The 57,671-nt window shown below is 66.4% G+C and carries 44 protein-coding genes (1 of these 44 running past the window's edge); 24 read left to right on the top strand and 20 right to left on the bottom strand.

What is annotated here, in order from left to right; translation table 11 throughout:
- A protein-coding gene (locus tag Q0082_RS08165; protein WP_298191412.1) for a class III extradiol dioxygenase family protein crosses the window boundary here: on the bottom strand, positions 1-212 show its 5' portion. Its footprint begins 631 nt before the window's first position; the window shows 212 of its 843 coding nt (coding positions 1-212); its start codon is at positions 210-212; its stop codon lies off the left edge, out of view.
- Positions 212-682, bottom strand: a complete 471-nt coding sequence (locus tag Q0082_RS08160) for a protocatechuate 4,5-dioxygenase subunit alpha (protein ID WP_298191411.1) — start codon at positions 680-682, stop codon at positions 212-214. The genes Q0082_RS08165 and Q0082_RS08160 overlap by 1 nt, the downstream gene beginning before the upstream one ends.
- A gap of 174 nt (positions 683-856) precedes the next feature.
- On the opposite strand from Q0082_RS08160, the gene Q0082_RS08155 reads away from it, so the two are divergent.
- The 5 genes from Q0082_RS08155 (at position 857) to Q0082_RS08135 (ending at position 8,476) form a co-directional block, all read left to right on the top strand.
- Positions 857-1,240, top strand: coding sequence for a hypothetical protein (locus Q0082_RS08155; RefSeq protein WP_298191409.1), 384 nt, complete (start codon positions 857-859; stop codon positions 1,238-1,240).
- A 231-nt stretch (positions 1,241-1,471) separates the two neighbouring features.
- Complete coding sequence (locus Q0082_RS08150) at positions 1,472-3,223, top strand: type I secretion system permease/ATPase (protein ID WP_298191407.1); 1,752 nt, start codon at positions 1,472-1,474, stop codon at positions 3,221-3,223.
- Positions 3,220-4,569, top strand: coding sequence for an HlyD family type I secretion periplasmic adaptor subunit (locus tag Q0082_RS08145; RefSeq protein ID WP_298191406.1), 1,350 nt, complete (start codon positions 3,220-3,222; stop codon positions 4,567-4,569). The genes Q0082_RS08150 and Q0082_RS08145 overlap by 4 nt, the downstream gene beginning before the upstream one ends.
- An 11-nt stretch (positions 4,570-4,580) precedes the next feature.
- A complete protein-coding gene (locus Q0082_RS08140) occupies positions 4,581-6,395 on the top strand; it encodes a TolC family outer membrane protein (protein ID WP_298191404.1) in 1,815 nt (604 codons plus the stop codon).
- Positions 6,396-6,460: 65 nt separating this feature from the next.
- Positions 6,461-8,476: a potassium transporter Kup gene (locus Q0082_RS08135; protein WP_298191402.1), complete on the top strand. Its 2,016-nt coding sequence runs from the start codon at positions 6,461-6,463 to the stop codon at positions 8,474-8,476.
- Here the strand turns inward: Q0082_RS08135 and Q0082_RS08130 are convergent.
- Genes Q0082_RS08130 through modA form a run of 3 tightly spaced genes read right to left on the bottom strand, consistent with a single transcriptional unit; the run spans position 8,473 to position 10,560 of the window.
- A complete protein-coding gene (locus Q0082_RS08130; protein ID WP_298191400.1) occupies positions 8,473-9,099 on the bottom strand; it encodes an ATP-binding cassette domain-containing protein in 627 nt (208 codons plus the stop codon). The genes Q0082_RS08135 and Q0082_RS08130 overlap by 4 nt on opposite strands.
- Positions 9,089-9,790, bottom strand: a complete 702-nt coding sequence (modB, locus tag Q0082_RS08125) for a molybdate ABC transporter permease subunit (RefSeq protein WP_298191398.1) — start codon at positions 9,788-9,790, stop codon at positions 9,089-9,091. Before modB ends, Q0082_RS08130 begins: the two co-directional genes overlap by 11 nt.
- A gap of 23 nt (positions 9,791-9,813) precedes the next feature.
- Complete coding sequence (modA, locus tag Q0082_RS08120; protein WP_298191427.1) at positions 9,814-10,560, bottom strand: molybdate ABC transporter substrate-binding protein; 747 nt, start codon at positions 10,558-10,560, stop codon at positions 9,814-9,816.
- Between the two features lie 177 nt (positions 10,561-10,737).
- Here modA and Q0082_RS08115 point away from each other — a divergent pair, with 177 nt between their 5' ends.
- Positions 10,738-11,433 carry a thioredoxin domain-containing protein gene (locus tag Q0082_RS08115; protein ID WP_298191397.1) on the top strand — a complete coding sequence of 232 codons (696 nt, stop codon included), beginning with the start codon at positions 10,738-10,740 and terminating at the stop codon, positions 11,431-11,433.
- Positions 11,434-11,771: 338 nt separating this feature from the next.
- On the opposite strand, the gene Q0082_RS08110 is transcribed toward Q0082_RS08115, so the two are convergent.
- The 8 genes from Q0082_RS08110 to Q0082_RS08075 form a co-directional block, all read right to left on the bottom strand.
- Positions 11,772-13,775: a substrate-binding domain-containing protein gene (locus Q0082_RS08110; protein ID WP_298191395.1), complete on the bottom strand. Its 2,004-nt coding sequence runs from the start codon at positions 13,773-13,775 to the stop codon at positions 11,772-11,774.
- 415 nt (positions 13,776-14,190) lie between these two features.
- On the bottom strand, positions 14,191-14,808 hold the full coding sequence (locus Q0082_RS08105) for an OmpH family outer membrane protein (RefSeq protein ID WP_298191393.1): 618 nt from the start codon (positions 14,806-14,808) through the stop codon (positions 14,191-14,193).
- 26 nt (positions 14,809-14,834) lie between these two features.
- Positions 14,835-27,935, bottom strand: coding sequence for a filamentous haemagglutinin family protein (locus Q0082_RS08100; RefSeq protein ID WP_298191391.1), 13,101 nt, complete (start codon positions 27,933-27,935; stop codon positions 14,835-14,837).
- Between the two features lie 64 nt (positions 27,936-27,999).
- Entirely contained in the window at positions 28,000-29,778 is a 1,779-nt protein-coding gene (locus Q0082_RS08095) for a putative porin (RefSeq protein WP_298191390.1), read from the bottom strand.
- Between the two features lie 49 nt (positions 29,779-29,827).
- Positions 29,828-30,571 (bottom strand): TonB C-terminal domain-containing protein, encoded by a 744-nt coding sequence (locus Q0082_RS08090; protein ID WP_298191389.1) that lies wholly within the window; start codon positions 30,569-30,571, stop codon positions 29,828-29,830.
- Between the two features lie 12 nt (positions 30,572-30,583).
- Positions 30,584-30,991, bottom strand: coding sequence for a biopolymer transporter ExbD (locus tag Q0082_RS08085; protein WP_298191387.1), 408 nt, complete (start codon positions 30,989-30,991; stop codon positions 30,584-30,586).
- Between the two features lie 12 nt (positions 30,992-31,003).
- Positions 31,004-32,776: a MotA/TolQ/ExbB proton channel family protein gene (locus tag Q0082_RS08080; RefSeq protein WP_298191386.1), complete on the bottom strand. Its 1,773-nt coding sequence runs from the start codon at positions 32,774-32,776 to the stop codon at positions 31,004-31,006.
- A complete protein-coding gene (locus Q0082_RS08075; protein WP_298191385.1) occupies positions 32,776-34,368 on the bottom strand; it encodes a ShlB/FhaC/HecB family hemolysin secretion/activation protein in 1,593 nt (530 codons plus the stop codon). Before Q0082_RS08075 ends, Q0082_RS08080 begins: the two co-directional genes overlap by 1 nt.
- Before the next feature lie 556 nt (positions 34,369-34,924).
- On the opposite strand from Q0082_RS08075, the gene Q0082_RS08070 reads away from it, so the two are divergent.
- The 11 genes from Q0082_RS08070 to Q0082_RS08020 are packed head-to-tail and all read left to right on the top strand — an operon-like array spanning position 34,925 to position 44,781.
- On the top strand, positions 34,925-36,565 hold the full coding sequence (locus Q0082_RS08070) for a GspE/PulE family protein (protein ID WP_298191383.1): 1,641 nt from the start codon (positions 34,925-34,927) through the stop codon (positions 36,563-36,565).
- 5 nt (positions 36,566-36,570) lie between these two features.
- The gene (locus tag Q0082_RS08065) at positions 36,571-37,785 is read left to right on the top strand and encodes a type II secretion system F family protein (RefSeq protein WP_298191382.1); all 1,215 of its coding nucleotides are present in this window, start codon (positions 36,571-36,573) and stop codon (positions 37,783-37,785) included.
- Positions 37,782-38,225, top strand: coding sequence for a type II secretion system major pseudopilin GspG (gene gspG, locus Q0082_RS08060; protein WP_298191380.1), 444 nt, complete (start codon positions 37,782-37,784; stop codon positions 38,223-38,225). Before Q0082_RS08065 ends, gspG begins: the two co-directional genes overlap by 4 nt.
- A 3-nt stretch (positions 38,226-38,228) precedes the next feature.
- Positions 38,229-38,684, top strand: coding sequence for a type II secretion system protein (locus tag Q0082_RS08055; protein ID WP_298191378.1), 456 nt, complete (start codon positions 38,229-38,231; stop codon positions 38,682-38,684).
- Positions 38,685-38,687: 3 nt separating this feature from the next.
- The gene (locus Q0082_RS08050; protein ID WP_298191376.1) at positions 38,688-39,074 is read left to right on the top strand and encodes a prepilin-type N-terminal cleavage/methylation domain-containing protein; all 387 of its coding nucleotides are present in this window, start codon (positions 38,688-38,690) and stop codon (positions 39,072-39,074) included.
- Complete coding sequence (locus Q0082_RS08045; protein ID WP_298191374.1) at positions 39,071-39,760, top strand: prepilin-type N-terminal cleavage/methylation domain-containing protein; 690 nt, start codon at positions 39,071-39,073, stop codon at positions 39,758-39,760. The genes Q0082_RS08050 and Q0082_RS08045 overlap by 4 nt, the downstream gene beginning before the upstream one ends.
- Positions 39,757-40,767: a PilN domain-containing protein gene (locus tag Q0082_RS08040; RefSeq protein ID WP_298191373.1), complete on the top strand. Its 1,011-nt coding sequence runs from the start codon at positions 39,757-39,759 to the stop codon at positions 40,765-40,767. The genes Q0082_RS08045 and Q0082_RS08040 overlap by 4 nt, the downstream gene beginning before the upstream one ends.
- The gene (gene gspM, locus Q0082_RS08035) at positions 40,764-41,309 is read left to right on the top strand and encodes a type II secretion system protein GspM (protein ID WP_298191372.1); all 546 of its coding nucleotides are present in this window, start codon (positions 40,764-40,766) and stop codon (positions 41,307-41,309) included. The genes Q0082_RS08040 and gspM overlap by 4 nt, the downstream gene beginning before the upstream one ends.
- Positions 41,275-41,832 carry a hypothetical protein gene (locus Q0082_RS08030; RefSeq protein WP_298191371.1) on the top strand — a complete coding sequence of 186 codons (558 nt, stop codon included), beginning with the start codon at positions 41,275-41,277 and terminating at the stop codon, positions 41,830-41,832. Before gspM ends, Q0082_RS08030 begins: the two co-directional genes overlap by 35 nt.
- Positions 41,825-43,924 carry a type II secretion system secretin GspD gene (gene gspD / locus Q0082_RS08025; RefSeq protein WP_298191369.1) on the top strand — a complete coding sequence of 700 codons (2,100 nt, stop codon included), beginning with the start codon at positions 41,825-41,827 and terminating at the stop codon, positions 43,922-43,924. Before Q0082_RS08030 ends, gspD begins: the two co-directional genes overlap by 8 nt.
- Positions 43,924-44,781 carry a type II secretion system protein GspK gene (locus Q0082_RS08020; protein ID WP_298191367.1) on the top strand — a complete coding sequence of 286 codons (858 nt, stop codon included), beginning with the start codon at positions 43,924-43,926 and terminating at the stop codon, positions 44,779-44,781. Before gspD ends, Q0082_RS08020 begins: the two co-directional genes overlap by 1 nt.
- A 19-nt stretch (positions 44,782-44,800) precedes the next feature.
- On the opposite strand, the gene Q0082_RS08015 is transcribed toward Q0082_RS08020, so the two are convergent.
- Positions 44,801-45,571: a cell wall hydrolase gene (locus Q0082_RS08015; RefSeq protein ID WP_298191365.1), complete on the bottom strand. Its 771-nt coding sequence runs from the start codon at positions 45,569-45,571 to the stop codon at positions 44,801-44,803.
- Positions 45,572-45,748: 177 nt separating this feature from the next.
- Here Q0082_RS08015 and Q0082_RS08010 point away from each other — a divergent pair, with 177 nt between their 5' ends.
- The 6 genes from Q0082_RS08010 (at position 45,749) to Q0082_RS07985 (ending at position 50,663) form a co-directional block, all read left to right on the top strand.
- Positions 45,749-46,309 (top strand): hypothetical protein, encoded by a 561-nt coding sequence (locus Q0082_RS08010; protein ID WP_298191363.1) that lies wholly within the window; start codon positions 45,749-45,751, stop codon positions 46,307-46,309.
- 273 nt (positions 46,310-46,582) lie between these two features.
- Positions 46,583-47,530, top strand: a complete 948-nt coding sequence (locus Q0082_RS08005) for a hypothetical protein (protein ID WP_298191361.1) — start codon at positions 46,583-46,585, stop codon at positions 47,528-47,530.
- A gap of 177 nt (positions 47,531-47,707) precedes the next feature.
- Positions 47,708-49,240 (top strand): hypothetical protein, encoded by a 1,533-nt coding sequence (locus Q0082_RS08000; RefSeq protein ID WP_298191359.1) that lies wholly within the window; start codon positions 47,708-47,710, stop codon positions 49,238-49,240.
- 133 nt (positions 49,241-49,373) lie between these two features.
- Entirely contained in the window at positions 49,374-49,826 is a 453-nt protein-coding gene (locus Q0082_RS07995; RefSeq protein ID WP_298191357.1) for a hypothetical protein, read from the top strand.
- A 29-nt stretch (positions 49,827-49,855) separates the two neighbouring features.
- Complete coding sequence (locus Q0082_RS07990; protein WP_298191356.1) at positions 49,856-50,200, top strand: hypothetical protein; 345 nt, start codon at positions 49,856-49,858, stop codon at positions 50,198-50,200.
- Between the two features lie 19 nt (positions 50,201-50,219).
- Positions 50,220-50,663 (top strand): peptidoglycan-binding domain-containing protein, encoded by a 444-nt coding sequence (locus tag Q0082_RS07985; protein WP_298191355.1) that lies wholly within the window; start codon positions 50,220-50,222, stop codon positions 50,661-50,663.
- A 24-nt stretch (positions 50,664-50,687) separates the two neighbouring features.
- Here the strand turns inward: Q0082_RS07985 and Q0082_RS07980 are convergent, their stop codons facing one another.
- Entirely contained in the window at positions 50,688-51,428 is a 741-nt protein-coding gene (locus tag Q0082_RS07980; protein ID WP_298191354.1) for a winged helix-turn-helix domain-containing protein, read from the bottom strand.
- 245 nt (positions 51,429-51,673) lie between these two features.
- Between Q0082_RS07980 and Q0082_RS07975 the strand changes: the two genes are divergently transcribed.
- Positions 51,674-52,609 (top strand): calcium-binding protein, encoded by a 936-nt coding sequence (locus Q0082_RS07975; protein ID WP_298191353.1) that lies wholly within the window; start codon positions 51,674-51,676, stop codon positions 52,607-52,609.
- Here Q0082_RS07975 and Q0082_RS07970 read toward each other — a convergent pair.
- The 5 genes from Q0082_RS07970 to Q0082_RS07950 all read right to left on the bottom strand — a co-directional run.
- Positions 52,510-53,598 (bottom strand): hypothetical protein, encoded by a 1,089-nt coding sequence (locus Q0082_RS07970; protein ID WP_298191352.1) that lies wholly within the window; start codon positions 53,596-53,598, stop codon positions 52,510-52,512. The genes Q0082_RS07975 and Q0082_RS07970 overlap by 100 nt on opposite strands.
- Before the next feature lie 476 nt (positions 53,599-54,074).
- Positions 54,075-54,851 carry a hypothetical protein gene (locus Q0082_RS07965; protein ID WP_298191351.1) on the bottom strand — a complete coding sequence of 259 codons (777 nt, stop codon included), beginning with the start codon at positions 54,849-54,851 and terminating at the stop codon, positions 54,075-54,077.
- 377 nt (positions 54,852-55,228) lie between these two features.
- Positions 55,229-55,705, bottom strand: coding sequence for a hypothetical protein (locus Q0082_RS07960; protein ID WP_298191350.1), 477 nt, complete (start codon positions 55,703-55,705; stop codon positions 55,229-55,231).
- Positions 55,706-55,818: 113 nt separating this feature from the next.
- Positions 55,819-56,679, bottom strand: coding sequence for a MipA/OmpV family protein (locus tag Q0082_RS07955; protein WP_298191349.1), 861 nt, complete (start codon positions 56,677-56,679; stop codon positions 55,819-55,821).
- A gap of 187 nt (positions 56,680-56,866) precedes the next feature.
- Positions 56,867-57,671, bottom strand: an 805-nt coding sequence (locus tag Q0082_RS07950; protein WP_298191348.1) for an ATP-binding cassette domain-containing protein, incomplete at its 5' end; no start/stop codon positions are given.

Below are 57,671 nucleotides of genomic sequence, written 5' to 3'. Positions count from 1 at the left end.
AAGGTGGGCATGGCATCGAGGAAGAAGTTGAGGCCGTGGTCGTTATAGAACACGACCGCGACATCGGGTGCCGCATCAGCGAGCCACTTGCGGACTGGCGGAAACCCGTCGAAGAACGGCTTCCAGTATTCGGCCTGCTGATCACCGCGCTGGATCGCGCCGCCGATGGCGGGAACATGGCTGGTGAAATAGCCGCCGACAACCTGTGCCATCACGCATTCTCCGCTTTACGGACTCCGGTGCCCAGATGAAGCCCGCCGATGGCGGGATCGACCCCGGCGCGCGCCTCGACCAGCATAGCCCTGAATTCAGCGACCGTGCGCCCGGTTTGCAGGGCGCCGAGGTCCTGCACCCCCAGCCCGAAAATGCCGGCGAGCTTGGCGAGGTAATAGATGTTGCCGCCAGCCGCGAGCATGGCTGGCACATCGCGGGCGGCGACGGCTGCGCGCTGCTCCCCGCTCAGGCCATAACGGCAGCAGTAGGCTTCCTCGTCGGCTACGAACGCCGCGCGGTTGCTCGCAAGGTTGAACGAATAGCACATCGCATTGAGGGCAAAGCCGCGCTCTGCAAGTTCGCCATCGAACAGCGCGGTCCCGGGGATCGTGCGGCGCAAGTCCCGCGGATCGGCAGGCGCACGCAGATCGGCTGGGGCATCTGGCTTGGCGCTGGACTTGGTCGACATCGGCACTTCTCGTACAGAAATTCGGCGATGTTCCCGCCTAGCCCATCAGCGGCGCAAGCGATTTGATCGGGATCAATCCAGCTCCCCGCGAAAGTGAAATGACGCACGATAGGCAGTGTTACGTAACAGGGAATGCGGATTGCGCTGCGCCTTGCGCCGCGCCAAATCGCGGGCATGGCTCTTTCCAATGCCGAGCGGCAGCGCCGCTATCGCCAGAAGCTGAAAATGCGCGCTTCGCCCGACGGCGTGGGCGATCTGGCGCGCGTTGCGGTCGAGCGGGCGGTCCATGCGCTGTGGGCGTTTCATCAGCGACCGGGCCCCGGCGGAATCGACTGGGCGGCGATCGACGGTTGCACCACCCTGGCCGATTACCGGTCCGAACTGGAGCGAAGTCCTGGCAACCTGATTCAGGCCGCCCGCGCCTTCCTTCCAGATTTCGAAGGTCTCACGGCCGACGAGGCGCGCGCAGTTGCCATCGTGATCGAGATTTCGGACGCGTTGCGGCTGGCACCGCGCCGCACCCTTGCCGAGCCGGCGCTATCCGCCACGCACGGCTGATGCGGGCTCTTTGGCTTTTCCTTGCCGCTGCCAAAGCGTGCGCATCCAGAAACGCCGCAGCGCGAATCCAAGTTTTCGAGTCGCTCGACGCGTATCTTGATCAGGTCACTTCATTCAGTCTTTACTACGAGCTGTAACAGCAGAGCATCAATACGGCCCGGCGCCATTGAGGATGCAATGGCCCTTGATGGCGCAGTTGCGATGGGTTAGCCGCCGGACGTCAGGAGATTTATGAGCGTCGACCGTCAATTCATGCGGCTCTTTGCGGCGCGCTATCGCAGCGGCCTCATTCTCGTCGCCATCGCCAGCGTCATGCTCAACGTGCTGGTCTTCGCCGGTTCCGCCTACATGCTGCTCGTTTACGATTCGGTCTTGCCAAGCCGCAGCGTGCCCACGCTGATCGGCTTGTTCGGCATGCTGCTGCTGGTCTACGCGTTCCAGTCGGTGTTCGAGGCGATCCGCAACGAAGCGCTGCTCGGCATCGCCAATGGCGTGCATGACGATCTGTTCGAGGCCGTACACTACGCCACGGTCACGCGCCCCTTGCGCGCCGGCGCGGACAAGGGCGACGGCCTGCAGTTCACGCGCGATCTCGATTCCATCCACACGTTCCTTGCCGGGCAGGGTCCTGTCGCGCTGATCGACCTGCCTTGGGTGATCACCTTCATGATCGTGCTGTTCGCCCTCCACTGGTGGCTAGGCGTCACCGCGCTGGCAGGCGTGGTCATCATGGCGGGCATTGCGATTGTCTCCAATCGCCGCACGCAGGCCGGTTCGCGCGAACTGGCAAACATCACCGGGCGCCGCTCGGCCGCAGCGCTGTCCGAAATCCGCTTTGCCGAAAGCGCGCTGGCGATGGGCATGCAGGAACGGCTGGTCGCGCGCACCGCGGGCTGGGAAACCAACTTCATCGAGGCGCAGTCCTATCTCTCGCGCACCGTTTCGCGGCTTGGCGGGGCCAGCAAGGCATTCCGCATGCTGCTGCAATCACTGATCCTTTCCGTCGGCGCGCTGCTGGTGATCGATGGCAAGGCAAGCGGCGGCGTGATCCTCGCCTCCTCGGTGCTCTCGGGCCGCGCTCTGGCGCCGGTCGATCAGGCGATCGCCAACTGGAAGGGCCTTGTCGCCGCGCGCACCGGTTGGGGCCGCATCGCGCAGGCCGTGGCCACTTTCCGCAAGCCACCTGCCCGCGGCGTCACGCTCGAGCGGCCCTCGGCCGAGCTGTCGGTGCGCGACATCTGGGTGGCGCCGCCGGGGACGCAGCGTTTCACGCTCTCGGGCGTTTCCTTCACGCTGACGCCGGGGCAGGTACTCGCGGTGATCGGGCCGAGTGCGGCGGGCAAGACCACGCTGGTGCGCGCGATCCTCGGCATCTGGAAGCCCAACCGCGGCGAAGTGCGGCTCGATGGCGCCACGCTCGACCAGTGGGATCCTGAAACGCTGGGCAGCTATTTCGGCTATGTGCCGCAGACGGTCGATCTCGTGGACGGCACGATCGGCCAGAACATTGCGCGCTTCGATCCGGAGGCGACATCGGAAGGCGTCATGGCCGCGGCCAAGGCGGCAGGCATGCACGAGGTCATCCTCGCCCTGCCCGACGGCTATGAAACGCCCGTCTCGGCCGGCGCGGTGGAGCTTTCCGCCGGCCAGCGCCAGCGCGTCGGCCTTGCCCGCGCACTCTATGGCGATCCGTTCCTGCTTGTGCTGGACGAGGCCAATTCCAATCTCGACGCGGCGGGTGACGCCGCGCTCGGCAATGCCATCGCCGGCATGCGCGCCCGCGGCGGGATCGTGATCATGATCACGCACCGTCCGGCCACGCTCGGCCCCTCCACGCACCTTGCGGTGATCAACGGCGGACGGCTTGTCGATTACGGCCCGCGCGACGAAGTGATGCAGCGCATGCAGGCGCAGGGCGCACCGACTGCCGTCCCGCAGGGCGGACCACAGGGCAGCAACCCGGCCAAGGAAGCCACCGCATGAACATGCCTACCACCATTCCCGATCCCGCGCGCCAGCTGCTGCCGGTGTTCGGCGAGGAAGGGGCGGACAAGGCCAGAGCCCCTATCCTGCTCAAGCGGCTGCTGCTGACGGTCGGCAGCTTGTTCCTCGTACTGCTGCTGCTGGCAGCGCTCGTCCCGATGGGCGGTGCGGTAATCGGCGGCGGCTCGGTCGGCGTGGAATCGCGCGTGAAACGCATTGCGCACCCGACCGGTGGCGTGATCAAGGCGATCTACGTGCGCAATGGCGAACATGTGAAACAGGGCCAGCTGCTGATGCGGCTCGACGACCGTGTCACCGGCGCGGACGCGACGTACTCCAACCTCACGGTCGAACAGCTGCTCGCGCAGAAGGCCCGGCTCGAGGCCGAACGGCTCGGCACAGGCAAGCTGCTGTTCCCGCCTGAACTGACAAACTCGAAAAATCCCAGCGCAGCCAAGGCGATGGCCGACGAGGCCCGCCTTTTCGCCATCCGTCAGACCGAGGAAGCGGGTCTGCGCGCCCAGCTTGCCGCGCGCGTGTTGCAGTACAACGAGGAAATCCGCGGCCTTGAATCGCAGATCGCCGCGCTCAAGCAGCAGCGCAAGCTGATCGAGCCGGAGCGCCAGGGCGTGAAGGACCTGTGGGACAAGCAACTGGTGACGATCAACCGCCTCAACCAGCTCGAGCGCACTGCGGTCGATCTCGACGGCAATGTCGGCTCGCTCCAGGCGCAAATCGCGCAGGCGCGCGCGCGGATCACCGAAGCGCAGGAACAGTCGATCCAGCTTGGCCAAACCCGGCGCGTTCAGGCAGGCACCGATCTCGCGCAGGTCAACACCGCGCTCAATCAGCAGCAGCTGCGCAGCGTCGCCGCCTCGGACCAGCAGGACCGCAGCGAAATTCGTGCGCCCTATACCGGCGTGATCGAGAAGATCGCATTTGCCGCGATCGGCGATGTGGTGCGTCCCGCCGAACCGATCATGGAGATCGTGCCTGACCGCGATACCTTTGTGGTGGAAGCCATGATCAGCCCGTCTGACATCGATCAGACGCTGAAGGGGCAGACCGCGCGGGTCCGCTTCACTTCGTTCAACCGGCCGACCACGCCGGAAATCCTCGGCAAGGTCACCTATGTCGCGACCGATCGCACGGAAAACCAGGAATCCCACCAGGCCTTCTACATGGTGCGGATCGAGGTCGATCTGGCGGCGGTGAAGAAGGAGGGCCTCGCCCTGCGCAGCGGCATGCCGGCCGAAGTCTACATCGAGACCGGGAACCGCTCGATGCTGTCCTACCTCACGAAGCCGTTCATGGACCAGTTCATGCGCGCGTTCCGCGACAACTGATCGGCCCCGCCATGGCCCCCGCCCTTACCCTTCGCGCCGCGCTGCTCGCTGCCTGTGCCGCCTGCGCAGCGCTTGCCCCGGCCCTGGCGCAGGACATGCCGGCGTCCGGCGCTCCGGTGCAGGGCCCGCCCGACACCGCGGCACCGGGTAGCGGCTATGGCACGGACGACCCCGACAGCGGCCGCGACCGGGGCGACGCCGGGGCCGAGGGTGCGGACGGCACTGGCGACAGCGCGGTCTCCGACGCCGACCGCATCGCACTGCGCCCCGAACTGCCCGAAGAAACGCCAGCAGACGTCGCCGAACGCGCCGCGAACGGAGCCCCGGTCACGACGCTGACCGACGCGTTACGCCTCGCCTACTGGACTTCGCCTTCGCTGCTCGCCCAGCGCTCGACGGTGAAGGCCTCCGATTACCGGATCGCGCAGGCGCGGGCAAACTATGGCCCAAAGCTCAACTACAGCCTGGCCTTGACCTGGCAGCGCGACAGCTTCGAACGGTTCCGCGGTGGCTCCTCGATCGCGCAAGGCTGGACGACGACAGCCTCCGCCATTCTCACCCAGCCGCTGTTCACTTTCGGGCGCAATGTCTCGCAGGAACGCAGTTCCCGCGCCCAGTTCGATTTCCAGCGGCAGGTCCTTCGCTCGACCGAGCAGCAGGCGCTGCTCGATGCAATCACCGCCTATATCGGCGTGCTGCGCGACCGGGCCTCGGTGATCATCGCCAAGGACAACCTTGCCGCGCTCGAACGCCAGCTCAACGACAACAAGGCGCGGCTTGCGGTGCGCGAAGTGACCGCGACCGACGTGCAGCAGATCTCCACCCGCGTCTCGCTCGGGCAGGCGCAGGTCTATTCGGCGCAGCGCGATGCCGCGTCGAGCGAGGCAAGCTTCCTGCGCATGGTCGGTGTTCCGCCGGGCGAACTGGTGCCGCCCAATCCGCTCCAGCTGCCGGTCCGCCAGCTTGAGGAAGCCTACGCCTTTGCTGAAACGCACAGCCCGGTGATCCTCGCGGCGCAAGCGCGGGAAAAGGTCTCCCGCGCGAGCGTCGCTGCGGCGAAGGCCGATCTCATGCCCCGCGTCGATTTTCAGGGCAGCGGCAATTACGGCTCGCAAAGCCCCTACAACGACAACCTGCGCAGCAAGGAATGGCGCGGGCAGTTCATCATTTCCGGTCCGATCTTCGAAAGCGGCCTGCGCCGTGCGCGGGTGAACGAGGCGATGGCTGCGAACGATGCCGACTGGCGCCTGCTCGATGCCTCGCTGCGCGAAAGCCGCGCCAGCCTCGCCGCGTCCTGGAACGACTGGCAGGCCCAGCAGGCTGCGATCGCGAGCTACCGGGCCGCGGAAGATTCGGCGCGCAAGGCCTATGAAGGCGCGGTCCTCCAGCAGCGCGCGGGCCTGATCACCACGCTCGACGTGCTCGATCTGGCGCGCGAACTGCTCGTGGCCCGCAGCAACTCCAACACCGCAATCGCCAATGCCTATGTCGCCAAGGCGCGTGTGCTGGCGGCGGCAGGCGCGCTCGAGCAAAGCTGGCTGATGCCCGATTCCGAAGAGGCTGCTGTCGGGCGGGCGCCACGCAAGCCTGGCCACAAGGGTGAAATTCCGGTCGTGGAACAGACACTTCGCGTCATCGACGTAGGAGCGGGGATCCTGCGCGCGATCGACAGCGCGGGCGCAATCGGCACCACCGCGACACGCCCCGTGCGCGACCCGGCTGGCGCCCGCATGGCACCGCCGATCGTGATCGTGCCGGCGGATCAGCTGGTTCCCCCGGCCAGCTCTCCTGCCGACCGGCCTGCTCCTGCGCCCCCGACTCCCTAGCCGCACTGCCGATACTGGCAAAATAGTACTCGCAAGTGCGAAGCGGTAGGAGTAGCGCCGCGTCAATGGACAGCAATGAGACTCAGGGCGAAAGCCCCGAATCCAGCGACGATGGCGCGGCCAATGACAGGGCATCCGCCGTGGCGCTCGGAGCCCTCTCGCAGCCCGAGACGGCCCATTCCGGCGATGGTGACAAGACCGACCACGGGGCCGGCCACGGCCAGCACTCCGAAGGTCTCGCAGCCCTGTCGGTAGGCGCGATCGGCGTCGTTTTCGGCGATATCGGAACCTCGCCGCTCTATTCGTTCAAGGAAACGTTCGTCGGCCACCACCTGCTCAAGGTGGACCAAACCCATGTGTTCGGCGTGCTGAGCATCGTGTTCTGGACGATGATCCTGATCGTGACAGTGAAATACCTGTTCATCGTGTTGCGCGCCGACAACAAGGGCGAAGGCGGCAGTCTCGCCCTGCTCGCGCTCGTCAGTCGCTGCCTTTCGGACCAGCGCTGGACATATGTGATGGCGCTGTTCGGCCTGACGGCAACCGCGCTGTTCTTTGGCGACGCGATGATCACTCCGGCCGTGTCGGTGCTTTCGGCAGTCGAGGGGTTGACCGTGGTTAACCCCGTTTTCGAGCATCTCGTGCTGCCGATCTCGATCGCGATCCTGATCGGCCTGTTCGCGATCCAGTCGCGCGGGACAGCAGCGATGGGCAAGATGTTTGGCCCGGTCATGGTGGTCTATTTCCTGACCATCGCAGTGCTGGGCGTGATCGGGATCATGGAAGCGCCGGAGATTCTCTGGGCGCTCAATCCGGTCCACGGCTTCCGCTTCTTCGCACACGATCCGCTGATGGCCTACCTCGCGCTTGGCTCGATCGTGCTGGCGGTGACGGGAGCGGAGGCGCTCTATGCCGACATGGGCCACTTCGGGCGCCGCGCGATCACCGTCGCATGGCTGGGTCTCGCGTTTCCGTGCCTGCTGCTCAACTACCTCGGTCAGGCGGCGATGATCATGAACCGCCCCGAGACCGTGGTGAACCCGTTCTTCCTGCTTGCGCCCGAGAGCCTGCGGTTGCCGCTGGTGCTGCTGGCCACGCTGGCAACGGTGATCGCCAGCCAGGCGGTGATCTCGGGTGCCTTCTCGGTCTCGCAGCAGGCGGTGCAGCTGGGCTATCTGCCGCGCATTCGGATCCGCCACACGAGCGCGAGCGCGGCGGGGCAGATCTACGTGCCGCTGATCAACTGGACGCTGTTGTCGCTGGTGGTCTTGCTGGTGCTGGGCTTCCGCTCTTCCGGCAATCTTGCCTCGGCCTATGGCATCGCCAACACGGGCACGATGTTCATCACCTCGTGCATGTTCGGCGTGCTGGTGTTCCAGGTGTGGAAGTGGCAGCCGCTGGTGGCAGGCTTTCTGACCTGCCTGTTCCTCCTGATCGACGGGGCCTACTTCACCTCGAACATGACCAAGATTCCGGACGGCGGCTGGTTCCCGCTGCTGGGCGCGATCATCATCTTCACGGCGCTCAGCACATGGTCGACCGGGCGGCGGATCATGCGGGAGAGGCTGGCCGAGGATTCGATGCCGTTCGACGTGTTCCTCGGCTCTGTATGCCAGAAAGTGCGGCGTGTGGCGGGCACATCGGTGTTCCTCGCCTCGAACGCGGAAGGCATTCCTCCGGCTCTGCTCCACAACCTCAAGCACAACCATATCCTTCATGACAGGGTGGTGGTGCTGACGGTGGAAACGCAGAACGTTCCGCATGTGCCGCCCGAGAAGCGGCGCGAAGTAGAGGATCTGGGCCACGGCTTCTACCGCATGATCATCCGCATCGGCTTCATGGACGAGGCCGACGTTCCCGCCGAACTCGCCGCAGAGAAGCGGGCGGGCGGGGCATTCAAGCCGATGGAAACGAGCTACTTCCTCGCCCGCCAGACGTTGATCGCCTCGAAGCGGCCGGGCATGGCAATCTGGCGTGAAAAACTCTTCGCGTGGATGGTGCGCAACGCCGAAAGCGCGATGGTGTTCTTCCGCCTGCCGACCAACCGCGTGATCGAGCTGGGCAGCCAGCTGGAAATCTAGGTCCGGAGCTCCACAACCTGATCGGCGAGGCGCGCGACATCGGCGCGGTCGTGGCTGACGAGGAGGATCGGGAGCCCCAGTTCGCTCCTGATGCGCTCGATGACCGTGATGATCGCTTCGCGCCGCGCATCGTCGAGCGCGGTGAGCGGTTCGTCCATCAGCAGGAAGCGCGGGCCCGAAAGCAGCGCACGCCCGATGGCAACGCGCTGCGCCTCGCCCCCCGAAAGCGTGCGCGGGCGGCGGCCGAGCAGCGGCGCGATATCGAGGAAGGTGGCGGCTTCGTCGAGGCTCAGGAAGCGGCGCTCCGGCGCGGCGAGCTTGAAGCCGTAGAGCAGGTTGTCCCGCACGCGGCGGTGGGGAAAGAGCCGCAGGTCCTGAAACACCATGCCGCAGGCGCGCCGCTCGGGCGGGAGGTCCACGCCGCTGCTGCTGTCATAGAGCACGGTGCCGCTGACCACGATCCGCCCGGCGACAGGCCGCAACAGACCAGAAATCGCCTCAAGCACGCTCGACTTGCCCGCGCCCGATGGCCCGACGAGTGCGGTGATCCCCGCAGCCGCCGAGAAGCGACAGGTGATCGTCCGCTCCCCGCGCTGCAGGGCGAGGTCTATGTCAAAGGACATGGCTGCCGCGCCCCCGCAACTGGCCTTGCCATGACGCCCGGGTCAGCGCCTCGGATGCCACAAGCGCCGCGAGCGAAAGCACGACGGCGATCGCAGCCAGCCGCCAGACCGCGCTGTCTCCGTCCGGGAGCTGGAGCGCGGCGTAGATCGCCAGCGGCAGGGTGCGTGTCTCCTCCGGAATGTTGGATACGAAGGTGATCGTCGCGCCGAACTCGCCGAGCGAGCGCGCGAAGCCAAGCACGGCGCCTGCCACCACGCCGGGCGAGGCAAGCGGCAGGGTGATCGTCGCGAAGGTGCGCCAGGGCCCGGCGCCCAGCGTGCGCGCGGCCTGCTCGAGCCGGGGATCGACGGCTTCAAGGCTCAGGCGGATCGCGCGGATAATCAGCGGGAGCGCCATTACGGCTGCGGCGATAGCCGCGCCCGTCCAGCGGAACAGCACAGTCACCCCGAACAACGCAAGCAGGCGCCCGCCTGGCCCCTCGGGCGCGAAGGCGATCAGCAGCAGCCACCCGATGACGACGGGGGGCAGCACCAGCGGCAGGTGGACAAGACCATCAAGCAGGATCTTGCCCGGAAAGCTCAGCCGCGCGAGCACCCACGCCAGCAGGAAGGCCAGCGGCAGCGCGCCGCACGTCGCCGCGAGGCTGACCTGCAGCGAAAGCATGACAATGCCCCATTCCTCCCCCGTCATGCCCATCCCGGCCTCAACAGCGCTCAGCGGGTGCCGAAGCCGTAGCGGCGGAAGATGCCCTTGCCTTCTGGCGAAAGGAGGAAGCGACGGAAGCCCTCTGCTTCCGGGTTCGTTGCGGCGGCAAGGCGGGCCAGCGGATAGGTGATCGGCTTGTGGGCCGTAGCCGGGATCCAGCCTGCCACGCGCACGCTGCCTTCGGCCCGCGCATCGGTAGCATAGACGATGCCGAGCGGTGCTGCCCCGCGCGCCACCAGCGCCAGCGCCGCGCGCACGTTCTCGGCGCGGGCGAGGCTGCCTTCGACGCTTGCCCAGACCTTGAGATTGGTCAGCGCTTCCTTGGCATAGCGCCCGGCAGGCACCGCATCAGGATCGGCGAGCGCGAGCCGTCCGCCCCCCAGCGCCGGCGCGAGCGCAAAGCCCGGGCGCACGGCAAGGCTCACCTTGCTCGCTGCGGCGCTGACAAGGACGAGCCGGTTGGTGAGGACATCGGCGCGGGTGGAGGAGACGATCAGGTTGCGCGCCGCCAGATAGTCCATCCATTCCTGATCGGCCGAGAAGAAGAGATCGGCCGGTGCCTTGGCCGCAATCTGGCGGGCCAGCGCCGAGGACGCGGCAAACGAAAGTACCGGCCGCGCGTGGCCCTTGCGCGCCCAGCTGTCGGCCGCAGCGGTTAGCGCTTCCTGCAGGCTTGCCGCCGCCAGCACCAGCGGACCGCGCGGCTGCGCCCGGACGGGAACGGCAAGCGCGGCGAGCAGGACTGCACAGAGGATCAGCAGTGGCCGGACGCGGCGGACAAGGGACAACACGGACAAGGCTCCAGTCAGCTATATCCCGAGATATACAAGACCGCGCCAAATTGCCTAGAGCGAAATCGGGGCCTATGCTTTGCGTGATCGGCGATCGACCGCTGTCATGCCTGTTACACAGTTTGAGCCGAAGGCCCGCCGATGCATAGTCTCCGCCAAGTTCTGGGCCGCCCGCTGCTGGCCGCTTGCACCCTTGTTTCGCTCGCCGCCTCGCCGGCTGCCGCCCAGCCCGATACAAGTTCCATCTGGCACAGCGCCGGTGCAGTCGCCCCGGTCGATGCCGCGCGTGAGCCGGTCTACGGACAGCCCGCGAGCGATTTCAGCGTTATCGTGTGGCTCGATCCAGAATGCCCCTATTGCAAGATGCTGGGGCGCACGCCGGAACTGGTCGTTGATGCGAGCGGCGGACGGGTCAACCTCGCCGTCCGTCTGCTGCCGCTGCCGATGCATGGCCGGGCGGCGTTCATGGCAGCGGCCACGGCCCTGTGCATTGGCCAGCAGACTCCGCCTGCGGGATACTACCGTTTTCTGGACCGCTACATGGAATTGACCCGAACCAATGGCGCGGGCCTGCCGGCATCAACCAGCGTGGAAGCGCTCGCCCAGGAGGCCGGCGTGCGCGATCTGCCGAAGCTGGATGCCTGTGTGCATGCGCCCGAGACGGTCCAGACGCTGGGGCAGGAATTCGATGCGGCAAACGCCGCCAAGGTTACCGGGACGCCGGCCATCGTGGTGCGCGATAATCGCACCGGGAACCTTGCCATGACAGAAGGCGCGATCAGCGCGGACGATATCTCGCGCGTCATTCGTGCACTGGGTGCGCAGGGCGCGGATTGAAAAATGGCGGCGGAAGCCGAAGCCACCGCCGCCAAGGAAAAGGGATATAAACGTTCACCTGCCCGACAGGAAAGTGACACACACTTTGTAGGAACGAAACCCTGAACTTTTCGTGAATTAGCTAATTTTCCTTGAAGGCGGCTCAAACACGACCCGTCTGCCGGCAGAACCGCTCTGCGCGAAATGCGCGAAGCCTTGCGGCGCTTCAAACGGAACGATCCTGAGAATAAAGTTTCGCTCCAGAACGGGCTGCCCCCGTGCTGCCTTTCGTCGCACCGCATAGAAAAAGGCGGCCCCGGTTTCCCGGAGCCGCCCCATTCTTCTTCAGGCTGGCAGGATCAGTTGCCGACGCCGAAGGTCGCTTCGCAGGTGCTGTTCGGACCAGCTTCCGTGAAGACCGTCTTGCCCTTCACGGTGTTGCTGACCTTCGAGGCCAGATCGGCGGCCACGAGGACGTTCTTGACCGTCGTGCGCTTCAGACCCGTCGCCTGATCCACCGTGCCGGTGCCCTTGAGGGTCGGCACGCCGTTCTGGATGTAGAGGTTGCGATCGACCAGCAGGCTGCCATCGGCGGCCTTGAGCTTCGAACGGACCAGGAAGGTCTCGTAAAGCGCGGTCGCCCAGGCCTTCGGCAGCGGAGCAATGCCCATCTGCGCCTTGACGCCGAGCGTCTTCACCGCGGTGCCGGTGAACATCAGGCTGAGCGTCTTCTTGTCCGGAACGGTGGTCGCAGCGGCGGTCAGACGGCCGAGCGAACCCGCCAGGAAGGCGACGAGCGCGTTGCGAACCGCAGGATCGGCGAAGCAGGTGCCGGTGACGAGCTGGGTGGTACCCGTGATCGGGTAACCAACCGGCGCGTTGGCGAGGGTCGAGGCGCCCGAGTACAGCGCTTCATACCAGTCGGCCGGGTTCGAGCGGCTGAAGAGACCACCCTTGACATACTTGCCGCCCTTGTCCGATTCCGGCGGAACAATCAGCGTGCCGAAAGCAAGCGAAGCGTTCGCTGCCGTCGGAAGCACGAAGTTCGGCTTCTTGGTCTGCGACGAGTTGCCGACTTCGAGCGCAGCGGCATGGAGGGTCTGGCTCAGCGCCGGACGGACGTAGTCCGCACCGACATAGCCAACCTTACCGTTGAGCAGGAAGGCGCTGTCCGAAGCCGAAGGCACATCCGCAGTCGCTTCGATCGCCGCGGCGACACCGTCGTTCAGGTTGGCAAGCAGGAACTTGCCCGGCGCTTCCGTACCGCTGATGCCCGAACCGATCGTGAAGATCGCGCCGCTGATCAGGTTGGTCGTGCCGGCGAAAGCCGTGCCGTTGGTGGCGGTGGTCTTGTACGAACCGCTGGTCGGCAGGTTGATACCCGACGAGGTGTTGTAGGGCAGCGCCTGCGCAGCGTTCAGGTAGAGGTTCGGACGGCCCGTCCCCATGATGCCGCCGCCGCAGGCAGCCGCGAGGTGGCGGGTGAAGATGTCGGTGGTGCCCGAGTTATCGAGACGGCCGACGAGGCGGATCGGAGCGCCGTCGGTCGACCAGCGGGTCGCCGAGTCAGCGGGGTCACGCAGCGACGTGGCGGTCTTCGCCTTGGGGGCAATGTTGAGCGCTTCGATGCGGACATCGTTCCAGTTGGTGATGTAGCCGTTGAAGATACCGCAGTAGACCTGCTTGGTCAGGCGCAGACCGCCAGCCGACTGGCCATCGTAGCCGAGCACCGGGGTGGCAACGTTGAACTTGTAGTCAACGCCGGCCTTGCGGCCATAAACCGGGTTGTAGGCAATCGCGACGGGCAGCACGTAGAACGGCACCTGGATCAGCGCACCGGCCTTCTTGGTGGCAGCGTTGGTTGCGTAGGTGCTGATGTCCGAGCTCGACATCGGCGAGTCGGTGAAGATGAAGTGCGGGCTCGGCCAGGCAGCGGCGGAAGCGCCGAACTCGGTCGGGAACTTGTTGGTGGCGGTCGTGCCGGGCAGAGCAGAAACGGTGCTCAGGTTGCGCCAGGCGGTGCGGCCAGCGCCCGAACCGGTCGAGATGTACTTGCCGCCCACGTCGGGCTGGATGTGCTGCGTGACGCAGTTGAACGCGGCGCCGGTGGCCGGCGTGTAGGAACCTTCAGCGCTCAGGTTCTGGGCCGAGCCGTTGCTGTCACCGACCTTGTTCGGGCCGGTGCCGGGACCGAAGCAGTTCATTTCGCGCGGCAGAACCACGGCGATCGACGAAGCGCCCATGCCGTGCAGTTCGGCGGCGGGGTACTGCAGCACAGGGGTCGCCTGCGCGAAGACGGCCGTGCTCGACGCGGTGAACATGGCGGTCGCCATGAGCAACTGCGTTTTCAGGTTGTTCGACATTTCATATCCCTTTCATCTCAGTTGCTCCCCGTTTTCCCACCGAAAGGAATCCGGGCTGGCCCTGATGCTGTTGAACTGTTCAGCGCCCTTTTTTCCAAAGGACTTGGCAGGGTCCGAATGCCGCACGTGACGAAGCCTCCCTGGGCAGGATTCTTCGCGTTGTCGGGCGGTTTGATTCGTCCCCCGGGGACCCCTCTATTTTTGGGTGGTGACACTTCTGTGATGAACATTTCACAGTGCCGGGCATGTGACTCGCCATGACACCCAGCGTGCGCGATCGGGCCGCATGCGGCACTGTCAGAAGGCGCAAAGCCGCGAAGCAAACGCCGCAAAAACAGCACCTTCCCGGCCCGCTGGCGGATGCTGCCGCGCGGACCGGATCGGTTCCAATTGGGACTGCAAATTCTACGGAATACTACTTGGCCGGTGCTGGTGCCGCGCCGGACAGATCTTCACGCTGGATGGTGATCGAGGTCAGCCGCGCATCAAGCCCGGCAACCACCGCAGCGGTAAGATCATTGCCCATGTTGCCGCCCAGAACGGTATTGCGATCAAGCAGGAGACCGCAGCCCTTCTGCGTGTAGACCGCTGCGATCACCGGCTGAAGCTGCTGACCGATCGCGTCGATGGCTTTGGCGCGGGTCTTCTCGATCTCGCGAGTGCGCTGCTCGGCCTTGGTCTGGATCGGTGCAAATCGGGCGGCGAGCGCCTTTTCCTGTGCGGCGCGCTGCTCGGGCGTGAGCTTGGCGGCCTGCGCCCGCAGCGCCACCAGATCAGCCTCGATCGGCTTGCGGTCGGCATTGACTTCGGCCTGCGCTTCCTCGGTCAACTGCCGGATCCGCTGCGAGGCGTAGACCCCGACCTTGGCATTGGCGAGCACAGCCTCGCGCGAGAGCAGGCAGACGCCCGCGATGAGCGGCCCACCCAGCGTCGGCGCGGCGGGCGCAGCAGGTGCGGGCGCCTGGGCCGCGAGCGGCGCGGCAGCGGCGGCGATCAACAGGGCGAGTGCGGAAAAGCGAGACGCGATGTTCATGCAGAATGTCCTGATGCTGGGCCTGGTCAGTTGACGCAGCGCCCTTCCGAATCGAAGCGGCCGCTCGGGCAATTGCCGCTGTCGCCGCCAATGAAACCTAGCACATCGACCCGGATGATCGAACGGCGGTCAGCACTGTCGCTGCGCTGCTGCGCGCCCGCCTGCGCGGCGGTGGCGGCGGTGGCGGCGGCAGCGCTCGCCGGCGCGGCGGGCGCCGCGACGACCGCGGTGGTCGGCACGCCGACCGAGACGCCGCCGACCTTGAAGTTGTCCGCGTTGGCGACACGGGCCGCCGCGACGAACACGTCACCCGAGGCGCGCACGCCGGCATCGCCCGCATCGACGGTGCCGACCGGCGCAATCAGCGTCACGCGCGAGGGCGCAACGTCGAGGCTGGGCCTCAGCGCCGCGATACCGGCACCCGAAACGCTGCCGACCGAATCCACCTCGCCCACCGCGTTGGGCGTGAAGCGCAGCACGATCGGCGGGAAGTTCGAAGCCGTCTTCGGGCCCTGGCCCGCATTGAGATCGCCGTTCGACGACCACATCGTGATGTCGCCGCCCGCCAGCGTGAAGAGGCGGCTCTGATTGAGGCGGAAGTCGCCATCGGTGAACGACTGGATCGAGCCTCCGCGCAGGCTGAGTACGCCTTCGAAGCCGATCGGGATCGCCTCGATGCCCACTGGCGAGCGATTGAGCCCGAAGCCGTTGCGGAAGAAGTCCACCCCGGTCTGGCTGTAGAGCGTGGTCTTGCGCGCCGCCTGTTCTGAGGTGCGCACGACCGAGCCGGCAATGAGATCGCCGCCGGGCCCGAGGATGTCGATCGTGCCGCCGCGCCCGGTCTCGATCGTGGCAAGGCGCAAATCGACATTGCCGGTGATGATCCGTGCAGCACGCGCAGGTTCGCCATCGACGATCTTCTTCACCGCTTCGCCAAGTGGGTGATCCGCGCTGACCGAGGCAGGATCGGTCTCGAACGTGGCGAGATTGTCGGTGTAGCCCAGCGTCGCCGGGAACAGCGTCTGGATCGCGCGGTAGCCGCGGACATATTGCTGGTAGGAGGCGCCCTTGGGATCCGCGGGCGCCGCGATCTCCCCGAAATAGACCTCGCGAATGAGGAACTGGCGTTGCTGCAGTTCCGACACCTGGCCGGTGAAGGCGGCGTAGAGCTTGTCAAGCCGGCCGTAGGCGGCGGCCGTCAGCGCGTCGCCCGAAAGGCCGGGATTATCGGCGAACACGCTGGCGAAGGCTGTTGGCGCATTGTCCTTGAGCCAGAGCGCCAGCTTGGGTGCATAGATCGGCTTGCTGCGGTCCGGCGTCCGGTTCCCGGCGGAATCGACGTTCTGGACGAAGAGATCGCCGTCCAGCTTCGCAAGATTGGCGGGATCGAGATAGGTCGAGCGCAGCGCGGTGTAGTCCGCGCCCTTGGCCACGCCGAACAGCGCGTAGATATCCGCGCCTTGCGAGGGCAGCCACGGGTTGGCTTCGTTGCCGATGGTGCGAATGCCGCCGGCATAGCTCACCCCGCCAACCGTTGCCGAATTGAGGAACGGTCCGAGATCGCGGCCAGCCTGCACCGTAAGCGTACCGGGGCCGCCGACGACGAAGTTGGTGATGCCGGTGAAGGGACGGCCGGTGAACGCGTTGTTGAGATCGGGCAGCTGGGTCGTGGCAGTGATGTCGCGTCCGGCCAGCACGCTCGTCACGTCCGAAACGGCGAGGTTCTGCCCTTCGAAGTAGAAGTCGACGATATCGAGCCCGGCGTTGATCCGCGCCGCCTTGGCAAGATTGAGCTGGACCTGGCTGATCGACCCGCCGGCAAAGATCTCCGCCACCCGGATATCGCCCGCGTGGAGAATGTTGCGATCGTGCAGCAGGCGCAAGGTTACATCGTCGGTCGGCTGGACCACGCCGCCGAAGGTGAAGCCGAGACCGTTGAGACGCAGCAGCGCGCTCGACTGGCTGACCAGCTGGCTGACGGTGAACGCACCCGGTAGGTCAGACGGATTGGCGTCGCTCATCGCCAGCGCGAAGCGGCCCATGTCGCCACCGGCGACAAGGCTGAGCTGGCCGTAGCGGCTGGGATAAAGCAGCAACGGCGAGCCGTTGCCGAGCTGGAGGTCGCCCGAAAGCGAACTCAGGAGAAGCGAGGGCGGCAGCACGTTGCCGAGCAGGAACGAGGCGCGTTCGGCATCGGTATCCTGCGCGGTGAACAGCACGCGCTGCTCGCGCCGGTTGGCCGCGAGATTGAGCGTGCCCATGGTCGCCGCGCTGAATGAGGCGATCGGGCTGAAGAAGCCGGCCGTGTTCAGCTGGAGGTCGATCGTCGCGGAAGCCTCGTTGGCACCAAGCGCGCCGAGCCCGCCGAGATCGACCGTGCCGCGCGCGGTAAGGCTGACAGTCGCATCACTGACGCGCACGCGCAGCAGGTTGCGCCGATCGGGCGCATCAACGCGGTCTTCGTAGCTGCCCGAGGTCAGGGTCTCACCCGCGGCGCCGACCGAGCGGCCCACGGCAATGCGACCGATACCCTGCGCGAGATCGATCTGGCCGCCCAGCAAGTCGCGGCCAGCGCTGAGCGACAGATTGCCGCCTGCGCTGGTGACCAGCACGCGCCGCCCCTGCCCGTCGGTCTGCGTAACGACCGAATTGTCGAGCGCCACGGTCAGATCGCTCACATCGCGGCCTGCGGTGATGGTGACATCGCCGCCCGACAGCGCGCCGACGCCCGAGGTGAACAGCTGCGGGACAATGGCGATCGTCGAATCGAGCCCGACCCGGCCCAGCCGCCAGCGCTGGCTGGCCGAACCGACCCGCGTGGTATCGAGCGTCGAGGTGCCGGATTCGTAGCCGGGCAGCGTGGTTTCGATATCGAGGCCATTGTCGAGGAAAGTCTCGGTCCAGACATCGCGGCGGCCGATCACATCGCGCCCGGCAACAAGCGTGACATTGCCGCCATTGCCAGTGAGTGCAGAGCCGAAGTCGAGCGCGCCCTGCGTCGAGGGAATGTAGTCGAGCTTCTCGGTACCCTTGTCGAAGGAAGCGGCGTCGAGCGAGACCGAGCCCAGCTTCGCAAGGCGCGTGCCGGCGGTGTAGACCGCCGAACCGCCGACCTGGGCGTTGTCGAAACCGGCTTCGAGCGGATCGCCGAACTCATCGCGCGAAAGGCTGTTGAGATCGCGGTACGTCACGCGGCTGGAGCCGACGAGATCGATATCCCGCGCCGCGGCGATCTTGATGTTGCCATCGCCGGTGCGCACCAACGGGCGGTAAAAGACCTTGGTGCCCGGATAGCTGACGGGCACGTCGGTCTCGATCGAGATATCGGGCGCGACGAGCGAGCGGTAGGTGGTTCCATAGTCGCCCGCGAGGAAATCCGCGACCTGGCCAAGCGAGGCGTAGACCCCGGTGACGACACCATCCTCGCGGATAAAGCGGTTGCCGGCGAAGAAGGTTTGCGCCGCGGCAAGCGCCTCATCCGAAAGCTGGCTGTCGCTACCCCAGGTGAGCTTGGTGTAGAAATCACGCGCGGTAGCGGGATCGGTAATGTCGGCAAAGGTGCGGGTGAAGAAATCGCCGCTGGTATTGCCGTAGATGTAGGTGCCGTCACCCTGATCGAAGCCCAGCTGGACGCCGCCGCCGATGGTGTAGCGCCCTTCGCGCGCGACGACCGAATAGGACTTCTCGCCCGCGATCACCACATCGCCCTTGGACGAGCGATCGAGCTGCGTCGGGTCAGCCGATCCTGCCGCGGCGCCCGCGATGAGACGGATATCGGACGAGGCGACCGCCTTGCCATCGACCAGCGGGAACAGTTCGCCCACACCGATCCCATTGCCGGTGCCATTGGCCGCGACGCTGTTGGCGCTCGCGCTGTAGGGTGAGTGGACGAAGATCGGCGTGCTTTGCGTGCCCTGGACCGGCAAGCTCAGGTCGATGACGATCAGTTCGTCGTCCGCCGGCGGCCGGCGGCCAATGCGCGCGCTGTAGCTGGGCAGCGTATCGTCACACAGTCCGCCGAAGGCACAATCGAGCTGGATCGCCGGGTGGAACGAACGGTCGCCGCCGCCGAGCTGGTGCTGGATGTAGTCCGCATCGGTCCGGTCGTGGAAGGCGAAGAAGCCGTCGCTGATGCTGTTTGCCACCTGGACGCTGCCGCCGGCGCGCAGGGTGAACACGCCTGCCTCGCCGGTCACCTTGCCGCCAACGCGGTAGGTCATGTCGACATACTTGGCGAAGAGTGCCGCTTCCTTGCCGGCAACCACTTCGTAGCGCGGGTTGCCATTGGCGTCCGGGCCGAGTTCGGACGGGACGATGAAGCCATCCGCCAGCGCGCCGACGTAGTCGGTAATCCGGCCCGCGCCGAGATTGATGTTGCTATCGAGGATCACGCCGCGCGTGGCGGAAAGCTCCATCTCCGGCCGCACGCGGATACCGGCAAGGCTGCCGCCGTTCTTGAGCGTGACGGAGAAGTTCCGCACGAACTGCGGGAGCGTGCCAGAGGCCGTGAGATCGGCGAGGAAATTGGGCTTGCCGGTGGCTGCTGCATCGAGGTGGATGTTGCCCCCGCCGTCAAGACTGATCCCGCTGAAGGCCCCGGAGGCGGCAATCGCATCAAGATCGAAACGCTTGAAGGCGTGGATCGCCACTTCGCGTGCGCCGGTGATCGTGCCGCTGCTCCGGATATCGACCTTGCTGTCGTTCTCGATCACAGGTGCCCGGAAGGTGACAGTACCGCCAAGATCACCAGCCGCGAGGCGGAAAGCGGTGGTCTGGGTCAGCGTCGCAGGATCCTTGACCACAGTAGAGACGAGGCGGTCACCGGGACGGGTGGCCGAAACGTCGATGACCGCGCCGGACGCGACAGTGACGGCGGCTGTGTCGGCCGCGATACCGAGCGTGACGTTGCCGCCATGCGCCTGCCGGCTATCGCCCGCACCGTAGCCCGAGGTCCTTGCGAGGAGCTTGCCCGTTGCCGCGAGCGTCACGCCGTCCGCGCCATAAAGCGCGATGTCGCCACCATTCACATCGGCAGTTGCATAGGCTGGATCAGTCAGCTTGAGCTTCGAGACATCGGCGCCCGAGGTATCGATCGTGCCGGCGATGGTGATCCGACCCTGATCGGTGGCGAGCGTGACGCTCCTTGCCTTCACCGTCTGCCCGGCGGCGAGCGCGAGGTTGCCGGTGCCGGTGTGGATCTGCAGCGCGCCGCCAAACTTTGCGCCATCGCGCGAGACGAACGTGCCGAAATCGAACGCGCCGCCGGCGCCATCGGTGATTGCGGCGCCATCGAGCAGCAGCGAGGCGGCGCGGGTTTTGCCCGCACCGATCCCGCCGTTAAGGCTCGCGCCGAGATCGATCGTACCGCGCGCGGCAACGAGATTGAGCGCGCCAGCGCTGCCGATTCCGTTGTCCACGATCAGCGAGGCGGTCTTGGCGAGCGAAACGTTGCCCTGGTTCGATTGCAGGGTGATCGTGCCGCCACCGGCGGTGGCGACAAGCGCGTCTTCGGTGGCACCGATGCGCGTGGTGAAGCCGGGTGCGGCAATCGTGGTTGTGCCGGTAATGGCGATATCGCCGCGCGCCCGCGCCTCGACGATGCCCGCCGTGGCGCGGACCGTGGTGTTGTTGAGTGTAAGGCCGGCGACGGCGGAATCGGCCGAGCCGAACGCGATGATCGATCCGGCCGAAGCGGCGGGTGACGCCGTGGGCGCGGTGCGGCCAGTGCCGTCGACGATGACACGGCCGCGCGTGAGGAAGGCATAGTCCGCCCCGCCCGACTTGACGTCCGCCGCCGTGGTAGCCGAGCGGTCCGCCAGCAGCGGCGTCTTCATGGTCAGCCGCACCGGGCCCGAAGCGTCCGGATCATCGAGCGCGAGCGCGCCCTTCCCGGTGACGTAGATGCCCTTGGCGGCATCGAGCGTCACGCCGCTGTCAAAGCCGTAGAGCCGGAAGGTGCCGCTGCCGAAACTGATCTCGTCCGCCTTGACGGTCAGCGCATTGGCCGAGCCGCAGGCGGCAACGCCTGCCTTGCTGCAGCCGCCGCGATCGGCGCCCGCGTTGCCAAACTCGACCGCCTTGGCGCGCAGCGTGACATCGCTGCCATCGGCGGCAAGGCCGGGGGCATCGATGGCGAGCGTGTTGAACCGCTCAGGCAGTGCATCGCCGAGCGTGATGACCCGGCGCGATTGCAGAGTCAGCCGGTCTGCCGCGGCAAGCTTGGCCGCGAAATCGGCATCGATCCCGCCGCTGCCGAAGCTGATGGCCACGCCGGAAAGGCTGACCGCCCTGGCATCGAGTGTTGCGCTGCTGCCGAACCGCACGGTGCCGCTGGCCCCGAGCGCAACCGAATTGCCCTTGAGCGAGGCGCCGCTGGCGATCCTGAGCGAAGCGCTGGCGAGCGCAGCGTTAGTGGCATCTGGATCGAGATTGCGCGTGACGAGCCGGTCAGGCCCGCTCGAAAGCCGCAGCAATGCGCCGATGCCGGTGTTGTCGAACGCGCTGACCACGCCGGTATCGTTCTTCTCATAGCCGACCACGAAGTTGCCGGTGCGCAGATCGGCAAGCGTACCCGTCGCCGTCAGCGAGGCCCCTGCCCCCACGGTGATCCGCGAATCCTCGCCCGCGACGGCAAAGATCATTTCGGGCAGGCTGAGCGAAACGCCATTCGCGATGGAAATGGTCTTTGCAGTCACGTCGATGCGCGTGGTGCCGTCGGCCTTGTCCTGCCGCACGCCGCCCAGCAGCAGGCTGTTGGCGTTGAGATTGGCCAGCGTCTCGGTGGAAAGCGAGAGCACGCCCGGCGTGTCCGCACCACCGGCGGCGGACCGGATCGCGATGGCCGAGGCGGCAATATCGAACTGCGCGCCGCGGCCCTTGCCCGAAGCACCCACATCGAAAGTGCCGCCCGCCGTGAACGATTCGCCCGGACGGATCACGAAGCGCGCGGCATCGAGCGGCGAACGCGGGGCGGCTCGGCCCTGCTTGTCCGCCAGTTTGTCGAAATTCTCGGTGCCCGACGTGACCTGAAGCTTGGAGTACTTCTTGAACGTGTCGGCGCTCTGCACCGTGAACGAGCGGCGCTGCGAATCGCGGAACGCGGTGCCCGCGGTGCCGAATGTGCCGCCGACCTGCACGCTGCCATCGAGCAGCTGGGTCGATGCGCCGACATAGGGTGCCTGCGCATCGGTGTTCTCGACCAGACGCAGCGCACCGGGCAGCAGCGCGTAATGCGCCGGGAGCAGGAGGAAATCGCCTGCCGGCACGCCCGGTCCGCCATCAAGATGGACGGTGCGGCCTGCCGAGGCTCCGTAGAGATCGCCGGTTCCCGCGCCGTAGTCATCCGAATAGATCGGATCGTAGCCAGCAACCAGCCCGGCCTTCTCGACCGGCAGGATCGCATAGACCTGCCGCCCGTCGGCATATTGCAGACCATCGTTGCTGCTGAAGGCATCGGCGTTGAGGCGCGAGAGCACATCGCGCGAGCCGCCGGTGCCCGAGACGAATTCATAGGCAAACACATCGCCGCCGCCGCGCCCATCGATCTTGGCGCCGGTGCCGATGGTGATGTCCGCGCCCGAAAGCACGAGCTGCCCGGTGGGCGCGGTGGTGAGCGCCGCGCTGACCCCGGGGGCGAAGTAGTATTCGGTGAGGTCAGTCGTCTGGCCATAAGGCACATTGAGCCCGGTGCCGCTGACCGACGTCACGCTGCCGGCGCCGAAGGTGATGCTGCGGGTGGCGGGCGCCAGATTGAGCGAGCCGGGGATGAGCCGCGCCGCCGAGGAACCCAGCTCGATCAGGCCGAGCGGCGCGCGCAGCACGCCGTCCTGCCGGATTTGCGCGGCGAGCACGCGCAGCCAGCTGCCCGCCGAAAGCGGCGAATCCGGCACGGCGCCGCCGTTCGAGGCGAACGAGATCGTGCCGTTTTCAGCAAAGCTCGCGATCAGGTACGGCTGTGCCGCACTGTTGCTGGTGCCGTTGCGCTGGTCCTCGATCAGCGCCTGGAGATTGCCGGTGCCGGTGGTCGCATAGATCTGGCTCGCCTTGAACGCGATATCGCCGCTGGCGACGATGCTGCCGGTGACACCGGTCAGCACAGTCAGGCTGGGCACTGCCTGCTTGACGCCGATCAGGCGCACGTCGCGTTCCGCCTCGAAGCGCACTTCGCCTGCCGAGAAGCCGAGGCCGCCGACGAGATCGACCGACTTGCCGGCGAAGGTCAATTCGCCAGCAGTCCCCGCATCAAGGTTGCCCGGCGCGCTCTGGGCGAGGCTGGACAAGCGGATGTAGGGCGCCTCGATCGCCGCATCGCCGCTGCCGGAGAGGCGGACCCTGACCTGCAGATCGCGGTCGATGACCGAGCTCGTCGGCAGATCGGCCGACGAGAGGATGAAGGCCTTGCCAAGCGAGAGCCGCGTGCCGCCCTCGACCGTCAGCGAGCCGCGCGCGATCATCGTGGTGAAGCCAGCGTCCTCGATCTGCGCTGCCGAAAGCAGTCCGCTCTCGCCGGCGCGGTCGCCGTAGGCCGAGATCAGCGTCGGCGCGAACCATTCAAGCGTGCCGCCTTCCGCCGCGGGTGCACCGCCCGCGCTGCGGATCCGGGCCCCGGCAAGCGAACCGCCCGCCAGCACCCGGATCGAGCCCCCCTTCGACCACTGGTCCGCGAGCACGAAATTGCCGCTCGAATCCTGCTGGTCGAACTGCGCGGCGGCGCCCCGGATGTCGATCAGGGCACCGGCACCCACAGCAATCTTGGCACCGGCCGTGCTGCCGGCATACGTGATCGGGTTGCCGCCGATCAGCACCTGATAGCGCGGATCGCCATAGTTTGGCGTGCTGAACAGCGCATTCGCCGGGTTGACGAAAGTGCTTGCCGTGCTGATCGAGCCGCCGTCGTAAAGCGTACCGCGCGCGAGGCGCCGGCCATCGGCGCCGACGGGCGCACGCGGATCGAACACGGCACCGCCGGAAAGATCGGTCACGCTGCCCGCGTCGAGCTTGATGCCCTGATCCTTGTCGAGCGCGCCAAGGAAGTAGACCGTCTGGTCAGAGCCGGCCTTGGAGAACAGCTCGCCATTGGTGAGCAGCCCGTCGGCATCGCTGACCTTGGACTTGGCATTCTCGCTGTACTGCGGCGAACCGGCACCCTCGATGCGGCCGCCCAGCACGTCGTCGAGACCGCGGCCGCCATTGGCTGCGTCCTTGACGCCGATGGACTGGCCGAACAGCACTTCGGGCAGGACCGCGCGCTGGAGAATCTTGCCGCCGACGATCCGGATCGTGCCCTGATTGAGCAACTTGGGCGCGGTTATCGAAGCCCCGGCCGCGCCGGTGATCGTGCCGCCCTTGGCCACGGTGAGTTCGGTAAGGCCGCCCAGCGTCAGCGTCGCGGCGCGCTGGTCGAAGGCCTCGGTCGGCACGCTTGCGGACACGACGCTGGTGACATCACTGCCGGTGGCGAGCGTCGCCAGTTTGGCAGAGGTGGCCGGATCGACAAAATTGGGGAGCAGCGCCTGGCTGAGGTTGAGCGTCTCACCCTTGCCGATCACGAAGCGTGTCGTCTCGAAGAAGGCCGAGCCGCCGCCTACACCGCCCTTGAACAGATCGTCGTAGACGCGGCTGCGGAAGGTGGTGAGATCGAGCCCGCCAAAGCCGGTCTGTTGCAGGAAATCGAGGCCGAGCCACGAGCCCGTCTGCGGGCGGGTGCCGCCGAGCGCAATCTGCGGCGCGACAAGCTTGAAAGTACCGCCGCCGCCAAAGCTGAAGCCCTTGAAGTTTGCAGCCTCGAAGCTGACGGTGGAGCGCTGCTCGCGCGGGGCAAGCGCGCCGCGCACCAGCTTGCCGTTGTCCGCGGTGTAGGGCGAGAAGGCGACGCTCTGGTTCTCACCGCCCACCGGAAGATCAGTGGTCGAGAGCTCGTTCACATTGGCCGGCGTCTGCGAGAGCGAGGCGTAAGTCGTTGCGTTGATCAGCGAGACGCTGCCACCGCGCGCGGTGAGCGCCAGCGCGCCGGTCGGATCGACATAGCCGCCCGAGGAGACGTTGAGCAGCGCGTCCTTGGCGAGACGGATGCTGCCGGACAAGTCGACAGCGTACGTCGCGCTTTCGAGATCGGTGCCTTCCGCAAGCAGCACCTTGGGCGCCACGGTGAGACTGATCGCGCCGCCCGAGGTCCAGGCTTGGCCCGAGGGCATCTTGCCGAGCGCGAGGAAGTCGTTGCTCCACAGTCCCGCCACATCGAGCGTGCCGTTGACGTTGATGTCGAACAGACCCGGCAGCGCCTCACCGCGCGCATAGGCGAACTTGGCGTCGTCTGCGGTGTCGAAGACCGAACCGGTCGCGGCAATCGAGGAGCGGTAGATCGTACCGGCGAGTTCGTAGGTGCGCGCCGCGATCGAGCCGCCGCGCGCGGTGACGGTTCCGTCGAAATTGATCGTTCGGCCGGCATCGACCGTCAGCTTGCCGCCGTTGGCAAGGACAAGGTTGCTGCCCTCGCCGAACGTCACGCCGCCGCTGGTCTGGAGCGTGAGCGCGGAAAGCCCCGCTTCGCTGAGCTGGCGATCCGAAAGCAGGAACACGCCCTTGCCCGTTTGCAAATCCTGGGCTCCCGCCGCGTGGACGAGGATATCGCCGCCAAGACCGACGCCCGATGGCCCGCTGAACGAGCCCACGCGCAGGAACCCACCCGAGGGCAGCTGCTGCGCGGTGGACTGAAGCTGCCGCGTATCGAGCGCGGTGCCAGGCGCCGCCGTGCCGACCACACCCGCGCGCAACTGGCGCTCCCCGGCAAAGGCATCGCCGTGCAGCGTGCCGCGGATCGAGGCGGTCGAGCCGATAACGACCATGCCGCCGGCATCGCGGCCTTCATCGTAGGACGGATCGAAGCGCTGACCGGCGAGGACGCGGTTGGTAAAGGTATCGGCCTTGCCGAACTTGCTCTGCAACTCGGTGAAGCCATCGGCGAGGCCGATGTAGACGCCGTTGGGATCGGCATCGGCAATATCGACCAGACTGCCGTCAGCCCGGATGAGGCGCGAAGAGCCGACCCAGCCGGCATTGTAGTGAACCCAGCCGCCGGAGAAATCGACGGTTGCGCTCTTCGCGATCTTGACCTGCGGCGTGTTCGCCAAAGTATCGGCGCCCTGCAGCACCGCAACGCCGAATGTGACGGTGCCGCCCTTGGTCATCAATTCCGCCGCGCCCACGCCGATCTGGCTGGCGGCAGAACCCGCCTCGATCAGCGGCGAGCCGATCCACTTGACGCCGTCCGCCCGCACGCCGCTGCGGCGCGGATCGATGGTGACGGTCTTGCCGTTGAGCGTGAAACTGCCGTCAGTGCGCACGTCGCGGTAGTTGGGCGTATCACGCAGCTCGTTGCCCTTGAGCGGCGAGATCGTGACCGCATTGCGGCTCGCCTCAAGCGTGACGTCCTTGATGCCGCTGACATCGATCCGCACACCCTCGCCCACGGTAATGCTGCCGACCGAAACGGTGCGCCCGGTCGAGGCGAGCGCGGCAGCATCGAAGGTCTGCGAAGCGCGGCTGCCGATCGCCACATTCGCGGCCGGCGCCAGCAGCAGCGAGTTCGCGCCGAAATCGACCGAGGCCGGGCCGAGCAGACCCAGCGCGGAGCCGCCAGCGAGGAGCGAAACGTAGGCGCCGCCGATATCGATACGCGAGGTCTTGAACGCAGGCGGTTCGGCCGCGGTCCCCTGCGGCACCGTCTCGGTGCTCGCGTCATTGAGGATCACCAGGCCGCCGGCGTGCGCCGTGTCGCTGCCGCCTGAAATGCGGATCGTGCCCGCAGTCAGTGAAATCGTGCCATTGCGCGAAACGCTGGTCGTCGAGGCAAGCAGGCCCGCGTTCACGACACTTCCGGCCAGGTCCGAGCCCAGCGAGATATAGCCGCGCGGCACGTCGATCAGGCCGGAGTTGACCACAGCGCCGCCATCCTCGGTCAGCGTGCGCAGGATGAGGCCGCGGATATCGGGATCGGCGCCCTTCGCGCTGCCGGTCGAGACGGTGTAGCTGATCGCACGCCCGGCCTGCAGGCTGACCTGGCCCTCGGGCGCGGAGAGCTGGCCGTCGTTGGAAACATTGGGGGCGGTCAGGATGACAAAGCCGCCGCCGCTCGCGCTGATGCTCGCGCCGCGATCGACCACAACATCGCCTTCAGGCGTAGCGCTGAACGCCGCATCCGGATTGGTCACGACATAGCGGCCCGAGCCCGCAAGGCTCGAAGTGAGCAGCGCGTTGTACTTGCCCGGGCTCGACGAGGGGCCGAGCAGCCCGTTCTCGAGATAAGCGGTGTTGCGTTCCTTCAGCGAGAGCCCGGTGAAGAAATTGGCGTCTTCGGCGGCGCGGCCCACATCCTTGGCGAAATTGCCGATCTCGAGGCTGCTGGCGAGCAGCGAGTGGACATTGACCTGCGCGCCATTGCCGAAGATCACGCCCGAACGGTTGAGCACGAGCACCGTGCCCGGTGCCTTGATCGAGCCGAGGATCGTGCTGGGCCGCGCGCCCGGATCGACCACGCGGTTGAGCACGACCCAGTCGGTTTGCGCCTTGCCGCCAACGCTCTGGTCGAACACCAAAGTGGTTTTCGCGCCGATGTCGAAGTTGTTCCACGATAGCAGCGCGCGGGACTCGGTCTGCTTGATCGTGACGGTAAACTTGCCGCCGGCCTCGGTCTGGGTCGGGAGCAGGGCCCCCTGCCAGGTGCCAAGGCCGGTCGCATCGTCGACCGAGGCGGTGACCTTGGTAACGGCGGGATTGAGCCCCTTGATCGAGAGCCCGTCGGTCGGCCGTGCGCGGGTTGCCGCGAGCGCAGCCTCGCGTGCCTGCGTGACGAGGCCGCGCATCGACTTGACCGCATCGCGCGCTGCCTGCTGCGCTGCCAGCGCTTCCTGCATGCGCACCGAACGCTGCGGGAGCGCGGCGGCGGTGCCTCCGGTCGTGCCGGGCGTGATCACCGGCACGGCCCCAACCGCACCCTGCAGCCGCGCCATCTGCGCCTGAGCCGGCTGCACGGTGCAGCCGAGCCCGAGCACCAGCGCGCTGGCGCTGGCGAGCAGCCGCTGACGCCTGCCGGTGCTGTTACCGCTGGCGGATTCGCTGCGCTGGTTCATGCCGGGTCCCTCGGGCTTGTGCTTGCGTGGCGTCTGGTGGTGCGAAACGGGATAGGGCCGGTCGTCAGAACCGGGCCATGAAGTCGATCTGCAGCACGTCGATCGCCAGCGGCTCGCCGGCAATCTCGTTGCCGCTGAACCAGCGGCCGCGCACCGAAACACGGTCGGCAACGCCGTATTCCGCGCCGATGATGTAGCCCTTCACGTTGGTGCCACCGAGGTGAAGGTCGCTATCGGTATAGGCATCGAGCACCGCATCGCTCTGGAGATAGCGATACTCGCCGAACGCGCTCCACGATCCCTTCTTGTAGACTTTCGCGTGGCCGATCGTGGCATTGGCCAGCCAGCCGATATTGCCGCCGATGAAGCTGGTCGGGTTGGTCTTGGTGCAGATGTTGCGCGCCGTGTTCCCGTCGCTGCCGTAGTTGTTGTAGGGCTGAATAAGGAACGCCTCGGGCGTGTCGAACCGGCCCTGGCAGATGTCGCTGCGCTTGAAGCCAAGGTTGCGCAGGTAGTCGCCCGCGATCTTGACCCCGACGTCACCCGAAATCGGCGCGCGCACCGCCAGGTTGAGATCGAGGATGTTGTAATCGAACTTCAGGCCGAACAGCTGCGGATAGACGCCGGTGCTGTTGGCGACGAGATTGCGCAGGGTGAACAGCGTGTTGCCCTTGCGCAGGAAGCGCGCCTGCAAGGCGTCGGTCGAGCAGAAATCGCCCAGATCGAGGTTGCACGGCTCGGACAAGCGGCCCTGCACGTTGGTATAGCTGTGATAGGCCGCGCTGGCATCGATGCTGATGCCGCTCCCCACCGGGGTCTTCAGCCGGACTTCACCCGCAAACAGCCACTTGGTCGGGTAGGCCAGCTTGTTGATCGCCACATTGGGAAAACCCGACGAGCCATAGTCGAGCGGGAAGGCCCCGCCGGTCAGCGAGAGCGCCGAATCCTTGCCCGTCAAGCCGGCCCATTTGACCGAGGCGGACACGCCGTCAAACCGCAGATCCTCGTCGTAGAGCAGCGGAGTGGTGTTGAACGGCGTTTCGAACCGCCCGAACTGCAGCGTCGCCCACTTGAACGGCTTCACGACGATATCGGCGGTATCGATGAAGATCGGGCGCTTCGAGAAGCTGGCACCGAGGCTGGCGTTTTCCGAGATCGGGCTGTTGTCGTCGCCCGAACCCAGCGCGATCGTCGCGGTCACGCCGTCGACGACGTGGGCTTCGATGCCGAGCCGCGCGCGGTAGCGCAGATTGTTGCGGTCCTTGCGGGTGTTGATGAACTGGTACGAAGAGAGGCGGGCCAGATCGATCGGCAGACCCGATGCCGTCATCGATTCGAAGTCGAGGATCTGGTTGGAGTTGGTGTCGGCGAAGAACTCGCCCTGCGCGCGCACGCGAACATCGCCGTACATGCGGATGCGCCTCGTCCATTCGGGCGCGGCCTGGTCCTTCGTCACCCAGCCTTCGGTGGCGGCCTGGGCCATGATCTCGCCGCGGATCTCGTCGCGGATCTGCTGACGCACAGATTCGGGGACGCGGGCCACACGCACGGCCCCTGCCGGTGGAGGCGGGGGCGGCGGCGGCGTGGCGGCGGCCATGCGCGCCTTGTCAGCCTCGGACTGCGCTTGCGCGAGCAGGGCATCGCCATCGGCCTGCGTCAGCGTGCCCTTGGCGACCAGCAAGCGGATGAGGTTGGTCATCGCATCAGCAGAGGGTGCTGCTGCCGCCGCGGGCGCGGCAGCAGCTTCGGGCGCGGTCTGGGCCTGGGCGGCGGTGCTTGCCAGCAACGCGGCGAGCGCTGCGGACAGGCCGGCGCGGCGGGAGGCGGAACGACGCAGCGACATTGCGGGACTCCATGATCGGATAGGGCTCTCGGGCCCGATAGGGTGCAGGTCAGAGGCCACGGCTGCCCCGGACGGTTATCTTTTGCGGGAAACGGAACGAGGCGGGCGGCGCATCCAGCCCGCGGATCGATTGCAGCACCGCAAGCAGGGTCTGGTCGCGCTTGGCATTGCCGCTCGAGCGCAGCAGCTGGACCGCGGTGACCTGCCCGCCCGGGCTGATCGTCACGGCAAAGTCGGCGCTGAAGATCTGGCGATTGATCTTGTCGTTGCTCTGCACCCGCTCCTGCAACGCAGAGCTGAGATAGCGCGTGTAGAACCCGGTCGCGATCGGCGAGCCGCCACCGCAGGGGGGCGCAAGGCAAGTGCCGTTGCTGCCGCCGCCGCCCATGCCGCCGCCCTTGCCGGCACTAAGCCCGAACGCATCGGTGCCTGCCTGCGCAGGCCCGTCGATCTTCATCGGTGCGGGCTGATCGGGCGCAGGCGCGGGCGCAGGCTCGGGCACCGGCGCAGGATCGGGCTTCGCATCGGGCGGCGGCTGATCGGGCGGGGGTGGCGGAGGCGGCGGCGGGGGTGGCGGCGGGGGCAACATGTCCACCGTCTGCGGCGGCGCCTGCTCCACCTTCACGCCCGGCACTTCCGTCACGATCCCGTAGATCCAGTACGCCGCGAGCAGCACAAGCACACCGACGCCCGCCTGGATCAGGCGCAGCTTCGGCGAGGCCTTGACGTTCGGATTGAACGCAGGCGGCCCGGAAACCGAGGATGGATCAGGAGAGGCGGGGCGGCTGGCCATGGCTGCTGGCGATCAGGTCCCTGTGGGCTTGCCGGTCACCAGCCCGACCTTGGACAGGTCGAGCCTGCGGCAGAGATCGAGCACTTCCATGATCTTGCCGTATTGCGTCGTCGTATCGCCCTTGAGCACGATCGGCACATCGGGGTTCGAGGCCTTCGCGTTGCGCAGGCGCGTCTCGAGATCGGGCAGCGTGACCGGGAAGGCATCCATGAAGATCTGCCCCTGATCGTTGACCGTGAGCGCAATGGTCTTGGGCTGGACGAGGCTCTTGGCCGAGCTTGCCTTGGGCAGATCGACCTTGATGCCCTGCACCGAAGCCGTCGCCATGAGGATGAAGATCACCAGAAGCACGTACGCGAGGTCGAGCATCGGGGTGATGTTGATGTCGTCATAGGCCTTGCGGCCGCCACCTACCTGCATGGGTCGCGCTCCTTATTCTGCCGCTTCGCGCATCTGCGCGGCGTCTGCCTGCATTTCGGCGAGGCGGGTGATGAGGCGGTCGATGAACACGCGCATCTGGTCGGCCAGTGCCGAGATCCGCCCGTTCAGATAGTTGTAGCCAAACAACGCGGGGATCGCGCAGGCGAGGCCCGCGATCGTCGCGAGCAACGCTGCGGCGATACCCGGCGCGATCGCGTTCACATTCACGTCGCCCGCCATCGCCACGCCGCCGAACACGGTCATCACGCCGATCACGGTGCCAAGCAGGCCGATGAACGGACCGCCGGAGATCGCGATGGTGAGAATGACCATCAGCTTGTCGAGCTTCTGGTTCTCCTCGACATAGACCGCGTCCACCGCAGCGCGCATCGCTTCCACTGCTTCAGCCGAAAGCGCGCGGGCCGAGCCGTGCTTGCGGCGCACGTCGAGCTCGGCAATGCCCATCTCGTAGAGGCGGGCGAGCGGCGAGGTGGTCTTGATGAAGGCAACTTCCGGCTCGGTGATGCCCTGCACTTGCGCAAGCGGGACAAGTTCCTCGTGCATCGCATTGAAGCGCGTGAAGAACTGGGCATTGCCCTTGTCCGCCGCGTTCAGGTAGCGGATCTTCGCCACCATCAGCGAGATCGCCATGGTGAGCAGGATCATGCACAAGCCGATGATGAAAGCGTCGACCGGCTCGAGCTTGCTGACGATGAAGAACAGCACGCCGCCGCCGTTGCCCTGCTTTTCCGCCGTGTCGGACACGCCGACGAGCTTGTTCGAGGGGCCTTCGGCATTGGCCATTGCGAGCAGCATCGCGGCCGGGCGCGCGGTCTTGGAGAGGCGCACTTCATCGAGCGAGCCGACCAGTGTGCCGCCGAGTGTGATCGGACCTGCAATCGCGGGAAGCGCGACCGAGACCGCGCCCGCCTCGACACCGTTCACGTAGATCTTGAGCGTGGTGCCGTCCGCAACCACGCCGATATGGGTCCAGTCCCCCTGTTTGACCGCAGCCGTCGCTGCCGCGCGGCCGGAACCCACGGCGACGTAAGGCATGCCGGCGCTGATGCCGATCACCATGCCCCCGCGCGAGAACAGCTGCTGGTCGCCGCCGAGATTGTCGGGCTTCACCCAGGCGGTGAAGGTGAAGGGCGCGCCCGGCGTCATCGCGAGCGACGGCGCATCGTTCACCGTGATACCGCCCTGGCCGACGAAATGGCCGCCATGGCCGACGATCGCGCTGTCCTCGATACCAGTGGGCGCGTTGAGCGCATTGTTGCCGTTGGCAGTCTTGTCCTCGGTCGGCTGGCCGGGGCCCTCGGAGAAGTGGTAGGCGAGCGTGTAATCCGGATCGAAGCTGCCCTTGACGTCCTCGCCGACGGGCGCGTTCTTGTTGCCGAAGTAGAGCCAGATCTGCTTCTTCTCGCCGCCGCTCAGCACCGGCAGGCTGACCCACACCGTGGCAACGCCGTTCTTCGAGTCGTAGCTCTCGATATGGTAGGGCAGCGGGTTCTTGTCGTCGCTGTCGACGAAGCGGATGTCAGCCCCGTTCTCGAGCGCATCGGTGAAGGTGAAGTTGCCGCTGTGCAGGCGCACCAGCACCAGCGTGCGGCCGATCGGACCGCTGACGTTGACGCCGCTCGGGCTGGTGTCGATCGTCACCGCCTTGCGATAGGCCCAGTCCTTCTGCCACCAGGCCGCAGCCGGTGAGGCCCATGTCCCCATCATGAGGACAAGGAGCGCAAAGAAGGCCTTCAAAACAGGCCGCAAGGTGCTGGTGTGCATCAGAATTCGCCCCTGGCTGTAAAGACGACGCGGGCCTTGCCGCGTTCGGAATCGGACAATGTGGTGAGCGGGACGCCGACGGTCAGACCGCCGACAAGGTGCTTGAACAGGCGCAGGCGCAGGCCCCCGCCCACGCTGGCCTCGCCAAAGCGCGCGCGCTGGTCGGCCAGCGGGTTGATGATCCCGACAAGGCCGTAATCGACAAAGACATAGGGCCTGAGCTCGCCGACGAAGTCGGGCAGGCTGCCGGCAAGCGAGGGCCCGTCGAGCTGAACCGTGCCGGCATAGCCGCGATCGCCCACCGCCTCGGACTGGAAGTAGCCACGCACTGAGCCTTCGCCGCCGATGCCGAACTGCTCGTTCGAGACGAGGTGGCTGTCGGCATACTGGCCGGCCACCTTGAAGATCAGGCTGACGTCGTCGGCGATCAGCCGGGTCCACGTGATGTCGGCGTTGATATGCGCGAAGTTTTCGCGCGCGTTGAAGTCGCGCAGCGAGAGCTGGTCTTCCAGCGTGCAGTTCGCCGTCTGCGAAAGATCGGCGCAGACGAGGCGCTTGATCACGCGCAGGCCGAGCGTTGCACCGATGTTGATGTCGAGCTCGCTCTTTTCGCCGGGGCGCGTGTAAGAATAGCCCAGAACGAGCGGAATGTAGCGGATCGGGGCCTGGCTTGCGAGCTCGCCCTTGATCACGATGTTCTGTTTGAAGTCCTTGTAATCAAGCCCGAACGAGAATGTCTGATCGGCCTTCTCCCCGGAGAGCCGGTAGATCGCGCGCGCGCCGACCTGATAGCCGTTGCCCAGCACCTGCGTACCGCCGAGGGCTGCGATATTGCTGTTGGACTTGAACCCGAACAGCACCAGCGACCAAGGCGTGCCGAGCAGAGGGGCGTTGTAGGAACCCGAAATTACCTCGGTCTGCCGCCGATCGCGCGGGGCGACGATGTAGGAGCCCGACAGCGTGTGCCCCGCGCCCCACAGGTTGGTGTACCGAAGCGAGGCGGACAGGCGCAGCCGGTCGGTATTCGGACTATTGTCGTTGTTGAGTTCGAGCGAACCGTGGACCGGGAAGCTGTCCTTGACCTTCAGCTCGACATCGATGGCGCCCTCGGTCTTGCTCGGCTTGAACGATGGCGTGACCGTGCGGTCGGGAATGCGGTTGGCCTCGGCCAGTTGCTTCTGCAGGGCCGCGAGATTGAGCGGCTTGCCAGCCTCGACCGAAGGCAGCTGCGCGCGCACGGCATCGGCCGAATGGAACTTGGCGCCGGCCACGCGTACCTCGCCGACCGGCGCTTCGGAAACGCGGATCTGGATATAGCCCTGGGCGAAGCGGACATTGTCCTGCGGCGGGATATCGACGACCGCCGCTTCATAACCCTTGGCAGCATAAACATCCTGCAGCGCCTTGCGCGCGGCTTCGAGATCGGCGGCTGTCTTGTTCTCTCCGGTGTACGGATAGATCGCGTTCTCGATCTCGTCGGCGCTGAGCACGGTTGCACCGACGACATCGATCGCCTCGACCGTAAAGCGTTCGGGCGCCGCCGCAGCGTCCTGCGCGTGCGCCGAGGACGCGCAGAGCGCAGCCGCTCCCACGAACGAAGCATACAGCGCGCGCAGCCGCGCAGATTTAGTATGGCCGCAAGACATGGCGCATCTGTCCGGAAAGACCGACCCCTGACTGACCGGCCCCCCAAGGTCCGATTCACCAAGTCCGCCATTGGGATCCCAATGTGTAACTTTTGCGACGAACCTGCCGACCGCGATGCATCGGCCTTTCACTTGCGCGGATTGCGGAAAGGTGCGTTTTCGGCCAAGTTTCAGTGCTAAACAGCGCGGGCAATGGGGTATGAGGGTGCGCGTGTTGGAAACGGATTTGTCACATGCCGCGCATAAACGCTGCGGCCGCAGCATTGCCGAGTGCAGGTCATGCTCCGCACTGCGCAAGGCTCGATGATCCATGTCTGCTTCCATCAATTCCCTTGCTTCTTCGGCGGATAGCGCCGGGCATGGGGCTGTGAGCGGGCCAGGCAGCGGCTCCGGGCAAAGCTCTGGCCCGCACCCGTCCGGGGCTGCGCGGCACGGTTCAGGCGGAAAAGAATCCGATCCGGCCAGATTCGCGGAATTTTCCGGCGACCCCTCGGATGGCCTCATGGCGATCCTGCGGCGCGAGACCGCGATGCCCGAGGAAGCGCTGGCCCGCGCGCGGCTGGTCGAAAGCGAGACGGGTGAGACGCTCGACAAGATCGTCACCCGGCTCGGTCTGATCTCGGAAGATGCGCTCGCCGCTGCGCTCGCCCGCGCGCTCGATTTGCCGCTCGTCGACGCGACGAGCTTTCCGGCGGAAAGCGCCGCCGTGCCGGAGGTTTCCGCTCCCTTCCTGCGCGATCGCCGCGCCGTGCCGCTGCGCATTGAAGGCACGGCGGTGGTGGTCGCCATGGCCAATCCGCTTGACCGCGATGCGGTAGAAGGCATCGCCTTTGCCACAGGCCGCCGGGTCGAGCGCTGCGTTGCGCGCGGCGGCGATATCGATGCCGCTATCGACCGGCTCTACCGCGCAGAGGCGGCAGCCGAAGTCGAGGACGAAGTCGACGAGGGCGATCTCGAGCGACTTAAGGACATGGTCAGCGATGCGCCGGTGATCCGCGCGGTCAACCGCCTGATCGCCGATGCCGTCGACGCGCGCGCTTCCGACATTCATCTCGAGCCGACCGACGACCGCCTCGCCGTGCGCTTCCGCATCGATGGCATGCTGCGCGAAATGGCGCCCAAGCCTGCCGCAATGCGCGCACCGGTGGTGAGCCGCATCAAGGTCATGGCCAATCTCAACATTGCAGAGCGCCGCCTGCCGCAGGACGGCCGGCTGCGGCTGACGGTGCGCGGGCACGAGATCGATCTGCGCGTCGCGACGGCGCCCTCGATCCATGGCGAGAGCGTGGTCATGCGCATTCTCGACCGATCGAACCTCTCGCTCGATCCCAAGTCGCTGGGCTTTGACGCTGATCTTGAAGCGCAATTCCTTGGCGCGCTGGCGCAGCCGCACGGCATCATGCTGGTGACGGGGCCGACCGGCTCGGGCAAGACGACCACGCTCTATGCCGCGCTCGCGCACCTCAACGCGCCCGAGCGCAAGCTGACGACGATCGAGGACCCGATCGAGTACCGCCTCCCCGGCGTGGTGCAGAGCCAGATCAACCCGGGCATCGGCTACACGTTTTCCTCCGCGCTGCGCTCGTTCCTGCGCCAGGATCCAGACGTGATGATGGTCGGCGAAATTCGCGACACCGAAACCGCGCAGATCGCGGTGCAGGCCGCACTCACCGGTCACATGATCCTCTCGACGCTGCACACCAATACCGCAGCAGGGGCCGTCACCCGCCTGCTCGATATGGGGGTGGAGCCGTTCCTGCTGTCCTCGGTGCTGACGGGTGTACTCGCGCAGCGGCTGGTGCGGCGGCTCTGTCCGCATTGCCGTGAGCCCTACGAGGCGGACCCGGCGCTGCTCGAACGGCTCGGAATCGCAGCGCACGCGCACGAGAGCCATACCTTCTATCGCCCCGTTGGCTGCCCGCGGTGCAAGAATTCGGGCTATGCCGGGCGCATGGCGGTCTTCGAATTCATCCGCATCGACCGCGACATGGCCGCGTTGATCCTGCACCGCGCCGATACGCGCACGATTGCCGAAGCGGCGGCGCGCGCAGGGTTCGGCACCTTGCGCGGCGACGGCATTGCCAAGGCGCGGCTCGGTCTCACCGCGCTCGAAGAAGTCCTGCGCGTCGCGAGCGAGGACTGAGCAGGGTGGCGACCTTCCAGTACCGGGCGCTCGCGGCGAGCGGATCGGCCGTTTCCGGCCAGATCGAGGCGGCCAGCCGCGAAGATGCGATCGCGACGATGCGCAAGTCCGGCATGCGCCCGATCGAGATTGCCGAGCCGAAGGCCGGTGCTGCCGCCGCGCGCAAGCGTGGCAGCAAGACGCCCTCACGCCTTGTCACCAATGTCTTTGCCGAGCTTGGCGTGCTGCTGCAGGCAGGCCTGCCGCTCGACCGGGCGCTGGCCATCGCGGTCGAGAATGTCGAACAGCCGCCGCTGCGCGCGCGCCTCGCCGAAGTGCTCGCCGCGGTGCGTGAGGGCAAGCCGCTCTCCGCCGCGCTTGCCGCGCATCCGGATCTTTTTCCCGGCCTCGCCCCCGCGATGACCGAGGCGGGCGAGGCCAACGGCAAGCTGGGCGAGGCGCTGGCCCGGCTCGCGCAGATGCTGGAGCAGGCCGACGAGCAGCGCCGCCAGATCGGTTCGGCGATGACCTACCCGATCGCAATCGGGGTCATCGCGCTCGGGGTGATCCTGCTCATGCTGCTGTTCGTGGTCCCGCAGTTCGAGGGGCTGTTTGCCTCCGCGCCGCCGGGAAAGCTGCCCGCCGCCTCGCTGTTCGTGATGGGCGCGAGCCAGTTCGTGCGCGCCAATGGCCTGATCATTCTCGCCGTGCTGGCGGGCGCGGGCCTTTCTGCGCGCGCGGCGCTGGCGCGGCCGGGGGGCAAGGCCTGGCTCGACCGCACGATCCTCGACGTGCCGCAGATCGGCGTGCTCGTCCGCAACATCGAGACGGTGCGCTTTGCTCGCAGCCTCGGCGCGCTGATCGAAGGCGGCGTACCGCTGCCGAATGCCCTCGCGCTTGCACGGCGCACAGTGACCAATGGCCACATGAATGCCGGCATCGGCGAGGTGACCGATATCGTGCGGCAGGGCGGAGGTCTGGCCGCCCCGCTCGCCGAGCGGCGCGTGCTGCCGACCATGGCGCTCAGCTTCATCCGCACGGGCGAGGAAACCTCGCAGCTTGGCCCCATGCTTGCGCGGCTTGCGACGGTGCTCGACCGCGACGTCAAGGTTCGGCTGGAGCGGGTGATCGCGGTGGCGACACCGGTGATCGTCGTCTCGCTCGGCGTGCTAGTCGCGGCCATGGTGGCCTCGATCATGTCGGCAATTCTCGGTTTCAACGATCTGGCGGTGTCACAATGAAAATCAGGAACAACATCCCTCATCGCAAGGGCCCCGTCCGCAACGGCTTCACCCTGCTCGAACTGCTCGTGGTGCTCGCCATTCTCGGCCTGCTCTATGCGATCGTCGGGCCGCAGGTGATCAAGTACCTGTCGAGTTCCAAGAGCGAGACGGCGGCGGTGCAGGTCAAGAATGTCGATGCCGCGATGAAGCTGCTGCGGCTCGATGCCGGGCGCTACCCGACCAATCAGGAAGGGCTGCAGGCGCTTGTCACCCAGCCCGCCGGGATGCCGAACTGGCGCGGGCCCTATCTGCCGAACAGCGCAGCGCTGACCGATCCCTGGGGCAACACCTATCGCTATGCCAATCCCGGCAAGCACGGCGAGATCGACGTCTATTCGCTGGGATCAGACAATACCGAAGGCGGCACGGGCGAGGCCAAGGACCTCGGCAACTGGTAAGCGATGCTGCGTGCCTCCGCCCTTCCCCCGGCCAAACGCGCCGATAGCGGCTTCACGCTGCTGGAAATGCTTGTGGTGCTGGCCATCACCGGCCTGATCACGGGGCTGCTCTATCCGCAGATCGGAACCGCAACGCTCGCGATCAGGCAGCGGTTGGCGCGCGAGCAGGTGGCAGCGGGCGTGGAAGCCGCGCGGGCGATGGCGCTGCGCAGCGGCGGGCCGGTGGCTCTGAGCGCAGACCGCGATGCGCCGGCGCTGCTCGTTGGCGGCACGCGCCGGATCACGCTTGATGCGACCGGGCAGATCCGGCTCACGATGCGGCCGCAGACCATCATGTTTTACCCCGATGGCAGCACGACCGGCGGCCAGCTGGTGCTGGGCACGGGGCGCGATGCCGCTGCGTTCGATGTGCCGCGCGCGGGCGCCGGTCTGCGTGCCGTCGGTGCGGGCGGGGCCTGAACGATGCAGACCCGAGCCCTGCAGCCCGATCCGCGCGAGCGCGGCTTTCTGCTTGTCGAAGCGCTGGTGGCGCTGGCCATCGCCGCGCTGATGGCCGCGCTGGTGTTCGATTCGGTATGGCAGATGGGCCGCACTGCCTCGGCCGCCGCAGAGCAGCGGCAGGCGCTGCTGCTCGCCCGCTCGGTGCTGGCGGCAGCCAGCGTGCCAGGCGTGACCTCACCCATTGCGGCGCGCGGGGCCGATGGCCGTTATGCCTGGGCCATCGCGAACGAGGGCTATTCGGGCGAGGCGGCAGATGGCCTCCCGCTCGAGACCGTCAGCGTGGCGGTGAGCGATGCCGCCACGGGCCGCGTTCTGGCGCGGCTGACCACGCTGAAGGCGCAGCAATGATGCTCGCGACTGCCATCAATCCCGCTCGCCGGCGCGATGCCGGCTTCACGCTGGCCGAGATGCTGGTCGCGCTCGCGCTGTTTGGCATGATCTCGGCGCTGCTGGCCGCAGTCATCCAGCTCATCGCCCGGCTCGACGGCGCGTCGAGGCGTCAGGGCGAAGCGATCGAGCAAGTCGTTGCGGCGCAGAATCTTCTGCGTTCGCGGATCGAACAGCTGCGCGCGCTGATCGACGTGCGCGGCCTGGGCGATACGATCGCGATGGTCGGCCGCCGCGACGAGATCACGTTCACCGCCCCGGGCTTTGCCGCCAACGGCGCGCACCAGTTGCAGGCGATCCGTCTGCGGCGCACCAATCGCGGCCAGTTGGTGCTCTACACGGCGCCGCTGCTGGCGGGCAATGATATCCGCTTGCCATCGGTGGAAGGCTGGGATGCCGCGCCGCTGCTCGAAGGGGTGCAGTGGATGGACATTGCCTATTTCGGCGCAGACTGGCTGACCGGACGCGACCTGTGGCAGGACAGCTGGCAGAACCGCGCCCAGCCCCCGAAGCTCGTGCGGGTGCGGCTGGGCTTTGCCGAAGGGGATTCGCGCAGCTGGCCGGTGCTGATGGTGCGGCCGATGAGCGGGGTGCGACTTACTTGCCAGGATGGCCGCAAGAGCCTTGACTGCGGAGAGGCCCAGTGAACCTTTCCGAACTGCTCAATTCCGACATGACGACGCTGGCGCGACTGGCGCGCGGCGGGTTTGACTGGTGGGTCCGCGAACTCGAAGGACTGCTTCCGGCAGGCCTTGTCCGGGGCCGGAGCCTCACCGCGTGGCACCGCTACGAAAACGGCGCGGTGACGGCGGCGAGCCGGGCGGGGGTCGAGGCGCTGGTTATCCCGGGCGAGCTGTGCCTCGTGCGCACGCTGACCCTGCCGCGCATGTCGCAGAGCGATCTTGCCGCACTGGTTGCGCTCGATGCAGACCGCATCATGCCGGTCCCGGCAGACAGCGTGGTGATCGGCATCCGAACGGTGGGCCCGGCCGATGAAGCGGGCACTGGCGCCGATATGCTCCGCGTTCAGGTCGGTGCCCTGCCGATCAGCCGTGCGCGCGAGATTGCCGAGGCCGCGCGCGCGGCGGGGGTTGTGCCAGCGCAGCTGGGCCCGCTCGATGCAGCGGGCGAACGGCTTGATTTCGATCTGGCGCCGGCGATGCGCAAGGCCGGGTTGCTGCCGCCTCGTCCCGCAGTGGCCCGGTTCTGGTGGTCGGCTGTGGCCGTGCTCGTGCTCGTCAACATCGGCACCGCGGTGCTGCGCGATCAGCAGCAGGTGGACCGTCTGCAGGTTCTGGTCGACGCGCAGTCCCCTGCCCTCACCGCCGTGCGGCGGATCGAGGACCGGGTCATGGGCAACGCCAGAGTGGTGCAGGCGCTCAATGCCCGGCGTGCTTCGCACCAGCCCTTGCGGCTGATGGCGATGGTCGGCGGTGCCCTGCCTGCAAACGCGTGGGTGCAGCGCTTCGAATGGGACGGGAAATCCCTGCGCCTCGCAGGCTATGCCGCCCCCGGCGTCAACGTCGTCTCGGTGCTCAAGGCCTCGGGCCTGTTCGCCAATGTGCGCGCCAGCCGGTCCGAAGCTGTGGCCGAAACCGAAACGGGGCGCCCGTTCGATCTGGTGCTCACTCCGCGCGCGGAGGGCGGCGCATGAGGCCGATGTCTGCCCGCGAGCGCAAGCTCATCGCCGTGCTGATCCTCGTGCTGGCCGTGGCGCTGGTGCTGACAATCGTGATCGGCCCGGTCGTCTCGGGCTTCAGCGACCGTGCGGCACGGCGCGAGGCGCTGGTCCAGACATTCCATGCCAACGAGCTGCGCATTGGCTCGCTCGGCGCGCTGCAGGCAGAGGCAGAGCGGCAGACCGGCGAGATTCGCACACTGTTCATGGCCGCCTCCGATGCCGGTGAAGCGAGCGAGGCCCTGCGCGAGCGGATCGAAACCGCGGTGCAGGAGCTCGGCGGCGATATCAAGGCCTCCGAGGCCGTGCCTGCCGAGGAAGGCTGGGCGCGCGCCGCGATCGACATGCGGATGAGCCATGCCCAGCTTGCCGCCCTGCTTGCCCGCCTCAATGCCATGAAACCCGCGCTCGCGGTCGATGGCCTTACCGTTATCGCCGACGACGCCCTGACCAATTACAAATCGGACCTGCTGGATGTCAGACTTGAAGCAACGGCTCCTTTCGTACCGGCCCGATAGGGCGAACGGTGCGCTGCTGCCTGCGGGGCTTGCGCTGGTTCTGCTGGCGGGCGCCGCGCTGCAACTGGCGCTGCCGCAAGGCGCAGCCGTGCCGCCGGCCATCGGCGTTGCGCGCGCGCCGGACCGGCGCCTGCCAGCGATCACCGATGTCGGCGCGCCCGATTTGAGCGGGCGCGCCTCGCTGTTCTCGCCGCTGCGCGTGATCGGTGCGCGGGTGGCTGAACTCGATGCAGCAAGCCCCGGTGCAGTGGCGCCGAAACCGGTCGGTCCGCTCGATGGGACCTTCGTGCTGGGTGCAGCACGCGTCGGCCGGGCACAGGCGCTGCTGCTGCGCGAGGAAGGTGGCCGTGTGCTGCGCATGGCGCCGGGCGGCCTATACCGGGGCTGGCAATTGCTGCGGATCGAGGCGGATGGCGCCCGCTTCCGCAAGGCCGGCAAGATCATGCGCATCGGCTTCGGCGCCAGTGCACCGGCGGGAAATTCCGCCCCAGATTCCAGCGAGAGCGAGAGCGACAGTGAATAAGCACCCCACGATCCACCTGGTCGGCATCTCGGCCCTCGCGCTCGCGGCCGTCACGGGCTGCGCGCCCAAAGCGGCGGTGCAACCGGTCGAGCGGGCGCTGCCCGCCACTCCGACCGCCCCCAGCCCGCGTCCCGAGGGCGTCACCACGGCGCTTGTCGGCGGCACCGAGCCGGCCCCTGCCCTCCCCGGCATCAGCGGCGAGAGCACCCGCACCGCGCCCAAGGGCAACATCGAGTTCACCATCCCCAGCGCCGACGTGCGCACCCTTGCCCAGATCGTGCTGCGCGACACGCTGCGCATTCCCTATACCGTCAGCGTCGAGGGCGATATCGACGTGGGCCTGACGACGGCGGGGCCGGTCAGCCGCCAGCAGCTGCTCGATCTGTTCGAGGCCTCGCTCAAGAAGGCGAACCTCGCGATGGTGTGGGAAGGCACCGGCTACCGCATCATGACGGTCGACGCGGCCAAGGCGCGCGGCACCGAATTCCTCCCCGATCGCGGCTTCGGCAGCGAGACGGTGCGGCTGCAGTTCGCCAATGCCGAGGAGCTCAGGAAGCTGCTCGATACGGTGGTGCCCGGCGCGGTCCAGTCGCTCGATACCACGCAGAACGCGCTGGTGATCGCGGGCACCGAGGCCCAACGCAAGAGCGTGCACGAGGTGATCTCCCAGTTCGACGTCAACTGGCTGCGCTCGATGTCCTTCGCGCTCTACGTGCCGCAGAACCTCGACAGCCGCCTGATCGTGCCCGAGCTCGAAAAGCTCATCAACGCGCCCGATGCACCGACGCGCGGGCTTGTCCGCCTGATCGGCATGGAAAAGATCAACGGTGTGATCGCGATCAGCGCGCAGAAGCAGTATCTTGAGGATGTGCGCCGCTGGGTCGAGGTGCTCGACCGCGAAGGGACCAGCAACGAGGCGCGGCTCTACGTCTACCGCGTGCAGAACAGCCGCGCGCGCGATCTCGTGAAGACGCTCAACGCCAGCTTCGGCCTCGGCGGCGGCGGCAGCAGCGGCGGCCTTTCGGAGAACCCCGATCCCTTCGCCCCCGAACCGCGCAGCGGCGCAGATGGCGCCGCGCAGGGTCAGAACGGACCGGCGCGCCAGACCCCTGCAGCGGGCCAGAATGGCATCGGTAGCGGCGGCTTCGGCGGCAACGGGCAGGATGCCGGCGGCTCTGGCCTCAAGGTCCGCGTTTCGGCGGACGAGGTGAACAATGCCGTCGTCGTCTATGGCTCGGGCCATGACTACGCGATCGTCGAGGATGCGCTACGCAAGCTCGATGTGCCGCCGCTGCAGGTGATGATCGAGGCCGCGATCACGGAAGTCGGGCTCAATGACGCGCTGCGCTACGGGGTGCAGTGGAACTTCCAGCAGGGCAACGCCAACTTCGCCCTCAGCGAAGGCGAGACCGGCGCGCCGACGCGGCAGTTCCCCGGCTTCTCGTTCTTTTATTCGAACCGCAACGACATCCGCGCGACGCTCAATGCGCTGGAGGGACGCACCACGGTGAAGGTCGTCTCTGCGCCCAAGCTGATGGTACTCAACAACCAGACCGCCGCGCTGCAGGTGGGCGATCAGGTGCCGGTGTTGTCGCAGCAAGTCACCCCGCTGGGCGGCGGCGGCGGCTCGGGCAATCTGCTTTCGGCCAACTCGGTCGAGTACCGCGATACCGGCGTGATCCTCAAGATCACCCCGCGCGTCAACGCGAGCGGGGCGGTGCTGCTCGACATCTCGCAGGAAGTCAGCGACGTCCAGCCGACCAAGAGCGGGGTGACCAACTCGCCGACGATCACCACCCGGCGCGTTGCCACCACGGTTTCGGTGCAGGACGGGCAGGTTATCGCGCTCGGCGGCCTCTTCCGCGACAACAAGAGCTTCGGGAAGAACGGCCTGCCGATCCTCTCGCGCATTCCGGTGCTTGGCGGGCTGCTGTTCGGCAACAACGACAACTCGGAAAAGCGCACCGAGCTGATCATCCTGATCAAGCCCCATGTCCTGCGCACGCCCGATGACATGACCGCAATCACCGAGGAACTGCGGGCCAAGATCCAGTCGGTCGAGCCGTTCAAGACCAAGGGCAAGATCCCCTGATGCAGTCCCAGCGCCCCGGACCCCGCGAGCGCGGCTACGCGATGCTCGCCGTGGTGGCGGGCATCGGCGTGATGGCGGCGGTCGCGGCGGGGGCAGCGGCCTTCACCGCGACGCGGCTCGATACGCTGGAGGCGGAAACCACGCGCGCACGGCTCATCGCCGCCGCCGATGCGGGGGTGGAGATCGCGCTCGCCAATCTCACCCGGCCGGGCCTTGCCTCGCGCTGGGCGATCGACGGGCGGACCTACAACGAGAGCTGGGGCGGCGTGCCTGTCGCCATCCGCATCGAGGACGAAGCGGGCAAGATCATGATAAACCGCATCGACGGCGAGAACATCGGCTGGCTGATGAGCGCGCTTGGCCTGCCGCAAGCGCAAGTGGAAACGCTGCGCGACAGCTTCGACGACTGGATCGACCAGGACGACGAGCCCCGCGCGAACGGTGCCGAGACCGATACCTACCTCCCCCGCGGCTTTGCTTCGCGCAACGGCCCGCCGCAGAGCGTCGAGGAGCTCGGCGACATCCGCGGTTTCACCCCCGCGCTGGTCGAGCGGATCGCGCGGGTCGCCACGGTCGAGGTCAACGGAACCTCGTTCGACAAGCGCTATGCCGATCCGCTGGCGATCCAGGTGATGAACGACGGGGATCGCAATTCACCCGACGTGATCGAGCGCCAGCGCGAGATTGCCGGCCAGCGCCCCGCGCTCGCCATCAACGACCCGGCCGACTGGAGCGGGCGGGTGGTGACGATCATCGCGGTTGCGCGCGGCTCCGGGAGCGCGCAGGCGCAGCGCCGCGTGGTGGTGGAGATCACCGGCAAGCCGCGCCAGCCTTATGTGCTGCGCTGGGGCCAGTAGAGCTCAGGGCCAGTGGGGTTCAGGGCCGAAGCGGAAGGCCCCAGGGCGCAAAGGGCCTCGGTGCAGGCTGGGTGGAGGCGGGAGGCGGCAGCAGCGGCGCGGCGCTCGGCCCTTCGTCAACACCGCGGTAACGCGCCCAGGCCCGCGCGATCACGCTGTGATCCGGTTCTTCCCAGGCGGCAGCCTGCCCGGCTATTGCGGCGCCTTCTGCCTGTCCCCCGGCGAGCGGCCGGTAGAAGACATGCGCCCCGATCCGGCCGACCGGATCGAGCGCAGCGGCCCAGCCTGGCTGGACATATGTCGCGTGGTAATTGAGCGCGCCCGCAACCCGGCGCGGCGCTGTGCCGCCCAGCGCCGCCTGCGCCACCATGCGCGCGGCGCGGATCGTGCGGTCGTCCAGCCGCCGCGTCAGCGCCCCGTCGCACACGAACGTGAACTGGCACCCCGTCCCGCGTCGCCAGCCCTGCCAGACAACGCCGCACACGCTCTTGGGAAACGAAGGATGCGCCAGCCGGTTCAGCACGACCTCGGCAACCGCTTCCTGCCCGGCGCGGGGCTGGTTGCCCGCTTCATAGGCGACGGCGAGCGTGAGGCAGCGCGCAGCATCCTCGCGCACGGCATCGGGCGCGGCGCCAATCGAGCCCGGCGTAGGGGCAATCGGCACCGCGAGGGGGGCCAAAAGCGCCGGCTCGGCCTGTGCGGCAATCGGCAGAAGCGCACAGCTCGCCGCTGCCGCGAGGAACGCGCGGCGTGGCGGCGATTTCGGACGTCGGAAACGCAGGCTGGTCACGCGATTCCAGTACGCCGCTTGTGCGACAGTTTCCAGTCGGCCGCCCCACCAGCTGCGCGAAGTGTGCCAGAACGCGCCCGATCTGCGGGCAGACCCACAAGGCTGCGTATCGTCACGGCAGAGTCACGGTTGGTTCCTAGCAGCGCGGGGATGCGAACCCGTCGGATAGCGAACATCATGCCCATTCCCTCGCCGCGTTCCGGCAGCCTGCGCTGCCTTGCCGCCCTTGCCGCAGCGCTTCTGGCGGCCTCGAGCGCCGCCGCCGAGCCGGCGCGGCTACCGGCCCGCCTTGTCACGTGCACGCTCGGCCATGCGACCAATTTCAATCCGGAGCAGCAGCAGACGCTCGACGACATTACTTATGACACGCACCACCGTCTGAGCCTTTATCTGCCCGCTATCGCCCAGCGGACCACGCCGCCGCCCGACGCGACCGAAGAGGCCGAGGCTGTCGATCCCGGCACGCGCGTGACCGAAGATCCCGATGGCATCACCGCCGATGCACCCGGCGCGTTCGACCGCGTCGTCGATCTGTGGCCGGAGCGGGTGGAGCTTGCCAAGACCACGCCGACTGGCCGGTTCAAGACGATCCTGGTGAGCGACTACGATCCGGTCCGTGGCACTGCACGGATGTTCCTGGGCACGGCCGGCGATCTCACGACCTATGACCTCAAGCGCATCTACATGGGTGAATGCACCGTGGCCCTCAATCCGCCCGTGCCGCGCAAGCCGCGCTGAGGCGCAAGCGGTGGTGCGGGGGAAACGGCAACCTGTCCGGATTTGTGACATCGCCCGGTCACCTGACACGCAGCTGTAATCTTACTGTCCGAATCGCCCGATAATACGCACTGGCCCTCAGGGGGGCTGCCCGGGGCTCCACGACAAGCGAACCTTATGAACCGTATGGATATTTGCGGCATGCCAAGCCTTAGCCGAACGCGCCCAAGCGCTGCGCCCGCGAATCTTGCCCTGCGGCGGAGGGGCTTGCTGCTCGTGCTTTCCACTGCGCTCGTGGCACCACTGGGCGGCTGCGGCATTCCCTATGGCACCGGAAGCCGGGTCACGCTCTCGGAAGCGCCGCCTTCGGCGCAAAGCACGCCCAGCGAAGGCATCATGCAGGCGCTGACCTGCATGCGCGACAGCCATGTGCTCAACCGCATCCGCTTCGGCATCGCGGTCCATTCGGACGGCACCGGCAAGTCCTCCTACGGTTATGAAGGCGCGACCGGTTCGTTTCTGCCGCAGGGCACCGCCGCGATCTGGGCATCGGAGGCGGTGATCCGCGCCGGCGGGCTCTCGATGAACTACTACGAGCTCAACACCGAGCGTGCGCTGCGCCAGTTCGGCGGGTCGAGCCTCGATTCCGCACTCGCCACGCAACAGCAGACGCGGGTGCCCAATTTCATCATCTCGACTGCGTTCACCGCGCTCGATTTCATCGGCGGTCCCTCGATGGATGTGCGCGCCGGCGGGATCGGTCCCTACTACAACGTGCGCGGTGCCAGCCTCGAGGTCTCGGCGGAGATGTACCGCCCGGGCGATCGCATGACGATGGCGATCAGCTCGCTCAACCGGCAGGTGTTCTATCGCGATGCCGGCGTGGGCGTCGCCCGCATCTTCGGCAAGGGCAAGGGCGAGCTGGTGACCGGGACGATCGGCTTCACCGATCAGCAGCGTCTGCAGGAAGCGACTCGGGACGTGATCGCGCTGGCGGTGGCCGATGTGCTCGCCAGCATGCCGATCGTGCCCGATGATTGCCGCCGGATGGTCGAAAATCTGAAGGCCGTGCACAAGGTGAAGACTACTGAGGATCGCCCTCAGCAAAAGTCCTCAGCCAGCGCCCATGGCAACCGCCGCGATGTGCCCCCGGCGGCCCCCGCGCCCCAGAATCCGCCAGCACAAGGTGCAGTTACCGGGGTTGCCGGCGATCCCGGCACGTCGCGGCGCAACCAGAATTGATGCTGGTTCGGGGCCCCGTCGCCGTCCCGAAACAGGCTTGGTTACAGATCAATGAAGGAAAAAAACCCGGCCATTCTTCAAACCGTCACCAATGTTTCAACCAAGGTGGCCAATGCGCTCGTGCTAGTACCTACGGGGCTAGATACGGGGTATAAACGAAAGAATAGGGGTATAAACGTGACCAAGATTCACAAGACGAAGCTCGTGCTGCTGAGCGCGACTGCCTTCTTCGCCGCCAGCACGGCGCGTGCGCAGGTTGCTGACAGCTGGGCCATCACCGGCGACGTGACCGTCACGGCCGCCAACACCGCCGACACCACCACGGTCGACCCGGTGAACCCGGGCGCCGTCGCGGGCATCGACACCGCGCTCATCTCGGCCGGCTTCCGCAACTCGATCTCGGGTTCGGCGGTCGGTTCGTCGGCCTCGTCGTCGTTCACCTCGGTGAACAACTCGGGCGTCGGTGGTGCTGCGGCCCTCACCGTTGACGGCACGATCTCTGTTGGCGCGGGCAACGGTTCGGCCGTGCTCAACAACACCGACGTGATCGGCAGCGCCATCATCGCCGACGGCAGCGCCAACTCGATCTCGCTTGCTGCAGTCGGCTCGTCCGCCTCGGTTTCGGGCTCGGCCACGCTGAGCGATGTCGGCGGTGCGGCCACCGCTGGTGAGACCTATGCGTTCTCGGCCAATTCGCTCGCCGTTTCTTCGGGTTCGGCTGACGGCGACGTCGAAGTCGATCAGGGTAGCCTGACCGGCGGTAACGACAACACTGTCTCGCTGATCCTCGCCACCGGCTTCAATGCCCCTGCCGTGACCCAGGGCTTCGGCAACTCGATCAGCGTTGCCGGTGTCGGTTCGTCGGCCTCGGCTTCGTTCTCGGCCACGGTTGGCGGTGATGGCTCGTCGCTTGACTCGTTCGACCTGACGCTGACCGACGGTGCGGCGATCAGCTCGACCAACTCGGACAACGGCACTGTCGCGGTCGGTCTGACCGATGCCGGTATCGTCACCCCGCAGGTCAATGGCGGCAACGGCAACTCGATCAGCGCTGCAGCGCTCGGCTCGTCGGCTTCGTTCTCGCTCAACTCGAGCACCTATGGCGGCGGCGTGATCGGCGAATTCAACGCGACCGTGGGCGAACTGACGGTCGACTCGACCAACGGTGGCAACCTCGTCACCCTCAGCAGCGATGGCGCTGCCGGTACCCCGACGCTGATCAGCGAAGCGGCGATTGCAGGTGCGGGCAACGGCAACTCGATCAGCGCTTCGGCGGTCGGCTCGTCGGCTTCGGTGTCCTACTCGAACAACGTGTATGACACGGGTGCGGGCACGGCTGCCGGTGCGGTCAGCTTCCAGGCGATCACGGTGAACAGCACCAACAACGGTACGATCGGCAACACCGTCGACCTCGGCACCTCGGGCTCGATCGATGGCGGTTCGCGCAACTCGATCAGCATCGCAGGCGTCGGTGCCTCGGCTTCGCAGACCTTCTCGGTCACCGATTACTCGGGCGCCGGTCTGACCGGAGTCGCCAGCACGGCTGAAGGCGGCATCACGCTGACCGCGTTCAACACCGGCGTTGTCGGTGTCTCGGGTGGTCTGTCGAACCCGTCGATTGCCGATGGCTTCAGCAACTCGATCTCGGCGGCCGCGGTCGGCGCTTCGGCGTCGCAGTCGGTTACCCGCACGCTGGTCGGCGCGCAGTAAGCTTGACACGGGTGTCCGCGCTACTGCGGGCGCCCGAAAGACCAAAGGGAGGAGGGGCCACGCGCCCCTCCTTTTCCCGTTTGTGTGAATAGGTGTGAAGTCTGGTTTCGCGTCGTTCGTGAAGGGTTTGAAAATGGCAGATGCACGGCCCGCAATGATTGCCCGCCTTTCGGCGCTCGGCTGCGCCGCAGCGTTTGGGCTGCTGGCCAGCGCGGCTTCTGCGCAGATCGTCCAGAACGGCAACTCCGATCTCAACGCGATCAACTCGGGCGAAATCACGCTGCGGGGCAATGTCACCAATCCGACTATCGCGGGCGGGATCGACAATTCGGCAGGCAACCTTGCTGCGCAGGGCGCCGCCACGAACTACAGCATCAACGATGCGAACATCGGCACGGACGGTCAGCCTGTCGGAACCTATACCGCGAGCGTTTCGAACACGCGCCTCAGCGGCACCAATTCCGGTACGGTCAACGTGCGCGCGACCGTGACGGGCGGTTCGTTTGCCGGCAGCAACAACAGCCAGAGCATCTCGGCGACGGGGCTCTCGAACGTCATTTCCATCAAGACCACCTCATCCAAGTGATCGCCCCAAAGGCAGGAAGGATCATCACCATGAACCCGACCAAGACCACCGCCGCGCTTGCCCTGATCGCGCTCGTGCTGGGCACGGCGCAGGTTCCGGCGCTCGCCGGCCCCGCAACCAGCGCCTGGGGCACGATGGGCGCCAACGGCAGCTCGACGCAGGCGATCAACTCGGCGCTGCTGCACAAGACCGAAGGCGAGAACGCGCAGATCCAGACGATCGGCAAGGACGTGACCTCGATGTATCGCTCGGTGACGTCGTGCGGCTATTGCGTCTACAACCAGATCAATGGCGATTCGAACTCGATCAACGGCAACACCATCACCGGCAGCAATTCCGGCCAGACAACGGCTACCGGCACGTTCAAGAACTGAGCCTGCGCATATGGCGGCAATGGGCCTGCGTCCCTGCGGTCTGCCTTTACTGCTCGCCGCAGCCCTTGTCTTGCCGGCTGGCGAAGGCACCGCGCTCGCCCAGAGCGCTGCGACCTCGCCGGAACTGAGCACCGCCGTTTCGGTGCATGCTCCGGATGAGCCGGCGGCTGCCGAAGTGCCCCTGCCGCTCGATCTCGTGCCGGCACCGCCTCCTGCGCCAACCGCATCTTCCAGCCCACCACCGGCAGCAGCGGCGCTTCCCGCCGGATCGGGCGTGCTCGACAGCGCGACGGTGCAGCGGATTGTCGACCGGCTGGTCAGCCTGCATTTCCTTGCCAATGCAGCCGACGCGCAGGATCCCGATCTGCTGACGCAGGCAATCCGCGAGTTTCAGTCGAACGCCGGGATATCACCAAGCGGGACGCTCGACCGCGACACGGTGGGGCGGCTGACGACACCCTGAGCCATAGCGCTCAGGCCCCGGCTCTCAGGCTTCTGCCCCATCAAGCCGCGGTTCCGCCGACCGGACGCGCGGTTGCTGATCGCCGAGCGCGTAGCCAACGGAGCGCACGGTGCGGATCACATCGGGGCGGTTGTCACTGTTGAGCCGGCGGCGCAGGCGCGTGATGCGCACGTCCACCGCGCGGATCTCGATCAAGCTGTCACGCCCCCAGACGGCATTGCGGATCTGTTCGCGGGTGCGGACCTTGCCGGCGTTTTCCATCAGGTAGCGCAAGATCTTGAACTCGATCAGGCTGAGCCGCACCGGGGCGCCGTCGCGCTTCACCGTGCCGTTGTCGATATCCATCTCGACCCCGGCGATGCGGATCACGCGGCCGCTGATGGCGGGCGCGGTGCGGCGCAGGATGGCGCGAATGCGGGCGAGCAGTTCGGGCAGCGAGAAGGGCTTCACCACGATATCGTCGGCGCCCGCATCGTAGGCGCCGAGCCGCTCGCGTTCGTCTCGCGCGGCCGAAACCACGATGATCGGCAGATAGCCAACGCCATCGGCATGGCGCACCGCGCGACACAGATCGATGCACCCATCGCCCGGCTCGCTCCAGTTGAGCAGTACGAGATCGAGTTCCTGTTCACCGATCCGGCGCGTCACCTCGGCGGGATCGTCTGCCTCGAGGACGTGAAAGCCCTCCATCTCGAGATTGAACTTCATCATTCTCAGGATGGTCAGGTTCGGTTCGTAGAGCAGGATGGATGCCTTGCGTGACATCGCGATTGCGGGGCCTTCCTCTCGCCCGCAAGGAGCCGCGTCCGTCAGGGGCATGCAACTGTTCATCTGGGGTTCAGGCCTAGGTACGGTTTGTTGCAGCACGGTGACCTGTTGATGACAGCGACAAGACGATCCGCCCCGAAGCAGCGGTGATCCGTTCCGGAACACCCGCGCCCTCCCCGCGTTGACGCATAAGCAAGTCTACTGATACCTTCTCCGATGCGTGAAAAAGGGAGAGCAGCGCGATGGCAACCTACAACAGTTACCTCACCGTCGATGACAGAGACACCAATGTGTTCGACGCGGACTTTCTTTCGACCCTCCTCTATTATGCCCCGGCCGGCGCGTATTTGAGCATGGACAACAAGTCGATGGTCTATGACTTCGGCGGCGGCGGCGTGGCGTTCACGACCGACGGCACTTTCGACGGCGCGTGGAACGGCACGGTCAACGCGGTCATCTCCGGCGAGGGCGAGACCATTTACACCATCGGCGCCGGGTACAGCATCGATGGCCTCGCGCTGCGCGACGCGATTGCCGAGGGCGACACCGAGACGATCAACCAGCTGGCGTGGAGCGGCAACGACATCATCACCGGCGGCGACAGCCGCGACACGCTGCGCGGCTACGGCGGGCGCGACCTGATCTCCGGCATGGCCGGCAACGACACGCTGATCGGCGACGGCGGCAACGACACGCTCTACGGCAATGCCGGCAGCGACAACGTGATCGGCGGCGCGGGCAATGACGGGCTTTCGGGCGGCGCGGGCAATGACGTGCTGATCGGCGGCGCGGGCAACGACGTGCTCGTCGGCGGCGGCGGCAGCGACTCGCTCAGCGGCGGCACCGGCGCGGACCGGTTCGACTTCCGCAGCTTCCTCCAGCTGCGCGGCAATGACTACGACTGGGTCACCGATTTCAGCCAGGCCCAGGGCGACAAGATCGACCTGCACTGGATCGACGCCAATACCGGCACCGCGGGCGACCAGGCCTTCACCTTCATCGACAACACCGGCGAAACGCTGACCTCCCCCCCGGCGGCGGGCAGCCTCGTGCTCCAGCTCGGCCTCGAGGACAACACCTACGCCGTCACGCTGGTGATCGACAACGCGGGCACCTCGGAGACGTTCTTCGTCCACGCCGCCGAAGGCACGCTGACCGCGGACGACTTCATCCTCTGACCGCCGGCAGGCGCTGAGCGGGCGGGCCGCGCCGGTCTGCCGGCGGGCAAGTTGACACGGTTGACAGGGTCCTGAAGCGCTTTCGCGGACTTGGTTTCGATGGGCGCTTCGGGACGGATTTCGGGAGGGGTCTCGCCGGCAGGCGGGGCCCCTTCTGCGGGGGAGGACGGGATAACCCCTCCACCACCGCCTGCGGCGGCGGTCCCCCTCCCCATTTCCACTTCGTGAAAACGGGGAGGATCTGAGGGCTCGCTGGCCATTTGCACTTCGTGAAAAGGGGGAGGACCCAGAACGTCGCGTTCTTCGAAGAGCATATCGAGCGCGGCGAGGCGGGCGTGGGCTGCGGCATCCCAGCTGGCGGCGGCGGCGGTTTCGGCCTGGCGCTGGGCGTGGGCGAGCGCATGGGACCAGAGATCGCGCGGATCGATGGCGTCGAGGTTCAGCTCGGCGAGCGTTTCGGCAGGCAGGTCCTCGACGCGCGGGGGGAAGGCATAGAGCGCGTCCTCCCGCGCGGGGTGCGCGGGGGTCCACTGCGGCGGGGCCTCGAAATCGTCGTCCGGCGGCGCGAAGGCGGGTTCGGGGCCGGCCTCCCCGGCGCCATGCAGTTCGGCGAGGTATTCATCGAAGCGGGCGGCGATGCCGGTGGCGGGATCGGCGGCGGCCTGATCGGCGTGGGCATCGAGCCGGGCGAGATGGGCCAGCAGCAGGCGCGCATCGAAGCGGACGCGGCTGCCGACCGCCTCGCCCCGGTAGAAGATCGTCTCCTCCACCCCATGCAGCGCGCGTTCGGCCAGCACCTCCTCCGCCGCATCGCGCGCGAGGAGCAGCGCGGCATGCCAACCATGCGCAAAGGCCGCATCGCGCCGCTTGTGGACATAGGCCGCCTGCGCCGAGACGCCGACCAACGCACAGGCGCGGCGGACATTGCCGGTGACGGCAAGGTGATGGAGAAAGCGCACGCGGCGATCCGGCGTGAAGGGAAGCGACATGCAAAGCCCCTCCCGCAAGCGGGAGGGGTTGGGGTGGGCCGCCCCATACGCCGCACATAGCTCCGGCCCACCCCCAGCCCCTCCCGCAGGCGGGAGGGGAGCGAACGGGTTGCTATCATCGGGCAGCCCGAGATCGCGCTCCATGGGTATCCACCCGCGCCCGAACCCGCTGGAATTGTGCTGTGCCATGCCGTGCGACTCCCTTGGAACAAAACGGGATCATTGTGGCATGGGTGGGGGTGTGTAGGACAGGGGGTATTCGTACAGCTAGCACGGCGTACCGTTTGGTTATCTCAGGAAAAAAACCTTATCCTTCTACTTCGAAGAAATTTCTTATCATGATCTATACTTACATAATAATCGACAATTTTATCTACAAAATATCCCTCAATGCCATCCATTTTCCCAAATTAGGAAGCGGACCCCATTGGGTATTAAAGATCAGCCAATTCAAACCTGTGTCAAAATCATGATTTTTATTTTACGTATTCCCATCCCCAATCCCGCTCCATCAAAATGTTATCTTTCGCATCCACGATAACGGAGAATAACTGCACACAAACAATTCTTCTAGTTCTACCGAGGAATCGCCATATTTCGTTTTCTATTTGAGAGAATATTTCTTGCTCCGCAACCCATTCATGAGGCACCTTTAGAAAAATTGCGCAAGGATACCCTCGAGGAAGATTTCTCGAACTCGCTTCTTTTAAAGAATTTTGAATTCCCTTCTTTGAAAATAATCTATTCTCAATTTTACATTTAGTGTCACAAAAAACAATGTATCCATTTTCTAGCATAATTTCTAAGTCATAGCTTTCACCTTTGACACCTGATGGCCAGATATAACGAAATCTAATTCCTGATTTCTTTAATAATTTTCCAACTTCAAGCTCAGATATTCCCGACTCGATCTCACCATTTGCAATTTGATCAAATGGTGCTTCAACTCCAATAGAACCTGCAAGATTGAAAACTAGTTCGGCCGCTCGGCGTACTCTCTGCATAACGCGAGCTGAGCCATTTATATCAGCGAGCTGCCGCGCAAAGTAGCCATCTTGAGGCTCACTAAGGATGTGCTTCTCAAGCCAATCTTCGCCAAAGCAGAGCCGCAAGATTATCAAGGCCAAAGCGTAGGTTCTGTCATCCTCGCCAGAAAAAGGAATTATCTTAGATAATTGCCGTAGCCGTTCCACTGAAAACACAGGTGTGTAGTAGCCACCTCCTGGCATACGCTGAAAGTATTTTGGTTTCATTGGCATCTGATCACTCTGTCTGATTCACGAAACAGATGGAAGCGCTTTCAAAACGATATTGCGCAATCTTTGATATGTAGGCTTCACTCCCACTTACCTTCGTTGCGTTGGGGCTCTAAGAAGGCCGGCTTTGCTATTTGGCCGATCACGCCATTCTATCCCCTCCGCGTCCCAGTGAGGTTCTTGCTCCTCCGTCAGCGCTTCGGGCCGCCACCTCCCCCTTTTGTGCGTGCCGCAAAAATGGGGCGGGATCGGGCGGCCCTCACGATTTGGTGCGGGGTGAGCGCCCACATTGCCAGTGCCGGGGGTGAAGGGGGCGATGGCCCCCTTCTTTGCTTCTACACCTTGGAGGTTCCTACCGAACCCGCGCGCGGGGGTTATTCGGAGCCGTAGCCGGGATCGCCGTATTGCTTGGTCTGGCTGGTGTAGGAGCGCTCGGCGGACGCGGTGTCTTCCTCATCCTCATCGGCGTCGGGCGCTTCGCCCCAGCCGGAGCCGGGGCCGGTGAGCGGGCGGTTGCTGCGGGGTGGGCCGCTGGTGAAGGTGCCCCAGCCGGGCGCGGTTTCGCGGGAGGCGGCGGCGACCTGATCTATGCATTCGCGGGCGAACTGCATGTGCACTTCGCGGGTGTAGTCTGCGCCCCAGTGGCTCCACTTGTACCAGCGGGCCTTGCCGATCAGGCAGTTGCAGAGCGGGATGCTCTCGCTGCGGGAGAGGCCGGCGGCTTCGACCTTGCCGAAGCACATGGCGCGGAATTCGGTGAGTTTGCTGGGCGGGCTGGCGCGCCACGCGGAGTAGCCGGCGTTGATGCTGCCAAGGGCGATGGCCGGAATCATCAGGTACCACAGGCGCATGAAGATCCCCCTTTGCTGCGCGCGGGGGGAGGATAGGGGGATTGGCTTAAAGGGGGGTTAGCGCCACCATCCCCAACCCCCTCCTCTGAAGAGGAGGGGGCTTTCTTTGGAGGTTATTTCCAGGTGAAGCGGTAGCCGTAGGCGAGGCCGAGGGTGAACTGATCGCGGCGGCCGCGCTGGCGGATGAGGGTGCTATCGGCGACGACATGGCCGAGGCGGTCATAGCCGGCGAGGAGGGTGAGCGCGCCGTGCTGGCCGCGCTTGCCGAGCGGGCGGGTGAGCGTGCCGCCGAGCCCCGCGGAGACGAGGCCGGAGCCGGTCTGGTAGGCGGGGAGGCCGGCGCGGGCGGCTTGCTGCGCCGTCACGCCGAAGTAGACCTGCGTGTATCTGGCGCTGGCGAAGGTGCTGCGCGCGGTGAGCGAATAGCGGAAGGGGCCGGCGCGATCGGTGAAGCGGATGGAGGGTTCGGCGACGAGGCCTTCGTGGCCGCCGGTGCCCTGGCGCAGTTCGGTGCGCAGGGCGAGGCGGCGTGTCGGGCTATATTGCACGAAGCCGCCGAATTCTCCGGCGAGGCCGATGTTGCCGAAGCCGCGCAGGGCCGTGCTGCCGCCGGTGACGAGGAAGGGCGAGCCGCCGGTGCTCTCACGCCGTCCGAAGCGGAGGCGGGCGATGGGGCCGATCTTCCAGCCATCGCGGTTGATGACATTGACGCCGAAGCCTTCCTGCACCGAGGCGAAGGCGACGTCCTTGTAGGCGACGCGGATGTCCGGGAAGATCGAGAGCGCATAATCGCGCGAGCCCTGCCAGGCGGGGGCAACGAGCGGGACCATGCCGACGGTGAGCGTCCAGGTGGGCTGCGGGGGCGGGCCGAGGGGGCGCTGGGGGGCGGCTTGCGGCGTGCTCTGCGCATGGGCGGCGGCGGGCGCGAGGAGGGTGAGCGCGGCCGCGAGAGCGGCGGGGTGGGCGGTTTTCATGGGGCCAGATCCTGACGTCTGCGTCTTGCGGAGTGGGTGCGACTGCGCGGCGCATAGCAGGAGGGCGGCGGCGTTGGTTTGCTGCGGTGTGGCGTTTTGTTGCTTGGGGTGCGGCGCTGAACACCCCCTCTCCCAACCCTCTCCCAACCCTCTCCCCGAAGGAGGGGGGGGAGAGGGCTTCTTGGCTTTAGCGGGAGAGGAGCGGCTTCAGGTAGTGGCCGGTGAAGCTGCGCGGGTTTTTGGCGACGGTTTCGGGGGTGCCCTCCGCGACCAGTTCGCCGCCGCGGACGCCGCCTTCGGGGCCGAGATCGAGCAGCCAGTCGGCGGTCTTGATGACATCGAGGTTGTGTTCGATGACGACGACGCTGTTGCCCTGATCGACGAGGCGGTGGAGGACTTCGAGGAGCTTGCGCACGTCTTCGAAGTGGAGGCCGGTGGTGGGCTCGTCGAGGATGTAGAGCGTCTGCCCGGTGGAGCGGCGGGCGAGTTCCTTGGCAAGCTTGACGCGCTGCGCCTCGCCGCCGGAGAGCGTGGTGGCCTGCTGGCCGACCTTGACGTAGCCGAGGCCGACTTCGTTGAGCATGTGCATGCGGTCGCGGATCGGGGGGACGGCCTTGAAGAATTCCTCGGCGTCCTCGATCGTCATGTCGAGCACATCGGCGATGGAGAGGCCCTTGAACTTCACCTCGAGCGTTTCGCGGTTGTAGCGGCGGCCGTCGCATTCCTCGCAGGTGACGTAGACATCGGGGAGGAAGTGCATCTCGATCTTGATGAGGCCGTCGCCCTGGCACTTTTCGCAGCGGCCGCCCTTGACGTTGAAGCTGAAGCGGCCGGGCTTGTAGCCGCGGGCGGCGGATTCGGGGAGGCCGGCGAACCAATCGCGGATGAGGGTGAAGGCGCCGGTGTAGGTGGCGGGGTTGGAGCGCGGGGTGCGGCCGATGGGGGACTGGTCGATCTCGATCACCTTGTCGCAGTGTTCGAGGCCGGTGACC

This window comes from Novosphingobium sp. (assembly GCF_027489515.1).
Classification (GTDB): Bacteria; Pseudomonadota; Alphaproteobacteria; order Sphingomonadales; family Sphingomonadaceae; genus Novosphingobium.
Note: the sequence above shows the minus strand (reverse complement) of the source record. Positions and strands in the feature narration are given on the sequence as shown.

Coding starts and splice junctions, on each gene's coding strand:
- Q0082_RS07960 (WP_298191350.1), bottom strand. CDS start 55,705: ATGCGCCTGTGGTACCTGATGATTCCGGCCATCGCCCTTGGCAGCATC.
- Q0082_RS08155 (WP_298191409.1), top strand. CDS start 857: ATGGCTCTTTCCAATGCCGAGCGGCAGCGCCGCTATCGCCAGAAGCTG.
- Q0082_RS07955 (WP_298191349.1), bottom strand. CDS start 56,679: ATGAAAACCGCCCACCCCGCCGCTCTCGCGGCCGCGCTCACCCTCCTC.
- Q0082_RS08010 (WP_298191363.1), top strand. CDS start 45,749: ATGCCCATTCCCTCGCCGCGTTCCGGCAGCCTGCGCTGCCTTGCCGCC.
- Q0082_RS08160 (WP_298191411.1), bottom strand. CDS start 682: ATGTCGACCAAGTCCAGCGCCAAGCCAGATGCCCCAGCCGATCTGCGT.
- Q0082_RS08140 (WP_298191404.1), top strand. CDS start 4,581: ATGGCCCCCGCCCTTACCCTTCGCGCCGCGCTGCTCGCTGCCTGTGCC.
- gspG (WP_298191380.1), top strand. CDS start 37,782: ATGAAAATCAGGAACAACATCCCTCATCGCAAGGGCCCCGTCCGCAAC.
- Q0082_RS07995 (WP_298191357.1), top strand. CDS start 49,374: ATGGCAGATGCACGGCCCGCAATGATTGCCCGCCTTTCGGCGCTCGGC.
- Q0082_RS08070 (WP_298191383.1), top strand. CDS start 34,925: ATGGCGATCCTGCGGCGCGAGACCGCGATGCCCGAGGAAGCGCTGGCC.
- Q0082_RS08110 (WP_298191395.1), bottom strand. CDS start 13,775: ATGTCGAACAACCTGAAAACGCAGTTGCTCATGGCGACCGCCATGTTC.
- Q0082_RS08090 (WP_298191389.1), bottom strand. CDS start 30,571: ATGGCCAGCCGCCCCGCCTCTCCTGATCCATCCTCGGTTTCCGGGCCG.
- gspM (WP_298191372.1), top strand. CDS start 40,764: ATGAGGCCGATGTCTGCCCGCGAGCGCAAGCTCATCGCCGTGCTGATC.
- Q0082_RS08150 (WP_298191407.1), top strand. CDS start 1,472: ATGAGCGTCGACCGTCAATTCATGCGGCTCTTTGCGGCGCGCTATCGC.
- Q0082_RS08080 (WP_298191386.1), bottom strand. CDS start 32,776: ATGCACACCAGCACCTTGCGGCCTGTTTTGAAGGCCTTCTTTGCGCTC.
- Q0082_RS08145 (WP_298191406.1), top strand. CDS start 3,220: ATGAACATGCCTACCACCATTCCCGATCCCGCGCGCCAGCTGCTGCCG.
- Q0082_RS07980 (WP_298191354.1), bottom strand. CDS start 51,428: ATGTCACGCAAGGCATCCATCCTGCTCTACGAACCGAACCTGACCATC.
- Q0082_RS08095 (WP_298191390.1), bottom strand. CDS start 29,778: ATGTCGCTGCGTCGTTCCGCCTCCCGCCGCGCCGGCCTGTCCGCAGCG.
- Q0082_RS08085 (WP_298191387.1), bottom strand. CDS start 30,991: ATGCAGGTAGGTGGCGGCCGCAAGGCCTATGACGACATCAACATCACC.
- Q0082_RS08130 (WP_298191400.1), bottom strand. CDS start 9,099: ATGTCCTTTGACATAGACCTCGCCCTGCAGCGCGGGGAGCGGACGATC.
- Q0082_RS08020 (WP_298191367.1), top strand. CDS start 43,924: ATGCAGTCCCAGCGCCCCGGACCCCGCGAGCGCGGCTACGCGATGCTC.
- Q0082_RS08135 (WP_298191402.1), top strand. CDS start 6,461: ATGGACAGCAATGAGACTCAGGGCGAAAGCCCCGAATCCAGCGACGAT.
- Q0082_RS07965 (WP_298191351.1), bottom strand. CDS start 54,851: ATGAAACCAAAATACTTTCAGCGTATGCCAGGAGGTGGCTACTACACA.
- Q0082_RS08115 (WP_298191397.1), top strand. CDS start 10,738: ATGCATAGTCTCCGCCAAGTTCTGGGCCGCCCGCTGCTGGCCGCTTGC.
- Q0082_RS08055 (WP_298191378.1), top strand. CDS start 38,229: ATGCTGCGTGCCTCCGCCCTTCCCCCGGCCAAACGCGCCGATAGCGGC.
- Q0082_RS07985 (WP_298191355.1), top strand. CDS start 50,220: ATGGGCCTGCGTCCCTGCGGTCTGCCTTTACTGCTCGCCGCAGCCCTT.
- Q0082_RS07970 (WP_298191352.1), bottom strand. CDS start 53,598: ATGTCGCTTCCCTTCACGCCGGATCGCCGCGTGCGCTTTCTCCATCAC.
- Q0082_RS08105 (WP_298191393.1), bottom strand. CDS start 14,808: ATGAACATCGCGTCTCGCTTTTCCGCACTCGCCCTGTTGATCGCCGCC.
- Q0082_RS07975 (WP_298191353.1), top strand. CDS start 51,674: ATGGCAACCTACAACAGTTACCTCACCGTCGATGACAGAGACACCAAT.
- Q0082_RS08100 (WP_298191391.1), bottom strand. CDS start 27,935: ATGAACCAGCGCAGCGAATCCGCCAGCGGTAACAGCACCGGCAGGCGT.
- Q0082_RS08050 (WP_298191376.1), top strand. CDS start 38,688: ATGCAGACCCGAGCCCTGCAGCCCGATCCGCGCGAGCGCGGCTTTCTG.
- Q0082_RS07990 (WP_298191356.1), top strand. CDS start 49,856: ATGAACCCGACCAAGACCACCGCCGCGCTTGCCCTGATCGCGCTCGTG.
- modB (WP_298191398.1), bottom strand. CDS start 9,790: ATGACGGGGGAGGAATGGGGCATTGTCATGCTTTCGCTGCAGGTCAGC.
- Q0082_RS08045 (WP_298191374.1), top strand. CDS start 39,071: ATGATGCTCGCGACTGCCATCAATCCCGCTCGCCGGCGCGATGCCGGC.